A 56,957-nucleotide genomic window follows, 5' to 3' on the forward strand; every position below is an offset into this window, starting at 1 on the left:
GGCGGCATCCGCCCGTTCGCAAAGCCGCGGGTGCGCGAGGCGCTGGAAAAAGTCATCCGGGCCGCTGAAGAGGCCGAGCGCTTCGCGCAGCACCATCTCGCCTTCACCGACCGCTTGGCGACGCTCGGCTACCCGTGCACGAACGGCACGACAGGCATCGCACCCTACGACTTCATCGCCGACTACTTTCGCGGCGCGACCGGCATGATGAAGGACCTGTACCGCAAGAAGGACCAGCTGCTGGCCCTGCTGGACAAGGTTGCGGTGTTCCTGCTGAAGCAGATCGTCTCGGCCGCGCGCGCTTCCGGCAATCCCATCGTGTTCATCCCGGTGCATTGGGCGCCCGACGCGTTCATGTCGCCGAAGCAGTTCGAGACGTTCTGGTGGCCGTCGTTCCGCCGCCTGCTGATCGGCCTGATCGACGCCGGCCTGATCCCGATGCCGCTTTGGGAAGCCGATTGCACGAAGCGGCTCGAGATCATCAAGGACGTCCCGGCGGGCAAGTGCATCTACTGGTTCGAGCGCACCGACATGGTCAAGGCGTTCGAGGTGCTCGGCGACGTGGTTGCGCTGCGCGGCAATTTGTCGCCGTCGATGATGACCACCGGGACGCCCGCCGAGGTCGACGCCGCGGTGCGCCACCTCGCCGAAAACGTGTTTCACAAGGGCGGCAAACTGATTCTCGACTGTGCGTTCGGCCTGCCTGACGAGGCGCCGGTCGACAACGTCCGCGCGATGTTCGCCGCCGCCCGCAAGTATGCGGGTTGAGTGCGCGCACCCGATCCTCACCAAAGCCGGAGTGCGGCTTCGCCCAGGGCTCGGGCAGACGAATCGAGCCACCGCGCCTTCACCGTCCCTCGTGCCTCCGCGAGGTCGCCATCACGTCGCCGTCGGCAGCCAGTCCGACTGATTCCCGGGAGACCCAAAGCATGAAAACACGCGCACTTCTATTACCTGTGCTCGCCGCAGGGGCAATGGCCGGCGCTTTGCCGTCGCATGCGGAAGTCGTACTCAAGGTCCATCACATGCTGCCGCCGAGCTCCACCGCCCAGACCAAGCTGCTCGGCCCGTGGTGCGCGAAGATCGCCGCGGAATCCGCCGGCGAGCTGAAGTGCCAGATCTATCCGTCGATGCAGCTGGGCGGCATGCCGACGCAGCTGTTCGACCAGGCGAAAGACGGCGTCGCGGACATCATCCTGACCGTCCCGACCTACCAGGCGGCGCGCTTCACGGTCACCGAAGTGTTCGAGCTGCCGTTCATGACGAACACCGCCGAAAAAGCCAGCCGCGCGTTGTGGAACTACGCCGCGAAGTACGCCGCCGAGGAATACAAGGGCGTGCGGCCGCTGGCCTTCCACACCCACGAAGGGGCGCAGATCCACACGACGAAGAAGCAGGTCAGGACGATGGCGGACTTCGCCGGGCTGAAGTTGCGCGCGCCGAGCCGCCTGTCGACCAAGCTGGTGGCGGCGCTGGGCTCGACGCCGGTGCCGATGCCGGTTCCGCAGGTCCCGGAAAGCCTCGCCAAAGGGGTCATCGACGGCGCGCTGCTGCCGTGGGAGGTGATGTCGGGGCTCAAGCTCGACGAAATCGTGAAGTACCACACCGAGACCGATTCTTCGCTGCCGAACATCGCCAACACCATTTTCGTCCTGGCGATGAACCCGGCCAAATACGAGAGCCTGCCTCCCGAGCTGAAAAAAGTGATCGACGCGAACAGCGGCGCCGAGACCTCGGCCTGGATCGGCAGGATCTGGGACGAGACGAAAGCGCCGAACCGCAAGCTGGCCGAAGCGCGCAACAACGCGTTCTACACCGTGCCGGCCGCCGAAGTGCAGAACTGGATCAAGGCCTCCGAGGGCGTGGCGCTCGAATGGGTCAAGGAGGTCACGGCCAAAGGCTACGACGGCGACAAGCTGCTCGCGGACGCGAAGGCGATGCTCATGCAGTAGCCGATCCCGGCGGGCCGGCCTCGGGGGCGTCCGACGCTCCCGAGGCCGCCGCCGCTTGTTTCAGGCTTCCGCCAGCCACGTCCGGCTGCGCTCCGTTGCGCCCGGGCGCGTTGTCACGCCAAGAGGCGATGCGAGCCGCCGGCCGTCGCGGAACACCACGATCGGCTCGCGCAGCGCGCCGAAACGCTCGAATGGCGACGCCTCGAGCAGCACCGCGTCGAACGCCGCGCCCGCGGCGAGCAGCGCCGGTTCGCCCCAGTGACGCCGGGCCGCCCCGGTCGCCGCGCGCAGCACCGCCGTCACCGACAGCCCGGCTTCGTGCAGCCACTGTAGTTCGTCGAGCAGCCCGGTGCCATGGCCGACGCCGTGGCTTCCGGCGTCGGAGCCGCACAGCAGCGTGACGCCCGCTGCGTCGGCGCGCACGAGGTTTTCCGCGTGTTCGCCGAGGATGCGGGCGATGTTGTCGACCGTCTGCGGCGACCAGCCGGCGACTTCAGGGCGCACCCACTGGAAATGCACCGGCGCGAAGGTCGGCGTCCACGCGATGCCGCGGTCGGCCATCGCCCGGACCCTGTCGCAGCTCATGAAGAAACCGTGCTCGATCGAATCCACTTTCGCTGCGATCGCGACGTCGAGGCCTGCCGTGCCGCTGCAGTGCGCGAATACGCGTTTGCCGAGCGCGTGCGCGGTGCGCACGGCCAGTGCCGCCGACTCCAGGTCGAACTGCGGCTCGCCGGCGACGCGACCGGCGTCGAAATCGATGATGCCGGTGAGGATCAACTTGATGTCGTCGCAGTCGGCGGCAAGCTCATGCACCGCGGCGACGATCTCGCCGCTGTCCGCAACGTCGCGGCCCATGAAAGCGCCATAGCGCTTCGGGCGCTTCAGCCCGAGGCCGGCGGAGCGTACCGCCGGCAGGCCGGCGTCCCGTTCCGCGGCCGCCGCCCGCAGGCGGTGGTTGATGCCGAAGCGGTCTCCCGCGTCGCGCACCGTCGTGATGCCGCACGCGAGCGTCGCCGCCGCGTTGTGCGCTGCCACCGCGAGCATCTCGTCGAGCGGCGCCTTCAAGTAGTCGGCACGCCGTGTCGCGTCGAGCTGGGTGCCATCGAGGAACAGGTGCACGTGGGCGTCGACGAGGCCCGGCATCAGGAATGCCGCGCGTTGCGGCGCTGCGGCCGGGGGCGCGACGAGCGCGAGCTGCGCCGCCGGCAGGATTGCGGTGATCCGCCCGTCGGCGATCAGGAAGCCGTACGGGCCGTGCTCGTGGTGGCGCTCGCCGTCGAAGTAGCTGTCGACAATGATGGTTTCGGCCGGCATCGCGTCACGCCCTGTAGAACTTGCGCACCGCGCGCAGCGCCTGGCTGCCTTTCTGGTCGAGAAAGTGGCGGTAGGTCGTCAGTACATAGTCGTCCTCGGGCAGCGGGTGATAGCCGCGCCACGGCGTGCCGAGCACGGTGTCAAAGCCGAAAGGCACCGCGAGCGTGAGGAAGGCGTTCTCGAGACAATGCTTCAGGTCCGAGCCGTCGGCGGCTTTCGCCGGCAGCTGCTGGCCGATGTTGGACAGCCCGCCGGTCATGTGCAGGCCTTCGAGGTCCGGGTCGCTGCCGATCAGCCGCACCGCGTCGAGCGTGGCGCGGTTGAGTCCTTCGGTGTCGGCGATGATCGCGCTGACCGACAGGTCGATGTAGATGTGATCCATCGGCATGCCGCAGTCGTCGCGCAGGCGCAGCGCCGCGCGCCGCGCAGTCGAGGCGATGTCCTCGGCGGTCTTGTTGTTTTTCGCGACGCCATCGACGACGCTCTCCGAGGCCATGACCATGACCTTGAACGGATGCTCGCGGTACAGGTCCATCGCGTCCCAGCGGTGCTCGGTGATGGAATTGACGATCGGCAGCTCGCCGCCCGCCGCGTCGCGGTCGTAGGTTTTCAGGCACAGTTCGAAAAGCTCGGTGTTCGGCACGTCGAAGGACAGCGGCACGTCCACGACGTCCTGGATCGCCTGGATCACGTCGGTCAGGAACGGGCGGTCGGTCATCGCCTGCGAGCCGACATTCACGTTCAGGTACACCGCTCCGGCCTCGACCTGCCTGATGGCCAGCGCCTGGATGCCGGGAATGTCGCTGTTGTCGAACAGCGCCCGCGTGCTCTTGAAGCCGGGGTTGATGCGCTCGCCGATGATCCGGATGTCGAAGCTGTTGCCTGTCGTCACGATCTTTCCTCCGTGTGTGCTTCAGTGGAATCCGATGTTGTGCATGAACGCCCGCTGGAACTGCGCGCGCGTGCTCATCTCGACATAGCGGCAGCCGGCGGCGAGCTGCCGCGCGCGGCTGCGTGCTGCCGTGCTGGCGAGCATCTGCCGCACGCCGGCGCCGGCCGCGTTGCCGACCTGGACGAAACGCTCGCGCGGCAGATCCGGGAACATGCCGATCGCGACCGCGCTGTCGATGTCGATGTACGCGCCGAAAGCACCGGCGATGATGAAGCGCCCGATCGCCGGCGCCTCGAGCCCGACGTCGGCGAGCAGCAGGTCGACGGCGGTGCGGATCGCGGCTTTCGCGAGCTGCACCGCGCGCACGTCGGCCTGGGTGAAATGGACACCGGGGGCGAGCACCGCGAAGCGTTCGCCGTCCTGTCCGCCGACGTCGCGGTGCGGCGCCTGGATGCGCCCGCGGCGATCGACGATGCCGGCGCGGCGCAGCGTCGCCAGCGTGTCGAGCACGCCCGAGCCGCACAGGCCGAGCGGTGCCTTGCCGCCGATCGTGCGCACCGCGAGGCGGCCGCCGTCGAGCCCGACGCGTTCGATCGCGCCTTCGGCGGCGCGCATGCCGCACGAGATGTGGCCGCCTTCGAGCGCCGGCCCCGACGGGCTCGACGCGGACAGGAAGACGCCGTCGTGGATCAGCGAGATCTCGGTGTTCGTGCCGATGTCCATGACGAGACTCGTCGCGGCGGCGCGCCAGTGGCTTTCGGTCGCGAGCAGCGCGGCGACGTGATCGCCGCCGACGAAGCCGCCGACGTTCGGTGCGACGTGGACATACGCGCCGGGGCTCACGCCGAGGCCGAACTCGCGCGCCTTGACGTCCATGGCGTCGCGCACCGCCGCGACGAACGGCGCGCGACCGAGTTGCCGCACCGGCAGCCCGAGCAGCAGGTGATGCATCGCAGTATTGCCGCAGACGACGACGTCGACGATTTCGGTCGCTCTCGCGCCGACCGCGGCGCACAGGTCATGGGCGAGCGCGTCGATCGCGGCAGCTGCCGCGGCGCGCAGCTCGTCGGCCGCCCCCGCCGGCCCGCCGACGGTGTAATCGATGCGGCTGATCAGGTCCGCGCCCCACGCGACCTGCGGGTTTTCGAGGCCGAGGCTGGCGAGGCGCGCGCCGCTTTGCAGATCGACGAGGAAGCCGGCCGCGTTGGTCGTGCCGAGGTCGACAGCAAGCCCGAGCACGCGGCTGCCCGGCGGGGCGACGTCGATCAGCTCGGAGCCTCTCAGGCACAGGCGCAGCGACCAGGCGGCGTCGCGCAGCGTCTGCGGCAGCTGCTGCGCAGCGACCAGGTCGACCGTGCCGATCGACGGCGCGCCGGGCGCGTCGATGGGCAAGGCGAGCGCGCGGATCACGCGGTCGATGTCGGCGACGTTGTCGGCGAGCGTCGCTTCGGCGACGTGCACCTCGCAGCTCGCGACCGCCGCGTCGAGGCGCAGGAGGTCGGCGTCGCCGTCGCCCGCGACGTCCGCGCGCGCGACCGGTGCGAGCGAGCGCGGCGCGACTTCGACGGTGCAGTTGCTGCGGGCGCGAACCCGGCAGGCGCGGACCCATTTCTTCCGGTTTGCCGGCGCGGCGGGCGACGGGGCGGCGGGATCGGCATGATCGGCTTCGATCTCGCCGTCACTGATGTGCACCATGCACGCGCCGCAGGTGCCGCGGCCGCCGCACGCGCCGACGATGCGAATGCCGTGGCGCCGCGCGCTCTGGAGGACCGTCTCGCCGCCGCTCGCGGTAATGGCGCGGCCGAGCTGCGGGAAGTTCAGCGTCAGTGCCCGCGCGAACGGTTTGTCACGACTGGTCATGGAGGCTCCGCAGCGTTTTCGTCAGGATCAGGCGGCCGCAGCCACTGCCGCGCCGTGCCGGCATCTTGCGCGGGAGCGGCAGTGCTGGCAGCGCGACCACGATACGGCCGGCAGGTCGATGCCGACGCCGAGCACCATCGACGTCGATTTGTGCGGGCGCATCAGCAGGCCGGCGTTGAGCTCGATGCCGATCGCGGCGGCATCCGCGAGCCGCAGCACGGCGGCCTGGGCGTCGAGCGCGAGGCCCGGATCGCCGGGGCGCAGCTCGCCCGCCATCGTGAGCGCCCGGCGCCTCGCGTCGGCGAGCATGCGGTCCTGCGCGATGCGGGAGACTTCGAACAGCAGCTCGTTGCCGAGCTGATCGAGCGCCAGCGCACGCGACGCCCGGCGCGCGGCGACGAGGCTCGCGACGCGCCTCTCGATGCCCGCGCCGATGGTGCAGCTCGCGCAAGCCAGTGCGGTCAACCGTCCCGATTCGGGCAGCAGCCACGGCGCATGGAAGGCCTCACCGCCCGCGCGCAGCCACTCACCCGCCGGCGCGTCGAGTGCGACGATGCGGTAGCTGTAGGCGGCTTCGACGAGCCCTTCGTCGCGCGCGAGGTCGAGGACTTCGCGCCGCAGCCGGCTGCGGCTCGCCGATCCTTCCGGCAGGCCGTCCACCGCCTTCAGCACGTCGAAGCCGCGCGCGCAGGGCATCCGGGAATCCGTCTCGCCGCCGGCCGCGATCACGCGGCGACGCCGATCCAGCCCTTGCTCAGCGTCACCGCATCGACGGCGTTGACGCCGAACGCGTCGGCACGGGTGTAGGCGCACACCGCGTTGTCGATCTGCCCGCCACCGATCATGATCTTGCGGCCCTCGCGCAGGCCCGCCCGCTCGATTGCCTCGATCGTCTCCTTCATCGAGTCGAACGCGAGCGTCAGAAAGCCGCTCAGCGCGACGACCTGCGGATCGAACTCCCGGATCGCGGCGAGGAACTCGGCGACCGGCACGTCGATGCCGATGTCCTTGACCTCGAAACCGTTGATGTCGAGCATGAAGCCGACGATGTTCTTGCCGATGTCGTGCAGGTCGCCGTGCACGGTGCCGAGCAGCACGCGGCCGAGCTTCTGCGCGCCTTCGCCGTCCTCGCTGATCAGCGGCTTGGCCAGCGCGCCGATGGTCTCGAGCATCTCGCCGGCGAGCACCAGCTCGGGCAGGAAGTACTCGCCCTGCTCGAAGCGCCTGCCGACCTCGTCCATCGCCATGCGGCAAAGCTCGAGCACGCGCAACGCGTCCGCCTTCTCGTCGAACAGCATCTTCTTCGCGAGCTCGAGCGCGTCGTCCTCGTTCATGTCGGCGAGCCACTCCACGAGCAGCGTTTCCTGATCGGTCATCGCGTTCATCCGGGTTTCCTCCTCAATCGATACGGGATTTCAATGGACTTGCAGGGCTGGCCGGCGGCGCAGGCCCGACGCGGCGATGATGTCCGCCAGCACGTCCTCGTTCTTGTGGCCCATCAGGTGCACGCCCGCCACGCCGTCGATCTGCGTCAGCGCGCGGATGGTTTCGAGGCACACGCGGCGGCCTTCCTCCTTCTGGTCGCGGGCCGCGGCGATGCGTCGCAGCGTCGCTTCCGGGACGTGCACGCCGGGCACGTGCGCGGCCATCCACTGCAGCGCGCGGGCCGAGCCGAGCGTGCCGACGCCGACGATGATGCGGGCGCGCCGATGCAGCTCGCGGACGCATACTTCGCGCATGAAGTCTTCAAGCAGGTCGAGGTCGAAGCAGAACTGCGTCTGGATAAACTGCGCGCCCGCGTCGATCTTCTTCTCGAGGTTGATGATGCGCTCGCGGTGCGGCGGCACGAACGGGTTCGCAGTCGCACCGACGAAGAGGTCCGGCGGCGTGTCGAGCCTGCGGCCGGAGGCGAACGTGCCGCCGTCGCGCATGCCGCACGCGGTGCCCAGCAGCGACACGGCGTCGAGGTCGAACACCGGCTTCGCTTCAGGCTGGTCGCCGCGGCTCACGTCGTCGCCGGTCAGGCACAGGATGTTGCGCACGCCGAGCGCGGCGGCGCCGAGGATGTCGCCCTGGATCGCGATGCGGTTGCGGTCCCGACACGTCACCTGGTAGATCGGCGTCATGCCGGCGGCCACCAGCAGCGCGGAGGCGGCGACGCTCGACATGTGGCAGTTGCCGCCCGCGCCGTCGGTGATGTTGATCGCGTCGACGAGTCCCCGGAAACGGGCCGCGCGCTGCAGCAGCGCAGCGGGGTCGGCGGAGTCCGGCGGGCCGACTTCGACCGTCACGAGGAAGCGGCCGGAGGCGCAGGCGCGCTCGAAAGCGCCCGCCGGATGCGCCGGGCGCGGTGCGCGCGCAGCCGGCGGTGCGGGAGTTTGCGGCGTCTCGGCGGCGATCACCTGGATCCACGTCGACTGGCCGCGGCGGCGGTGATCGAGCGGTGCCAGCCGGGTTGCGGGGAGTCGCTGTCCGTACGCGATGCGCCTGCGCCCGTCGGTCGCCTCGAGCCACACGCAGCGCATTCCCGGCACAACTTCGCAGCCGCCGTCCGGCCGCACGCCGCCGCACGGGCCGTTTCGCATCTGCTTGCCGCAGTTCATCGGACAGGCCATGCCCGTCGATGACAGCACGCACTGGCCGCACATGCGGCAATCGAAGAGGAAGGCCTTGGCGGCGCGCTCGATCGGCGCGAGCAGCCGTTCGGCCGGCGCTCGCCCGACGAGCCGCAGGCCGGCCCGGGCGACCGGCATGACGGCCAGCACCGCGCGGTAGACGCGCGCCAGCGCCGAGGCGCGGCGTACCGACCAGCGCCGCATGAGCATCATGATCCGGCTCCCGCGGGCGGTACAGCGCCGGTCAAGCGCCGTCCCCTGTTCCACGCTGCGCCTGCTTCGACCGGTTTCGCTGCATGCATAGAACCCCGCCCCCGAACGTCGTGAAGCCTTCAGGATCCGCGCGGAACGGGAGGCCCCGGCCGTGCCCGTCCCGCGCTTTCCAAATCCCCGACGGTGCCGGGGTCATCGCTAAGTTAAAGGGCGGGGTAGGGTTTGTAAATTCGATCGGCCGGATTGTGGATATCGAATTTTTGGATCTGGCTGCGCGCTTTCGAACGGCGAGCGATGGCGCGCGCCGCCCGGCTTGTCGCCGCGGAAAAGCGGCTGGATCTGGCGGCGTGTCCTAATATTGGAAGGCGCGACGGTGGCAGGCCGAAGCCGGCCGGCGCATGCGACGACGAGCGATTGCCGAGTTAGTGAGGGAGTGGATGATGCATACGACTACACCGCCGGTGCCGGGTCCGCAGCCTGACCCGGCACCGGAGCCCGACCCCGTGCCGGACCCGAGCAAGGATCCGGATCCGGAAACGGACGACGACACCGCGCAAGTGACCCGCGAACACGTAAAGAAAGGGTCCTGATCGATTCACTCGCATAGGGGGGAATATGCCGGCGAAAGGGTGGGTGTGGTTGAGCTTGCTGCTGACGGCCACGCTGCCCGCCGGGTCCTCCGCGCCGCCGAAGGCGCAAAGTCCGATCGTGGTCGGCTTGCCGGCCGGCTTCGATGCGAAGGCGCCCGCCGCACCCTACGACGGACCGCACCCGTCGCGGCTGCAGCGCCCTGCCGAGACGTTCCGGTTTCCGATAAGGCTCGGCGAGGTGGGGCCGGGCGAAGCCCTGTTTGCCGGTCCCAGGCAGTATCCGTTTGTTTGCGACACCGAAGCTTCCGGCCTGGGCCAACCGCTGGTGGACAATCATGCCAGGGTCGGCACGCCGGTCGTCTCGAAGGCCGCCACGGTCTTTGCGAACCCCGCGCCGATCGGTTACAGCCAGGATTGTCTGGTGCGCACCCGGGCCTGGTATTACTACAAGCCCCGGGACAAGGAAAAATTCGAGCGGTGGTCGGAGGTGGTGCGGGACGTCGACAGCGTCAGCATCAACGGTGCCCAGGTGCCGTTCATCGTGCGCGTGGAAATGGGCACGATCAACCGTTTCATCTACGTCATCGCGGCGCTGAAGGGGCCTCATGAAACCCTCGCTGCCCCGAGTGCCGCGCACTGGAACGGCCGCCTGATCTACCAGTTTTCCGGTGGCGTCGGCATCGGGCACCGGCAAGGCAGGGTGAAGCCGTCGAGGGTCCTCGAGGGGCGGCGCGAGCAACTGGCGCAGGGCTATGCGGTGGTCGCGTCGACCGGCACGACGACTTCCACCCATTACAACATCTGGCTGGCCGAAGATACCGCGTTGCGCGTAAAGCGCCAGTTCGTCGCGCTGTACGGCGAACCGGATTACACGATCGGCGTGGGCGGGTCCGGTGGTGCGATTCAGCAGTATCTGTTGGCCCAGAACCGTCCCGGCCTGATCGATGCGGCGATCGCGCAGTATTCGTATCCCGACATGGTCACCCAGACCATCTGGGCGCTCGATTGCGAACTGCTTGAGTATTACTTCGACAGGACCGACCGCCGCAATCCGCTGTGGCACCAGGCCGAACATCGGCAATGGGTCGAAGGTCTCAACGCCAGCAACGATTACCAGGGTGAGGGCAGGGCAAGAAGAATCGCGACGACCACCCGGCTCGCCCTGCTGGCCGGCGAGCGTCGGCTGGCGGACGCCGAGGGCCAGACCGAATGCGTGGTCGGCTGGCGCGGGCTGACGCCGCTGGTGCTGAACCCGCGCTTCGCGTTCATCGAAGACCGACTTGCCAGACGGGTGTTCAGGCGTGTGCAGTGGAGCTATTTCGAGGATCTGAAGGATTTCTACGGCACCGATGCGCAGGGCTATGCGCGCATCCCGTGGGACAACGTGGGAGTCCAATACGGCCTGCGGGCGCTGCAGCGTGGGCAGATCGACGTCGAGCAGTTCCTGCGCCTCAATGCCCGTGTCGGCACCTGGAAGCCCGTCGCCGAGATGAAGCGCGAGCGTTTCTGGATCCTGCGCGGGGCCAGCAGCGATCTGCAGGATTTCTCGCCGTGGAGCGCGCACAACATGAATCGCGGCAAGACCCGCGACGCGCCGGCGCCGCGCTTCGAGGGCGACCGCCTGGCGATGGCAGCGGCGTATCGATCGGGCCAGGTCTTTCTGGGGCGGCTCGACATTCCGGTCATCGACGTGCGCCACTATCTGGAACCGGTGCTGGACATGCACCATGCTTCGGCGTCCTTTTCGGTGCGCGCGCGGCTCCTTGCGGCACAGGGAGATGCGGGAAACCAGGCGATCTGGGTCAGCGACAGGAAGCACGATCCGACCCCCGAGGCCTTCGCCGCGATCGAGCGATGGCTCGCGGCCAAGCGGGCACGTCCCGAGCAGTCCTGGTCCGCGCTGCGTCCGGCGGCCGCGAGCGATCGTTGTATCGATGCGCAGGGCAAGACGATGTTCAGCGGCGATCGGGTATGGGACGGCGAATGGAACCAGCGTCCGCCCGGCCCGTGCATGCGCGCCTATCCCATCTACGGCAATACGCGCATCGTCGCGGGCGACACGATACGCGGCGATCATTTCAAGTGCACGCTCCAGACGGTCGGCGAGGCGCTGGATGCCGGGCTCTACGAACCGATCGACATGCGTCCCTACCGGGCGCGACTGGAGCGGATCTTTCCGCAGGGCGTCTGTGACTACCGGCAGGCCGCTCAGGGCCGCCCGGCCGATCTGCCGGGGGCGGACAGCCCCGGCTGACAGCCTGCCGCCTGCCCGCGCAAGAGACTGCGGCGCGCCGTGCAAGCCCGCGCGCCGCAGCCTTGCTCAGAACGGCGTCACGAGCTTGAACCAGGCCTTGTCGCCGCGGAAGCGGTTCTCGGCTTCGGTTTCGTGCTGCCACTGCGCGACCAGCAGCGTGCCGCCTTTCGTCGTGTAGCTGACGCTCGGGCCGATCGCGAACACCTCGCCGCGGCGCCCCGCGGACCACGGGCCGATCGCCGCCGGGATCTTGCGGCCGCCGAGCTCGTCGTCGGTCGTCTGCTTCACGTAGTAGCCCGACAGGCCCGCCCCCCAGGGCCCGAAGCGTTTGCCGACAAGGTAGTCGATGTGCAGCTCGTCGCCGGACTCGTAGTCCATCTTCGGCGCTCCCGGCGCGGGCCGGAAGTCGTTGTTCTTCGCCTTGATGTTGTACATGAACTTGGCCGATACCTCCCAGCCGTTCTCCGACAACCAAGTTGCCGCGAACACCGGTTCTACGCTCCAGTAGTTCGCGCCAATGTTCTTTCGCGGCTCGCCCGATTTGTACTTGCCGGTCGGTGCGTAGAAATCGAGCGCGGCAACCCAGTGCCAGTTGCCGGAATGCCAAGCGACGACGAGCGGTGAAAACACCAGGTCGCCCAGCCCGGTGACTGTCTTGCTGCCGGCCCCGAGGGCCAGTTCCTGCTGCACGACCGGCAGGATCACGTGCATCGCCCAGTTGCCGCCGAGGAGCTGCTGGTCCGTGACCTTGACCCAGCGCAGCGCGTCGAACCACGCGGTAACCGAGGCGCCGGGCACCTTGTCGCCGTCGCCGTCGCGCAGGTCGCCGTCGTAATAGCCAAAGTAGTTCAGGAAATAATCGCCCGGGGGCGGCAATGCGCCAGCGAACCAGTTCTCGCTGCCGTGGGGGTACTGATCAGCGCCTTCCTTCGCACTCGCAAGTCAAGTCCAAAATCTGCTGTAAATTCTCTTCAGCCCGGATGATGACGAATGGTTTTTATCCGGCGAGAGCAACAACGTTGTTGCTCTCGCCGGCGGCGGCGCGGGCGGCGACCCACTCCGCGAATTCATCCATATCCAGATATCGTCTTTCCTGCCAGACCTCGTTCTGCTCGGCCAACAGGGCGCCGATCAGGCGCAGGGCGGATTCGTCGTTGGGGAAGATGCGGATCACCCGCTCGCGACGGCGAATCTCTTCGTTGAGCCGCTCCTGCATGTTGGTCGTGCGCAGCCGCCGCCGGTATTTCTCTGGCAGCGCCATGACCGCCATTGCGTCGGCGAAACCTTCCTCGATGCACGCCACGGCCTTTGCCGCCGTTTTCTCGAAGCGCTCGACGAATTCGGCGAGCCGGCGCTTGGCCTCGGCCATGTCCGCCGCCTGGAAGACGAGTTTGGCTGCCGCCGCCACGTCGGCCCGGATCTTGGCGCTGCAGCTCCCCAGAATGTTGCGCATCAGATGCACCTGGCAGCGCTGCCAGGTCACCCCCTGAAAATGCTTTGCGACCGCCTGCGTCAGCCCGCCGTGGCTGTCGGAAACGACGAACATGACGCCTTTCAACCCCCGGCCTTTGAGCCAGCGGAACGTCTCATCCCAAGTGGCGAAACTCTCCGTGTCGCCGATCTTCACGCCGAGAATTTCGCGGTAGCCGTCACTCCTGATGCCCGACACGACCAGTGCGGCGCGCGATACGACGCGGTCGCCTTCCCTGCTCTTGATGAACAGCGCATCGACCAGAACAAACGGGTAATCGCCTTCGAGCCGTCGCTCGTTGAAGGCACCGACACGTCCGTCCAGTCCGGCGCAGAGCGCGCTGACCGTCGATTTGGAAAAGCTCGTGCCGCACAGCTCCTCGGTGATCGCCGATACTTTCCGCGTCGAGACGCCTTGCACGACCATCTCCATCAGCGCCAGTACAAACGCCTGCTCGCTCCTCTGGTAACGCTTGAAGATCTCTGTCGAGAAGCTGCCATCCCGCGTCTGCGGCACCAGCAGCGTCACCGGCCCCACCCGTGTGTAGAGCGTGCGTGCTCGCGTGCCGTTGCGGTAGCCGGCGCGCTCTTCCGTGCGTTCGTGCCGCTCCGCTCCCAACGCTTCTGTCACTTGCGCCTCCAGTATCTGGTTCAGAACCGCTTCTACCAGTTTCGCCAGCCCGTCCTGACCGCTCAACAGCCCTGGCAACAAATCACGCCCTACGCTAACATCATATCCAGCCATCGCTTCGCCTGCCTTTCTTCGGTTGATCAACGCTTCGACAACGTCATCGTACCGAACTGAAGCGGTGGCTACCTGCCACTCGATTTACAGCAGTTTACGGACTCAATCCACTCGCACCTGTTGCCACGAGTGCCGACAGGGCGATCGCAAGGCCGATTTTGTTCATCTTCATGTATCTCCTCCTTGATGTTTTATTGCTCTGCTCACTGCAATGCTCCGGCCGGGACGGGCCTGTCGGCTCGTCCCGGCCGGAGCGGTAACACCTTCAGCTGTCCGGCAGCCCTGTGCCACTGCGGGATTGCGGGTCATGAGTGCCGTCGGCGCCGTTACCCCTCGCGGTTGACATGGAAGCGCCGCGCTTTCATGTCGAAGCGTGGCAGTGCATTGCGGCCGACGTGGTGTACGCGTGGCCGGAAGGCGAGGAGCGAATCGAGCTTTTCGGCGATCGAATGCACGATGCGGGCGTCGGCGCCTTCGCACAGCTCGATCTCGACGTCCATCTCGTCGAGCGAGTGCTCGCGGCGCACGTGGATGCGGAATTCGTCGACCTCGGTGAACTTGCGGATGATGTTCTCGACGCCGGACGGATAGACGTTGACGCCGCGCACCGTGACCATGTCGTCGGCGCGGCCGAGGATGCCCCCTTCGAAACGCAGGAAGCCGCGGCCGCACGCGCAAGGCGCGTGGTTGACCTCGACCAGGTCGCCGGTGCGGTAGCGCAGTATGGGGAAACCCCAGCGGCCCAGGTTCGTCAGCACGAGCTCGCCGCGCTGGCCCGGCGCAACCGGCGCGCCGGTCGCCGGATCGATGACCTCGGCAATGAACTCGCTCTCGATCAGGTGCGTGCCGCCCGGCTGATGCTCGCATTCGAACGAATGCGCGCCGATCTCGGAAGCGCCGGCGTGGTCGAAGCATTTCGCCGACCACGCCGACTCGATACGCTGCTTCGTCGCCGGGATGTTCGCGCCCGGCTCGCCGGCGTGAATGGTCGCGCGCAGCGGGATCGACGTGAGGTCGAAGCCCGATTCGCGCCCGACCTCGGCGAGCCGTAGCGCGTAGGTCGGCGTGCAGCACAGCACCGTCGCGCCAGTGTCGCGCATCAGCTCGAGCCGCTGCAGCGAGTCGCGTCCGCCGCCCGGGATCAGTGTCGCGCCGATTTTGTGCGCCCCTTCGACAGCAGACCAGAAGCCGATGAACGGGCCGAACGAGAACGCCAGGAACACGCGGTCGGCCGGACCGATGCCCGCGCCAGCGAATACGTGCGCCCAGCAGCGTCCGAACCAGTCCCAGGATTGCGCGGTGTCGAGCACCTTCAGCGGCACGCCGGTCGTGCCCGACGTCTGGTGCAGCCGCACATAAGCTTCGGGCGGGTACGTCAGATTCGTGCCGAACGACCCGTTCGCTGCCTGCTGCGCCTCCATCAGCTCGGACTTGGTGGTGAACGGCAGCCGCGCGACGTCGGCGAGCGTGCCGACGTCGCGCGGGTCCACCCCCGCAGCCGTCCATTTCGCCGTGTAGAAGCGGTTGCGCTGCCATAGCTCGGCGAGCATCGCGCGCAGTTTTTGCAGCTGCAGCGCTTCGAGCTTATCGCGCGTCAGGGTTTCGGTTGCTTCATTGAAAAATGCCATGAGTATTTTCCTTCGATTGGGCGACGCAATGCGACACCGTGCAAACCGCTCGCGCGGCATGCAGGGCAGGTATCAACGAGAGTCGGGGAGGCGCCGCGCCGGCGCGTCGGGTCAGCCGGGCGGCCCGGTCGTCGGTGCCGCCATCGTCATCTCCCGGCGACCGAGCGCGCGGCGGGGCGCCGGCCCCACTTCCACGGTGCGGTGACGTCCTCGATGACGTCGAAGAACCAGCGGTCGAGGAGCGGCGCGCCTTCGGGTGAACGCTGCAGCGGCAGCTGGCCCGGCGCGACGAGGCGCAGCTCGGCCGCGTCGTCGCCAGCGACCGGGTGCCCGCCGGTGGAATGCGCGCGATACGCGAGGATCAGCGCGCGTGCGCCGGTCTGCGAGTACGCGCCGACGAAACCGTCGACGACGACGTCAAGGCCGGTTTCTTCGCGCGCCTCGCGGATGACCGCGTCCTCCAGCGACTCGCCGAGTTCGACATAGCCGCCGGGCGGTGCCCAGTAGCCGGCCAGCGGCGTGAGCCCGCGGCGGATCATCACGAGATGGTCGGCGTGATCGATGATCGCGAGCACGACCGGCGCCGGCTTGTGGAACGCGACGTAGCCGCAGGCCGGACAGCTTTCCCGTTCGCGTCCATGTACCGCGGCGAGCGCAAGCGGCGTCCGGCATTCCGGACAGAATTTCATTGTCATGACTGTTCTCCTCGGACGAGCCACGCGATCTGCGCTCGCGAAGCGGTGCGCGCGTCGAGGCTCGCGCCGACGCGAAGCGGGACTGTGCTGCGGGTGAGATCGAGCTGCAGCGTGACGCGGTCGCCGTCGCCGAGGCCGAGCGTCGCGCGCACCGGCACCGGCGCAACGATCTCGAACTTGTGCGACGGGTAGTCGGCGACGTCCGGCAGCACCAGCGCGCCGTCAATCCGCCCGGCGAGCCGGATGCGAAAGCATCGCGCGCCGCAGAAGCCCGCAGGCGACGTGATCGCGATGCCCGGTGCCGCTGCCAGGCTCTGGCGCGCAGCGCGCCAGCGCGGGCCGGACATGTGCAGGTTCAGCGTGCCAGGGTGCGGCACGAAGCCGAGCTTCGCGCGGAACTCCTCGACCACCCAGTCGAGCGACGTGAAGCGGCGACCGACGCCGTCGCCGCGGGTGACCATGCCGGCGAGCGGGATCTTCGCGCCGGCGACGGGCTCGAAGCTGCCGTGGGGGGCGGACGACATCCGGACGAAGCGGCCCGTGCGCGTGACGGAGGCGAGCAGCATGATGTCAGCGCGCCTTCGCGGATTCGCGTTCTTCGTTGCCGGTCCAGCGGCCGAACAGGTCGACGTCGAGGTCGAACTGGTCGAGCACTTTCGTCACCGACTGGTTGATGATGTCGTCGATCGTCTGCGGGCGATGGTAGAACGCCGGCAGCGGCGGCACCAGCACCGCGCCGGTCTCGGTGACCTGTGTCATCAGCCGCAGGTGGCCAAGGTGCAGCGGCGTCTCGCGGATCATCAGCACGAGCTTGCGGCGCTCCTTCAGCGTCACGTCGGCGGCGCGGATCAGCAGGTTGGTGTTGAACGAGTTCGCGACCGCGGACAGCGTCTTGATCGAGCACGGCGCGATGACCATGCCGGCGTGGCGGAACGAGCCGCTGGCGATCGACGCGCCGACGTCGTTGATGTCATGCACGCAGGAGGCGAGGAGCTTGACGTCGTTGATCGAATAATCGGTCTCGTAGATGATCGTGCGCTTGGCCGAATCCGACATCACGAGGTCGGTTTCGACGCCGATCTTCTTCAGCACCTCGAGGAGGCGGATGCCGTAGATCGCGCCGCTGGCACCGGAAATTCCGACGACTATTCTCATTTCAGATCTCCCTCAGGAAAGCAGTTCGGCGATGACTGCGCGGGCTTTTGCCGCGGCGGCGGCAGGCAGGGTGATGCGGTCGGACTCGGCGCCGCTCGCGCGCGTCGCGATGAAGCCGACTTTCGAAGCGGCGTTGCCGGCGGCCGACGGGTCGATGACATAGGCTTCGCAGCCGTGGATCACGACGGTGTCGCGCGCGGGCTGGTAGCGCGTCGCCAGCGCCCAGCCGACTTCGCGCGGGTCGCGGATATCGACGTCGTCATCGACGATGGTGACCATCTTCAGGCGCCGGTCGAGGTTCAGCGCGAGCATCACGAGCCTTCTCACGTCGGCCGGCGTGCAGTCGTGAACGGCGATGACGGCGGAAAAGCCGCTCGTGCCGGCGGCCAGTTCCAGATCGGCGACGCCGCCGATCAGCGCCTGCAACTGGCCGAGCAGCTCGGCGCCGGCAGCGAGCGACAGCAGCGCGTCGACTTCGGCCGACCACGGGCACAGGCCGGGATAGATGAAGTTGTCGCGGTGCGTGACCGCGCTCACTTCGATGACGGGGCTGACGTTCGAGAAGTAATGCCCGGTGTTCTCGCCGAACGGCCCTTCGAGCTCGCGCACGCCCGGCAGCATCCGCCCTTCGATGACGATCTCGGCGCGCGCCGGCACTTCGACGTCGACTGTCTCGGCGCGCACCAGCTCGACCGGTTCGCCGCGCAACGCGCCGGCGATCGCCATCTTGTCCGGCACCAGCGGGCCGACCTTGACGACTGACGACAACAGCGTCGCCGGTTCGAGGCCGAGCGCGATCGCCACGTCGAGCGGCCGGCCTGCGGCTTCGGCGCGTGCGAGGAACTGCGGCAGCGGCGGATTCGCGAGCAGGATGCCGAGCCGCCTGCCGCCCTTGACCATCATGCGGTGGATGCCCATGCCGCGCCGGCCGGTCTCGGGGTCGGTGCACAGCACGACGCCGGTGGTGATGAACGGCGCCGCGTCCTTCTCGTGGTGGGTCAGGATCGGCAACAGCGACAGCAGGTCGTCGGGTGCGCGGTGCACGACCTCCTTGACCGGCACCGCGCCCGTGGCCATGACCGGCGGCACGCCGTGTTCCTTGCGCTGCAGCCAGGTTTGCGCGAGCCGCTCTTCAGTCGTGCCGAGCGCGCGGGCGAGGCGAGGGCGGCTGGCGATCAGGTTGCCGGCGACGCGCGTGCCGGGATAGCCGCGGATGTTGTCGAACAGCACCGCCGGCGCGCCCGCGGGCAGGCCGCGCAACACTGCCGCGATCTCGAAGCGCGGATCGAACTCGTCGCGGACGTGCCGCAGATCGTCGCCGAGGTCGGCGAGGAAGGCGCGCAAATCGGAATAAGCCATCGTTCCCCCAATTCTTGAAACCGTGTAGAGCCGCGGCGCCGGCCGCGGGTGCGCGTCCTGAACGTGCTGTCGCTGCCCGAGCCGGACGGGCCGCAACCCGTGCGGCCCGGGCACGCGTTGCTACAGATACTTCGCCGGCATGCGCTGGACCTGCTCGATGATGCGGATCGAGAACTGCTGGTTGCACAGCTGGCCGCGCCCGAAGCGCACTTGCAGGCGGTCGGCGAACTTGTCGAGCGATTTCGACAGTTCAGCCTTGACGCGCTGATAAGTGTATTTCTTCAGCCCCGGATTGAGTGTGCGCACGCTTAGTTCGAGCTCCGTGCCTTCCGGCAGTTCGGCCAGATCCATAACGAAAACTTCCCACTGGTTCATCGCGTCGTCTCCTTATTTCACCGGCTTGAAGCCGTAGTCGGTCCAGCTGTTCGTGACTTTGTCCTGGATGTCCTGCGGATAGACTTTCTTGAAGCTGACGACCGACGGCACGTCGTTGGTCTTGTCCCAGTCGACCGGCCACAGGCAGTCGAACAGCACCTGCGAGCCGATCGAGTACTTGCGGTCGTGCGGCGTCGCGTGCGGATACAGCGCCGTGCCGGTGGTGTTCTTGAACACGTGGATGCCGCGTTCCGGATTGCAGCGCGTGCAGAAGGCGTGATAGACCTCGTCCCAGTTGAAGATGTCGGTCTGGTCGTCGACCACCATGACCATGTGGAACCACGGCCCGAGCTTGGAGCCGAACGCGAGTTGCGCGATCTGCATCGCGATGCCGGCGTAGGTCGGCTTCACGCCGACGATCATCATGTGGTGCGTCGAGCGCGGGTGCATGTACACCCCGGTCACCGGGATGCCCTGGCTCTTCAGCAGTTTTTCCAGCTCGAGCCCGAGCGAGAACGAGCGCAAGAGCTGCCCCTCGTCCTGCGGCACGCCCATGTTCGAGATCGTCATCGTCGCGTTGTTGCGATACGTGATCGCATCGACGCGGAAAGTCACGCGGAAGTCGCGCGGGCTCGTGCGGTAGCCGGTGTATTCGCCGAACGGGCCTTCCTCGACCTTGTAGTCGGGCAGGATCATGCCTTCGATGATGATTTCGGCATCGGCCGGCACTTCGAGGTCGTTGGTCTCGCATTTGACGAGCCGCACCGCCTCGCCCGACAGCATGCCGCACAATTCCGGCTCGGGAATCGGGCTCGGCGCGCACGCGGCCATCGCGGCGAGCGGCGACAGGCCGATCGCGGTCGCGAACGGGCAGCCTTCGCCGCGCGGCAGGTAGTACTCGGTCAGCGCTTTGCCCAGATCCGAGAACGGGAATACCGCGCCCGACATCGTGCGGCCGTCCCACATCATCTGGCGGTACATGCCCCAGTTCACGTCACCGCGCACCGGGTGCTTGGTGATCACCGCGTGCCACGTGCCGACGTAGCGGCCGCCGTCGCCGTCATGCACGAGCGGCACCGGCAGCTTCGTCAGGTCGACGTCGTCGCCGAGCAGGATGTTTTCCTTGCACGGGGCGTCGCGGCGGTCGATCACGACCGGTTCGATCGGCTCGCTGTTGGTGCGCTTGAGGTACTCGGCGCCGATCTGGGGCAAGGTGGAAGCCGGGTCCATGCCGAGCGAGATCGCCATGCGGCGGTATGTCGACAGCGGCGCGCCAAAGTAGCTGAAGCCCGGATAGTCCTTGATGTTCTCCATGAACGGGGCGGCTTCGCCAAGCTCGCAGACGCGGCGCACGATCGCGCCGGCCTCGTTGTCCCAGTCCACTTCCTGCCTGATGCGTACCGCGTCGCCGGATCTTACGCAGGCCTCGATGAATTCGCGGTTGTTCTTCGGTGCCGAAATCTTTGCCACGTCGATCTCCTTGCTGTGGATGGAAGCGATTCGAAAAGGTGTTGAACCGTTCAGTGGAGCTTCGCGAGCACCGCGTCCCACTTGCCTTGCGCCTTGAGGATCAGCTCGGCGACTTCGCGCACCGCGCCGTGCCCGCCGCGCGCGGTGGTCACGTAGGCGGCGATTTCCTTGATGTCGGCGACCGCATCGCCGACTGCTATGGGCAGCCCGACGCGCTTCATCATCGACAGATCGACGAGGTCGTCGCCGACGTAGCACACCTCGGCGTCGGAGATGTTCATCTCCTCGATCATCTGCGCATACGGCTCGGTCTTCTTCTTGATGCCCTCGTGGAAGCGCTTGATCTTCAGCTCCTCGGCGCGATGGCGCACCGCGCCGGATTTCTTCGACGTGATGATCGCGACGTCGATGCCGCACAGCTGCAGCACGATGACGCCCATGCCGTCCTTGATGTCGAAGTTGCGCGATTCGACGCCTTCGTCGTTGATGACGATGCGGCCGTCGGTCATCACGCCGTCGACGTCGAGGATCACCAGCTTGATGTTCTTTGCCCGTTCCATGTTTCCATATCCTCGGTGAGGCCGCCTCGCCGGACGGCCGTTGCGTGTCGGTGGTAGGTGTCGCTCAGTCGATGCCGTACTCGTGCCAGCGGGCGCGGATCTTGGCGAGCATTTCCTCGTCCATGCGCGCCTCGACCGGCTTCTGTTTCCACTCGTACGGGATGCACGCGTCCATCAGGATGCGCGACGTCGTGAGCTTGTCGCCGTCCGGGTCGAGCGCCGGGTCGAGCGGCGTCGAGCGGCCGCGCTTGATGAGTTCGGTGCCGCGCATCGGGTCGTAACGGCACGACAGCGCCCAGAACACGCGCTGCAGGTCGTCGGCGGCGATGTCCTCGTCGACGGTGATGATGCCCTTCATGCCGTAGCTGCCGGTGTTGCTGCCCATGACCGCGTCGGCGACCTGGCGCGAGTGGCCGGGGTACGCCTGCTTGAGCGACACGACGGACCAGAAGCGCCCGGTCGATTCCGGCAGCACGCACACCGACTGGACGCCGGGGATGCGCATCTGCTCGAGCTCGGTCCACAGGGTCGCGGTCCGCGTGAAGGCGAGCAGCATATGCACGTCGGTCACCGGACGGCCCTGGCCGGTTGCCCACAGGATCGGGTTGTTGCGGTGCAGGATCTGCTGCACTTCGAGCACCGGCTTCGGGATCGGCTTGTGCAGCTCGTCGGTGTAGTAGCCGGTGTATTCGGCAAACGGGCCTTCGGGCAGGAAGGCGTTCGGGTCGATCTCGCCTTCGAGGACGATCTCGGCGCCCGCCGGCACGGGCAGCCCGGTCAGCGGTGCCATCAGGAACTCGGCCTGCTGGCCGCGCACCGTGCCGGTGATGTCGAAGTCGCTCGCGCCCTTGTGCATCAGAGTGCCGGCCATGAAGATCAGCGGATCGCAGCCGATGATCGCCGCCGCGGGCATCTTCTTCCCCATCTTGGCGTACTTCTTCATGATCCGCTCGCCGCGCTTGCCGGGCAGGATCTGCACGCCGCAGCGCTTGTCGTCGAGCATCTGCATGCGATAGGTGCCGAGGTTCACCTCGCCCGTTTCCGGGTCGCGCAGCACCACCGACACCATCGTGCCGATGTAGCGCCCGCCATCGAGCGGGAAGAACTTCGGCACCGGGAACATGTTCAGGTCGACCTTGTTGCCGGTGAGCACGTTTTCCAGCACCGGTCCGTCCTTCACTTCCTTCGCCTTGATCAGGCCTTCGGAGGTGATTGTCTTCTTCATCCACTGTTGCGCCGACTGGCACAGCGTCAGGTCGTGCGGCAGGCCGAGCATGATCGCCAGGCGCTTGGTCGTCGCGAATGCGCCTGTGAATACCGGCGTGTCGTAGCCCTTGATGCTCTCGAACAGCAGCGCCGGACCTTTCTTCTCCTCGGTCAGCTTGGAGACGTGCGAGATCTCCAGATTCCAGTCGACTTCGGTGGTGATGCGCTTCAGCTCGTTGGCTTCGGCGCACTGGTTGATGAAATATCTCAGGTCCATTCGAAAAACTCCTTGGTGGATGACGATCAGTTCAACAGGAAGGGCTCAATGCTTTGCCTGGACGGATTCGATGATCTCGAATCCCGCGTGCTCGAGTGCGCGGGTCACCGTATCGGTGTCCGCGGCGTGGAAGCGGACGATCACTTTCTTCGCGTGCGCCGCGGACGAGGCGTCCTGGTGGCCGATGCCGATCGGGTAGATCGCGAGCAGTTCGGCGCCGGCGGATTCGACGATGTCGGTAATGCGACCCATCGTTCCCGGCTTGAGCTCGATCGGCGCCAGCGTCACGCCGCTGCGCTTTTCCCAGGCGCCGAGGAAGTGCGCCGCCAGCGAGAACATCTCGATCGCCGAGATCATGCCCACGACATTGCCGCCGTCCATCACCGGCAGCTGCCCGACGCCGTGCTCCTGGCCGACCTGCAGGCAGTGCTCCATCGTGTCGTCGGCGTCGATCGTCGCCGGGTTGCGGACCATGATGTCCTTGACCTTGACGCAGTTCGAGAAATAGCTGAGCTCGTCGGTGTCCTGGGTGCGCAGCGCGACGTGCGCAGCGCGCAGGCAGCCGGCGCGCGTGATGAGGCCGCGCAGGCGACCGTCGTCTACGACCGGCAGCGCGTGGACATTGGCCTCCGACAGGATCCGCTTCGCCTCGGACAGCAGCGTGTCGCCGGTCAGCACGGTCGGATTCGGCTGCATCCAGTTACGTACGATCATTTTTCGTTCTCCATATCCGTTGCCGTCGTAGGGCAAAAAAGCGCAGCGCCTTCCGCCAAATACCTGCCGAACCCAGCGGCGGTTCGGTTGGCGGTTCGGTTGGCGGATAGCGCCTTCGGCTCATCCGCCCTACGTCAGGCGCTTGCCGGTGAGCAGGCTCGACACGATGTAATCCATCGCCGACGTGCTGCTTGCCGCACCGGTGGTTCTCTGGCGGTTGCTCCAGATCGTTTCGGGCCGCGCCTGCAGGATGAAAATGTTCCCGCCGGCGGGCAGGTTCTTGTCGATCGCCCATTCGATGTCCATCGGGCGGCCGTAGTGTTTCTCGATCTTCTTCGCCATCAACGCCAGCTCGCCGATCTCGTCATCGGTGATCGACTGGATGTTCTGGCGCTCGGCCGGCACCGGCAGCGCGATCGACTTCTGGGTTTTGAGATCGACGGTGTGGCAGATCTCCTTCGTCGAGATCGTCCGCTCGATGATGTCGAGCGTGATCTTGTTGACGACGAAGTTGTCCGGCGTGACCTCGCCCGAAACCACCGATTCACCGAAGCCGAAGTTCGCGTCGATGACGATCACCGAGCGGTCGCCGGTCGCCGGATGCACGGTGAACATCACGCCCGCGGTGTAGGCGTTCGCCATCTTCTGGATGCCGACGCTGATCGCGACCTGTTCGTGCGGGAATCCCATCTTCATGCGGTAGGCGATCGCCCGCCCGCTGTAGAGGCTGGAGATGCACCGCCGCACGTGATGGATCACGTCATCGACGCCGCGGATCCACAGGTAGGTGTCCTGCTGGCCGGCGAAGCTCGCGCCCGGCAGGTCCTCGGCGGTCGCGGAGGAGCGCACTGCGACCGGCACCGCCGGCAGGTAGCAGCGCACCGACAGTTTGCGGTAGGCCTCGGCGATCAGGTCCTCGAGCTCGATCGGCAGCGGGCGCGATTCGATCATTTCGCGGATCGCGTGCGAGGCCTCCTCGAGCTTGTCCATGTCCTCGTGGTCGAGGCCGTCGAGGAGCCCCGCGACTTCGGCCTGGATGCCGGCCTCGCGCATGAACTGTGCATAGCCGCGGGTGGTGAGCGCGAAGCCCGGCGGCACCCGCACACCCGCGTTGATCAGTTCGCCGAGCGACGCGCACTTGCCGCCGACCAGCTGCACCGAGTCCTTGCCGCATTCCTCGAAAGAACACACTTTCGGCGCGACGCTGTCGAGGGCGGCCCAGGGCAGGGCTGCTGCAGAAATAACGCTTCCCATCGGGGTCACCTCTTCAGGCCGTGATGATCGAGATCACGCCGGACGAGCCGTCGACCCGCAGCGTCATGCCGGTGCGGATCACGCGTGTCGACACTCCCGTGCCGACGACCGCCGGCATGCCGTATTCGCGGCACACGATCGCGGCGTGGCTCATGACGCCGCCGACGTCGGTGACGCAGGCCTTGATCTTCGCGAATGCCGGCGCCCACGACGGCGAGGTCGTCGGTGCGACGAGGATCTCGCCTTCCTGCAGGTCGCGGATGTCCTCGGCGCTGCGGCACACGCGGGCACGGCCTTCGACAGTGCCGGGGCTCGCGGCGAAGCCTTTCAGCTCGGTGATGCTGTCGGGGTCGCCGATGTCCTGCACCGCGGCCCAGTCGGCCAGGGAGTTGTTCGTGACCCCCCACAGCACGATCGTGAAAGGCTCCTGGATGACTTCCGGGGCGACACCGATCGCCGGCGGCGGGTTCCATTCACGGAACTTCTGCATCACGCCCTTGCGCCATTCGATTTCGGCCGGCCAGGTCGTGGTGCCGCGCGGCGTGACGCCGGTCGCCCACGCGGTGACGACATCCCATAGCGCCTGCTTGATCTCGTCGCGGCGCAGATACCAGATGTCTTCAACGTCGGCGATCATGCCGTGTTCCTTCATGACCGCGGCGACTTCGCGGATCTTGTTCCAGAACACCGAGTGGAACCAGTGCTCGACGTAGAAGAGATGGTTCTCGACGTACGGGAACACCGTCTTCGCGCAGCCGAGCAACTCGTCGAACTGCTTGCGGTCCTCGTCGCTGTCGATCAGCTCGCGGTATTCGGCGGTGATGCGGTCGCGTTCGGCGCGCACCGCTTCCATCGGCCGGTCGATCGAGACGCCTTCGCGGAGCTTGCCGATATAGGTCTGGATGCCGTCGAGCGGGATGTTGAGGTTGTCGTTCCAGCTGCGGTCGGTGTGGAACCAGCCGGTGCCGGACGAAATGTTGAACCACGGATAGCGCGCCTTCTCGAACGCCGCGAGCCACGCGTTGCCCTGCCGGTGCTTCGCGAGGGCGGCCTTGACGTCGGCCCAGTCGCGGTGAGCGGTGACGATGTCGTCGACTTCCAGCGTGACCGCCTGCTTCGCCAGCGCCTTCAGCTCGTCGTCGGAGCGGAACATCAGCACGTCGATGCCCGAGACCATCTGCGTGATCCGCTGCAGCGGAATGCTCGGGAACAGCTTCTGCGTGAAGTCCATGAAAAAGACATACGCCGCATAGCCGAGGTTGAGGAACTCGAAGTGGTACTGCCAGCACTTGATGCCGAGATTGATCAGATCGTCATAGTTCTTCAGCAGGTGATAGCCCGTCGACTCGCCGATGCCTTCGGTGACCACGCTCAGCGGCTCGATGTCGGGCAGACGTGGAATCTCGAGTGCTTCGAGTTCGGCGATCGTCGCCTCCATCTTGACTTTCCACTTCGCCTCGAGCGCGTCCCAGTTCTTGTAATAGAAGCCTGCGCGTTCCATGAAGTTGGGCACGCGCTCGCCGATCTCCGCCGGATCCTTGACCGGCACCGGCGAGATATAGACGTAGCCGTTGATGATGCGGTGATCGACGCCGCGCACCGGCGGCACCTGGAAGATGCGGTTGTTGAACTGCGACAGCGCGAGATACCAGGCCTCGTCCCAGATCGTGTCGAACGGATAGAGCGGCTCCGGGTAATGCAGTCCGTCGTAGAACCAGAAAGTGTCCTTCTCGTACTGGTTGCGCTGCGGGTCGTCGGTGACGAACTGGTACTGGTACGGATACATCCGCTCCCAGCCTTCGGTCCCCGGAATCGTCTTGGCCTTGATGTCGTGCGGAACAGGAAACTTCATCTGATGCCCCCTCCTTTGTAATTCCGGTGTCGATCGTGGCAACCGGATTTTGTTGGACGACGCTTGCCGGAGTCCCTTTGCAAGGGGTGTGCCATTGCGGCTGCGCAGGTCCGGCAAACGGACTTTCCGCGGGCGCTTCGGCCGGGCCGCGGCTCAGTCGTGGCAGGCGATCCAGGTGTTTTTGCGAGATCATGCAAAATGCCCGCAAGGGCGCGGGGCACGGGCCGCGACCAGGCAGTTGGCTGCGACCGCGGCTTTATCAATTGATGAGATTTCACCTCCGCCGGCCGGGCGTCTTGATCATTTGATGAATGGACGTTCAGAGGGGGCCGATTTTGTCCAGATGGTTGTTGCCTGAACTGTTTGATCCAGGTCAACACGAGAGGTCGCGGCGACGCGTAGAACAAGCGATCCAGGAGGAGGGCGAGGCATGACCAAGCTCCAAGACGCGAGCCGCGCAGACGGCGCTGACCTGAGGTCACGCGTGCATTTCTGTTCCGACACCGGCCAGATCTGGCTGCACGAACACCGCATGCTGCTCGTGCATGCCGAGGCCCAGGCGTCCTTGCGCAAGGAGCTCATCGACACGCTCGGCATGAACCGTGCGCGCGGGCTGCTGTTGCGCATGGGCTACGCTTCGGGCATGCGCGACGCCGAGCTCGTGCGCACCCGGACGCAGGACATGACGGACATGGAAGTCTTCATGACCGGACCGCGGCTGCATGCGCTCGAAGGCAACGTCGGCGTCGTGCCGATCCGCGTCGAGTTCGACCGCGCGTCCGGCAGCTTCTACGGCGAATTCCGCTGGATCAACTCATGGGAAGGCCAGTCGCACCGACGGCACTTCGGCACGCACGACGAGCCGGTGTGCTGGACGCAGATCGGTTACGCCTGCGGCTACACCTCTGCGTTCATGGGTCGTTCGATCCTGTACAAGGAGGTCGAATGCGTCGGCATGGGCGACGAGGGCTGCCGCATCGTCGGCAAGCCGGTCGAGGAATGGGAGGACGCCGACGAGCTCATGCGCTTCTTCACGCCCGAGTCGATTGCCGACCAATTGATCGACCTGCAGACGCAAGTCGTACAGCTGCGCTCGACGATCGGCGAGAAGAACCAGCTTCCCGGCGACATGATCGGCACATCGCCCGGTTTTCGCGCCGCGCTCGCGCTGCTGAGCCAGGCGGCGGCGAGCCACATCTCGGTGCTGCTGCTCGGCGAGACCGGCGTCGGCAAGGAACTGTTCGCCCGCGCGCTGCACGAGATGAGCACGCGCCGCGATCGTCCGCTGGTGGCGATCAACTGCGCGGCGATCCCGCACGACCTGGTCGAATCCGAGCTCTTCGGCGTCGAGAAGGGCGCCTATACCGGCGCGCTGATGTCGCGCCCCGGACGTTTCGAGCGCGCCGACGGCGGCACGCTGTTCCTCGACGAGATCGGCGAGCTGCCGTTGACGGCGCAGAGCAAGCTGCTGCGCGTGCTGCAGGAAGGCGAGGTCGAGCGCCTCGGCGACGACCGGGTGCGCAAGATCAACGTGCGCCTCGTCGCGGCAACCAACGCCGGGCTGCCGCAGCTCGTCAAGGAAGGGCGTTTCCGCGCCGACCTTTACTATCGCCTCAACGCCTACCAGGTCAATATCCCGCCGCTGCGCGAACGCCGCGAGGACATCTCCGTCCTCGCCAAGCATTTCCTCGAAAAGCACGCCGCGATCAACGGCAAGAAGCTGCTCGGTTTTACCGACAAGGCCAAGCGCGCGCTGACCACCTACGCGTGGCCCGGCAACATCCGCGAGCTGCAGAACACCGTCGAACGCGGCGTCATCCTCGCGCCGCACGGCACGCGCATCGAAGTCGAGCACCTGTTCCTGTCCTGGGGCGACGAGGCCCGCGAGTTCGGGCTCGACCCGGACGGCAAGCTCGACGCCGGGGAGGGCGATGCCGGTAAGTCGATCTGTGACGCGGTCTGCGACGGCACGATGACGCTCGACCAGGTCGAGGCGATGCTGATCGAGGCCGCGACGGACAAGGCGCGCGGCAACCTGTCGTCCGCGGCACGCATGCTCGGCCTGAGCCGCCCGCAGCTCGCGTACCGGCTCAAGCGGCTGCACGAAAGCGGCCACGCGCGGGCGACGCCGCAGCCCCTGCGCGAACCGGGGAGCGTCGAATCTTGACCGCGGCAGAGGCGCGCGAGGCGGCGCTCGCGTACCTGCAGGCGCACCACGTGATGACGCTCGCGACGCACGGCAGCGACGGCCCGTGGGCTGCGGCAGTGTTCTACGTCAGCGACGGCTTCACGCTGTATTTCCTGTCGGCGCCGGCAAGCCGGCACGCCACCGCGATCGCCGCGCCGGCGCGGGTCGCGATCACGGTGCAGGAAGATTACGCGGACTGGCCACAGATCAAGGGTATCCAGGCCGAAGGGCTCGCCTGCGAGGCGTCGGGCGACGAGGAAAAGCGCGCGCGCCGGCTGTATGGCGACAAGTACCCGGTCGTCGGCAAGCTCGCGCTGGCCCCGGCCGCGATCGTCAAGGCGCTGGCGAAAGTGCGCTGGTACCGCTTCGTGCCCGAGCGCCTGTATTTCATCGACAATTCCGCCGGCTTCGGCCACCGCGACGAGATCGACTGCGCCGGCTGAGCAGGTCGCTCCGCCGCTCCGTCGACGGCCGCGATGAGGTGCGTCCGGTCGTGCCCCCTGTCACGCCGCCCCCGCTGCCGCCCCGTCCCGTTTCGACCGTCACCGCATGCGCCGCATGCAAGCGCATGACGCGCTTCGCGATCCTGCAGGTTCCGCAAAAGCGTTTCAATTCCGTGATATTTCGCTTCTCTTGACCTGCGTCAATACTGATGGACGTCAAACTGTTTGTAATCAACAAAACCCCGCCCGCGGTCGACGACGTCGCCCTGCAACGAGGGCAGGCAACCCGGGCCCATCGAGGAGGAAAGTCATGTCAGAAGCCGGATACACGTCCGAGGTCGAAGTGGATACCAGGGAAGCGATCGGCAGCGGCAGCACCGAAGCCGCCGGCGCGTCGAGCGTACGGGCGGTCGAGGCGCTCGACAGCGTCGTGATCCGTTTCGTCGGCGACTCCGGCGACGGCATGCAGCTCACCGGTTCGGAATTCTCGAAGGCCGTCGCGAAGGCCGGGCACGGCTTCGCGACGCATCCCGACTACCCGTCCGAAATCCGCGCGCCGACCGGCACCCTGTTCGGCGTCTCCGGCTACCAGATCCAGTACGGGTCGCGCCAGGTATTCACGTCCGGCGACGCGCCCGACGCGCTCGTCGCGATGAATCCGGCGGCGCTGAAGACCAACCTCGCCGACGTCAAGCACGGCGGCATCATCATCGCGAACACCGGCGCGTTCGCCGATACGAACCTCGCGAAAGCCGGCTACGCGAGCAATCCGCTCGAGGACGGCAGCCTCGACGGCTATCGCCTGTTCAAGATCGACATCTCGGCGCTGACTGCGGCGGCGCTGCGCGACTCCGGCCTGTCGAAGAAGGAAGTCGGCCGCTGCAAGAACTACTTCGCGCTCGGCCTGATGCTGTGCCTGTACGGCCGGCCGATCGAAGACGAGATCGCCGACGTCTACGAGAAGTTCGCGAAGAAGCCGGAATTCGCCGATGCCAACGCGAACGCGCTGCGCGCCGGCTACGCTTACGCCGACGCCGCGGAGATCTTCGCTGCGACCTACCAGGTGCGCGAAGCCGCGGCGAGGCCGGGCGTCTATCGCAGCATCACCGGCAACCACGCCGCGGCGCTCGGCTTCGTCGCCGCGTCCGAGTCGTCCGGCGTCGGGCTCTTCCTCGGCTCGTACCCGATCACGCCGGCGACCGACATCCTGCACGAACTGTCCGCGCTGAAGCATTTCAATGTCACGACCTACCAGGCCGAGGACGAGATCGCCGGCATCTGCTCGACGATCGGCGCGGCCTACGGCGGCGCGCTCGGCCTGACGACGACTTCCGGCCCCGGCATGGCGCTGAAGACCGAGGCGATGGGCCTCGCGGTGATGCTGGAGCTGCCGCTGGTGATCGTCAACGTGCAGCGCGGCGGCCCGTCGACCGGCCTGCCGACGAAGATCGAGCAGTCCGACCTGCTGCAGGCGATCTACGGGCGCAACGGCGAATGCCCGATCCCGGTGATCGCCGCGCGCTCGCCCGCCGACTGCTTCGATTGCGCGATCGAGGCGTTCCGCATCGCCGTCAAGTACATGACGCCGGTGATCCTGCTGACCGACGGCGGCATCGCGAACGCCGCCGAGCCGTGGCGGATTCCGGACGTCGCGAGCCTGCCGAAAGTCGAGGTGAGCTATCGCACCGATCCGGAAGGCTTCCAGCCGTACGCGCGCGACGAGAACCTCGCGCGCGCCTGGGTGCGCCCCGGCACGCCGGGCATGGAGCACCGCGTCGGCGGCCTGGAAAAGGACTTCCTCAGCGGCAACATCTCGCACGACCCGCTGAACCACCAGCGCATGGTCGATGTGCGCGCCGCGAAAGTCGCCGGCACCGCGCAGGACATCCCGCCGACGACGGTCGAGGGGCCGGCGTCCGGCGAGCTGCTCGTCATCGGCTGGGGCAGCACCTACGGCACGATCGCGCAGGCGCGCGAGAAGGCCGAGGCCGAAGGCCGCTCGGTCGCGCACGTGCATCTGCGCCACCTGAACCCGCTGCCGCCGGACCTCGGCGAGCTGCTCGGGCGCTACAAGACGGTGCTGGTGCCGGAACTCAACATGGGGCAACTCTCGAAGCTGCTGCGCGAACGCTACCTGCGCGACGTCGTGCCGCTGAACAAGGTGCAGGGCAAGCCCTTCAAGGTCAGCGAAGTCCATGACCGCATCCTCGAACTGAGCTGACGCGCGTCCGCACGAGCCGAACCGCGTCCCCGAGCCCCACTGTTACAGGAAGATCATCATGAACGACATGTCCTCACCCGTCGCGCTGACGAAAAAAGACTTCGAATCGAACCAGGACGTGCGCTGGTGTCCCGGCTGCGGCGACTACGCGATTCTCGCGCAGATCCAGAAGCTGCTGCCGACGCTCGGCATCCCGCGCGAGAACTTCGCCTTCATCTCCGGCATCGGCTGTTCGAGCCGCTTCCCGTACTACATGGAAACCTACGGGATGCACAGCATCCACGGGCGCGCGCCGGCGATCGCAAGCGGCCTGAAGCTCGCCCGCCCGGACCTGTCGGTGTGGGTCGTTACCGGCGACGGCGATGCGCTGGCGATCGGCGGCAACCATTTCATCCACGCGATGCGCCGCAACGTCGACCTGAAGGTGATCCTGCTCAACAATCGCATCTACGGCCTGACCAAAGGCCAGTATTCGCCGACGTCCGAAATGGGCAAGAAGACCAAGAGCACGCCGCTGGGCAGTATCGACCGGCCGTTCTCGCCCGTCGCGCTCGCACTCGGCGCCGGTGCGACGTTCGTCGCCCGCTCGGTCGACACCGACCTGCCGCACCTGAGCGCGGTGCTCGCGCGCGCCGCAGCGCACAAGGGCACGGCCTTCGTCGAAATCCTGCAGAACTGCATCGTGTTCAACGACGGCGCGTATTCGACGCTGACCGACAAGGCGACCCGCGACGATGCGCGCGTGATCCTCGAGGACGGCAAGCCGCTGGTGTTCGGCAAGGCGCGCGACCGCGGCATCCGCCTGCGCGGCATGGAGCCGGAAGTCGTGACGCTCGGTGAAGGCGGTGTTGCCGAGAGCGAACTCGTCGTGCATGACGAGAAGGCCGCTCACAGCGGCCTCGCGTTCTTCCTGTCGCAGTTCGACACGCCGGACCTGCCGGTGCCGCTCGGCGTGTTCCGCTCGGTGCGCAACGACAGCTATGACGAACTCAACGCGCAGTTGCACGCCGACACGCGCGCGAAAAAAGGCGACGGCTGCCTCACCGATCTCCTGCACAGCGGCGAGACCTGGACGATCGGATAAGCGCTCTGCGGCACAGCGGGAACACGGAAAGGAGGCGCAAGCCTCCTTTCGCTTTTGCCGGCTGCAGACGAAAAACGGGCGCCCTTCGAGGGGCGCCCGTCCCGTGGCCGGGGAAGAGGAGGGGCCCCGGCCGTGAAGCTCAGTGGTGGTACGCCGTCTCGCCGTGGGCGCTGACGTCGAGCCCTTGGCGTTCCTCCTCTTCGGGCACCCGCAGCCCGACGAGGATGTCGGCGACCTTGTAGGCGATCACTGCGACGACGGCCGACCACGCGATCGTGATCAATACACTATAGGTCTGGATCCAGACTTGGCCAGCGATCGAGAAGTCCTCGGCGCCGGTGCCGCCGAGCGACGGGGCGGTGAACACGCCCGTCAGGATCGCGCCGAGGATGCCGCCGACACCATGCACGCCGAACACGTCGAGCGCGTCGTCCGCGCCGAGCATGCGCTTCAGGCCATTGACGCCCCACAGGCAGACGAAGCCGGCGAGCAGGCCGATGACGATCGCGCCCATCGGCCCGACCGAGCCGCAGGCCGGCGTGATCGCGACGAGGCCGGCAACAGCGCCCGACGCGGCGCCGAGCATCGACGGCCGGCCCTTGAACATCGCCTCGCCGAGCGACCACGCGAGCACCGCGGCGGCGGTCGCGACCAGCGTGTTGATGAACGCCAGCGCGGCACCCGACGTCGCTTCGAGGTTCGAGCCGGCGTTGAAGCCGAACCAGCCGACCCACAGCATCGACGCGCCGACCATCGTCAGTGTCAGCGAATGCGGCGTCAGCGCTTCGCGGCCGAAGCCGATGCGCTTGCCGACCATGTACGCTCCGACGAGACCCGCGACCCCGGCGTTGATATGCACCACCGTCCCGCCGGCGAAGTCGAGCGCGCCGTCGCCCAGCAGCATCCCGCCCGGGCCCCACACCATGTGGCAGATCGGCAGGTAGCACAGCGTGAACCAGATCACCGAGAACACCAGCACCGCAGAGAACTTCATCCGTTCGGCGAATGCCCCGACGACCAGCGCCCCGGTGATGCCGGCGAACGTCGCCTGGAACGCGATGAACGCGTACTCGGGCAGCTTGACGTTGTCGGTGAAGGTGTCGGCGAGCGTGTCGCTCGTAACGCCGGCGAGGAACAGCTTGTCGAGCGAGCCGATGAAGGGGCTCGCCTCGGTGAAGGCCAGGCTGTAGCCGTAGAACACCCACAGCACCGCGATCAGCGAGAACACGACCATCACCTGCATCAGCACCGACAGCATGTTCTTCGACCGCACCAAGCCGCCGTAGAACAGCGCGAGGCCCGGCAGCGCCATGAACAGCACGAGCAGCGTCGAGGTCATGATCCACGCGACGTCGCCTTTCTCGACGATCGGCGCTGCGGCGGCGGCCTCGACGGCGGGTGCGACGACCGTGGCCGCGTCCTGGGCGAGCGCGCCGCCGCCGGCCAGCCCGAGCGCAAGCGCCGCGGGCAGCATTGCGTAGAGTTTCTTCATGATTTTTTTCTCCGTTACAGCGCGTCGGGACCGGTTTCGCCGGTGCGGATGCGGATGGCCTGTTCGAGATCGAAAACGAAGATCTTGCCGTCGCCGATCTTGCCGGTCGCGGCCGATTTTTCGATCGCTTCGATCGCCTGATCGAGCAGATCGGGGCGGATCGCGGCCTCGATCTTCACTTTGGGCAGAAAATCGACGACGTATTCCGCGCCGCGGTACAGCTCGGTGTGGCCCTTCTGGCGGCCGAAACCTTTGACTTCGGTGACGGTGATGCCCTGCACGCCGATCGCCGAGAGAGCTTCACGTACTTCGTCGAGCTTGAAGGGCTTGATGATGGCGGTGACGAATTTCATGGTCTTTCCTTTCAGTCGTGCGGGACGTGCCCGCGGCAGCGGTGGGGGGTCAGAAGGTTCGGCTCAGCGAGAGGATCAGGCGCTCCTCGGCGAGGTCGATGTCGTCGAGGTCGGTATCGACGTAGTGCAGGCCGACCGTGAAGTCGCCGACAGCCTTCGTCGCGCCGATCTTCCAGTCGGTGTACGAATCGGCCGGGCCGGTGACGACCTGGCGGCCGACGTGCGCGCTCAGCGACAGGCCGGGCATCACCTCGTGGGTCGCCGTCAGGTCGAGGTACTTGCTGTGGTCCGAATCGGGCGTGCCGAACAGATCGGTGAAGGCATGGGAATACTTGAACGTCAGGAATTCCCAGCTCAGACCGACGTAGCCTTCGAGCGTGTCCGGCTTCGACAGCCCGGTGTCGCGCCGCCACGAGCGGTCGAAGTCGCCCGGGTAGTAGTACTGCAGCAGGCCGACATCGAGGCCGAGCGCCCCGACGGACGTCCTGTAGCCGCCGTACACGTCCAGTTCAAGGCTGTTGCCCGACGACGAGCTCGTTTCGGCGTCACGCAGCCACGAAACGTTCGTGCCCCAGACGCCGGCATAGAAGCCGCTGTCGTGGGCGTAGTCGAAACCGCCCTGCAGCGCCGGGCGTTCATCGGTCTGGCTGATGCCGCGGTACGCATAGTCGGTGACCAGGCTGACGTTCGCGGTGAACGGACCGTCGGCGGCGAGGACGGAGCCCGTGCCGAGGGCCGGCACGAGGGTGAAGAGGGCGGCGGCGATTGTGCTCTTGCGCATTACGTGCTCCTTCAGGGATGGGAATTATCTGGCAGTGCACCATAAGCACAATCGATGCCATATTGCGGATGGATTTGCCAAGTTGCTGATTGGCATTAATTTTTTCCCGCTTCAGGATTCGCCTACGCAGTGTCGGGCAGCAGAGTGTAAGGTGCGCGCCTTTCGCGATGCACCGTAAAGGTGCGTCTGACACACGATGGTGCATCGCGGATCCTTCGCTGCCGGCGGACCGAAATCGAGCGTGATAAACTGCCCATCCCATCACAACCGCCGCACAGGTGCCGCCATGCCCGGTCCCCGCATCCTCGATGAACTCGGCGCCAAGCTTTCCGAAATTGCCGCGAGCAATCCGGCGCGCGATTTCGAGAAGAACGCCAAAGCCCTGCTCGGCAGCGCCTTCAGCAAGCTCGATCTGGTCACGCGCGAGGAATTCGACGTCCAGCGCGAAATGCTCGCCCATACCCGGCAAAAACTCGCCGAACTCGAAGACCGCGTCGCCGCGCTGGAATCCGAACTGACGCGCGTGCGCACCGAAAACGACGCCGGCTGACGCCGCGGGGCACTCCCGCACCGCCACTCCGTCCGGCGCAACGCGATGCGCCGGACGGGCTCCTGCGGCCGTGCCGGCTCCCGCGATCACCCTGATCCTTCGACACGACGGTGCTTTCGGCAGCGGCGCGTCCAAGCGTTTGTCATCGTCCCCGTCTCCGGTAGGGTAGACTGCTCCCAGTCCATCCCGGAGACTTCGATGTCGCTGGCTCTCGTACGTACCCGCGCGCTGGTCGGCCTCGCCGCACCGGAAGTGACGGTCGAAGTCCACCTCGCCAATGGTCTGCCCGCTTTCAACCTCGTCGGGCTCGCCGATACCGAAGTGCGCGAGGCGCGCGATCGCGTGCGGGCCGCGATCGTCACGTCGCAGTTCGAGTTCCCGCAGCGCCGCATCACCGTCAACCTCGCCCCCGCCGACCTGCCGAAAGAGGGCGGGCGCTTCGACCTGCCGATCGCGCTGGGCATCCTCGCGGCATCCGGCCAGATCGATGCGGGCGCGCTTTCGCGACACGAGTTCGTCGGCGAGCTGTCGCTCAACGGCGCACTGCGGCCGGTGCGCGGCGCGCTCGCGGTCGCACTCGAAACCGCCCGCGAAGGGCGGGCGCTGGTGCTGCCGGTCGCCAATGCGGACGAGGCGGCGCTCGCGGAGGGCGCGAGCGTGCTGGCCGCGGCGAGCCTGCTCGCGGTGTGCGGGCACCTGAACGGGCACGCCGCGCTGCCGCGCCACCCGCCCCCGCTGCGTGGCCGGGGCGGGCCGCCCGATGCCGATCTCGCCGAGGTCAAGGGGCAGCTCCAGGCGCGCCGGGCGCTCGAAGTCGCGGCGGCCGGCCAGCATTCGTTGCTGCTGTTCGGGCCGCCGGGGACCGGCAAGTCGATGCTCGCGCGGCGCCTGCCCGGGCTGCTGCCACGCATGGAGCAGGCCGAAGCGATCGAGAGTGCTGCGATCCAGTCGATCGAAGGGTCGTTCGACGTGCGGCACTGGGGACGCCGGCCGTATCGCGCCCCGCACCACTCGGCTTCCGCGCCGGCGCTCGTCGGCGGCGGCGCCGACCCGCGGCCCGGCGAGATCAGCCTCGCACACCACGGCGTGCTGTTTCTCGACGAGCTGCCCGAATTCGACCGGCGCGTGCTCGAGGCACTGCGCGAACCGCTCGAAACCGGCCTCGTGACCGTGTCGCGCGCCCGGCGCCGCGCGGAATTCCCCGCCCGCTTCCAGCTCGTCGCGGCGATGAACCCCTGCCCCTGCGGCCATGCCGGCAGCGGGCGTTGCCGCTGCTCGCCCGACCAGATCGCGCGCTACCGCGGCAAGCTGTCGGGGCCGCTGCTCGATCGCATCGACGTCATCATCGAGGTGCCGCTGCTCGATCAGGCCGAGATGCTCGCGCAACCCGCCGGCGAATCGAGCGAAGTGGTGCGCTCACGTGTCGAGCGCGCGTGGGCGCGCCAGCGCGAGCGCCAGAATGAGCCGAACAGCCGGCTGTCCGCGGGCCGCGTGGACGCGTTGTGCGCGCCCGACGGCGAAGGCCGCAAGCTCCTGGCCCATGCGATCGAGCGGTTGAATCTGTCGGCGCGGGGTTATCATCGCATCCTGAAAGTCGCCCGGACGATCGCCGATCTGGCCGATGCGCCCGCCATCGGTCCGGCGCATCTGGCCGAGGCGATCCAGTATCGACGCGGGCTGGACGCGCGCTAGCGCGTGTCCGGTCGCGTTGCACTGCCGGGCCGATGCCGGGCGGCGTGTGCATCGCGGGCGAAGGCTGCGCTCGGGTCGAAGCCGCGGCCCGCTCCGGCGACGCGAAGAAAAACAGAAAAAACAGAAGATTCCCGGAGAGATTCCGATGCCTGCTTCCTCACCCTGGCTCGCGGCGATTCTTGCCGCGCTTGCCGCGGTCGGACCATTTTCGATCGACACCTACCTGCCGGCCTTTCCGGCGATCGCCGCCTCGCTCGCGGCGACGCCGATCGAAGTGCAGCAGACGCTGACGGCCTACATGGCGACTTTTGCGTTCATGGTGCTGTGGCACGGCGCGCTGGCCGATCATTTCGGCCGGCGGCGCGTGATCCTCGGGTCGATGGTGCTGTTCGTGCTGGCGTCGCTCGTGTGCGCGCTGGCGCCGTCGATCGAATGGTTGTGGGCCGGGCGCGTGCTGCAGGGGCTATCCGGCGGCGCGGGGATGGTCGTCGGGCGCGCCGTGATCCGCGACCTCTACGACGGCGTGCAGGCGCAGCGCCTGATGTCGCGCGTCATGATGATCTTCGCCATCGCGCCGGCGATCGCGCCGATCATCGGCGGCTTGCTGCTGGCGATCGCCGGCTGGCGCGCGGTGTTCGTGTTCCTCGCGCTCTTCGCCGGGGGGCTGACTTACCTGACCTGGCGTTACCTGCCCGAGACGCTGCCCGCCGCGGCGCGCCATCCGCTGCACCCGGTCAGCCTCGGCCGCGCCTACGCGAAAGTGCTCGGCAGCGGCGCGTTCCTGCTCGTCGCCGGGGCGGTCGCGTTCAACTTCAACGGGTTCTTCCTCTACGTGCTGTCCGCGCCGGCCTTCCTGATCGGCCATCTCGGCCTCGGGCCGCAGCAGTTCGGCTGGATGTTTGTGCCGACGGTCGCCGGGCTCGTGTGCGGTTCGGCGCTGTCGGGGCGCATGGCCGGGCGTTGGCATCACGGGCGCACGATCACGACCGGTTTCGCGATCATGGGCGGGGCGGCAGGGCTCAACGTGCTGATCGGCGCGCTGGTGACGCCCGGCCTGCCGTGGTCGGTGCTGCCGATCGCGATCTACACGATCGGCATGGCGCTGGCGACGCCCAGCCTGACGCTGATCGCGCTCGACCGGTTCCCCGCGCGCCGCGGGCTGGCGTCGAGCTGCCAGAGCTTCTTGCAGGTTGGCGTCAATGCGGTGACCGCGGGGGTGTTCGCGCCGCTGCTGTGGTACTCGCCGCTGACGCTCGCCGCCGGCATGGCGGGCTTCCTGTTGCTCGGCCTGTTGTGCTTCCTGTCCTGGCAGCGCCGGCTGGAAGCCTGATCCGGCACGCCCGCAGGGCGGGTTCAGCCGCGTTCGCCGACGGCGTCGATCTCGCCGAGATAGGCCGTCCGCACTTTCGGGTCCGTCAGCAGCTCCGCGCCGCTGCCCGACAGCGTGATGCGCCCCGATTCCATGACATACGCGCGCTGCGAGAATTCCAGCGCGAGGTTCGCGTTCTGCTCGACGAGCAGGATCGTCACGCCTTCTTTGCCGACCGAGCGGAGGACTTCGAAGATCTTCTCGACGACCAGCGGCGCGAGCCCCATCGACGGCTCGTCGAGCAGCAGCAATTTGGGGCGCGACAGCAGCGCGCGGCCGATCGCGAGCATCTGCTGCTCGCCGCCGGACAGCGTGCCGGCGACCTGGGCGAGGCGCTCCTTGATGCGCGGCAGCATCGTGTACACGCGTTCCAGGTCGGCTTCGATGCCCGCGGCGTCGCGGCGCGAATACGCGCCCATGCGCAGGTTTTCCTCGACCGTGAGCCGCGTGAAGATGCCGCGCCCTTCGGGCACCAGCGCGATGCCGCGGCGCAGCCGCTTGTGCGCCGGCACCTGCCCGATCCTGTCGCCTTCGTAGAGGATTTCGCCCCGGGCGAGCGGCAGGATGCCGGCGATCGCGTTCAGCGTCGTCGTCTTTCCCGCGCCGTTCGCGCCGATCAGGCTGACGCGCTCGCCGCGGTGGAGCTGCAGGCCGATGCCCTTCACGGCCTGGATGCCGCCGTATGCGATCTGCACGCCGTCGAGCTGCAGCAGCGGCGACGCCGGGTCAGTGTTCATGCCGGCAGCCCCCGCCGAGGTACGCGTTGATGACAGCCTCGTTGGTCTGCACGACGGCGGGGATGTCCTCGGCGATCTTGCAGCCGAAGTCGAGCACCGCGACGCGGTCGCACAGCCCCATCACGAGCTTCACGTCGTGCTCGATCAGCAGCACGGTGATGCCGTCGCGGCGGATCTGCTCGATCAAGAGCTTGAGCTGGGCGGTTTCGGTTGCGTTCATGCCGGCGGCCGGCTCGTCGAGAGCGAGCAGTTGCGGCTCGGTCGCGAGCGCGCGGGCGATCTCGAGGCGGCGCTGGTCGCCGTACGACAGGTTCTTCGCTGTCGCGGTGGTAAAGCGCTCGATGCCGACGTACTTGAGCAGCTCGTACGCGCGTTCGGTCGTCAGGCGCTCCTCCTCGACGGTGTGCCGGTTCTGCACGAGGATGCCGAAGACGCTCGCTTTCGTGCGGATGTGGTGGCCGGCCATGACGTTCTCGAGCGCGGTCAGCTCGCGAAAGAGGCGGATGTTCTGGAATGTGCGCGCGATGCCCTGCGCGACGACGAGGTGCGGCTTGGCCGAAGGCAGCACCGCGCCGTTGAACACGAACTCGCCGCGGTCGGGCGCGTACGCGCCGCTCAGCACGTTGAAGAGCGTCGTCTTGCCGGCGCCGTTCGGCCCGATCAGGCCGTAGATCTCGCCCTTGCCGATCGTCAGCGACACGTCCGACAGCGCCTTCAGGCCGCCGAAGCGCTTGTCGATGCCGCGGGCTTCGAGCAGCGTGATCATCGCGACACTCCGTGGCGTTTCAGGTGTTCGACGTGGGAGTAGCGCGCGTTCGCCGGGATCAGGCCGGCGGGCTTGAGCAGCATCATCAGGATCATCGCCAGCGACAAGAGCAGCATGCGCAGCACCTCGGGGTCGAGCAGCACGGTGCCGAACAGCGTCTGCTGCACCGGCAGCGCGAGGTGGCGCAGGATCTCGGGCAGCGCCGACAGGATCAAGGCGCCTGCGATCGCGCCGGCGACGTTGCCCATGCCGCCGAACACCACCATCGTCAGCACCGCGATCGACTCCATCAGCGAGAAGGATTCGGGCGACACGAAGCCCTGGAACGCACCGAAGAGTCCGCCTGCGACACCGCCGAAAGTCGCGCCGAGCGAGAACGCGAGCAGCTTGAGATTGCGCGTGTTGATGCCGATCGCCTTGGCGGCGAGCTCGTCGTCGCGCATTGCCGCCCACGCGCGCCCGACGCGCGACACCTGCAGGCGCTGGATGAACACGATCGACCCGGCGACGCACGCGAGGAAGAAGTAGTAGTACAGGAACAGCGAGTTGATCGACAGGTTTTCGGTGATATCGAGGTTGCGCGACAGGTCCCAGCCGAACAACACGAGCGGGTCGAGCGCGTTGATGCCCTGCGGCCCGTTCGTGATGTTGACCGGATAGTTCAGGTTGTTGAGGAAGATGCGCACGATCTCGCCGAAGCCGAGCGTGACGATCGCGAGGTAGTCGCCGCGCAGCCGCAGCACCGGAAAGCCGAGCATGATCCCGGCCAGCGCGGCGCAGCCGGCGGCGACCGGCAGCACGATCCAGAACGGCAGGTGCACACCGAAATGCGGCGACGCGAGGAAGGCGGCGGTGTACGCGCCGACCGCGTAGAACGCGATGTAGCCGAGGTCGAGGAGGCCGGCGAAGCCGACGACGAGGTTCAGGCCGAGCGCGAGCATCACGTACAGCAGCGCGAAGTCGAGCACGCGCACCCAGGTGCGGCCGAACAGCACCGCGACGAGCGGCGCGGCGATCGCGACGATGATGATCAGCCAGCGCGCCGCCTGCGGGTTGCGGCGGCCGAGCCAGGGGACGGCCGAAGCGAGCTCGTTCATGGTTCGGCGTTCCCCGTTCAGGCGCGGTCGGACACGCGTTCACCGAGCAGGCCGGTGGGGCGGAAGATGAGCACGAGGCCGAGGATGATGAACGCGAAGATGTCCTGGTAGGACGAATTCAGCAGGCCGAACGTCATGTGCTCGATGTAGCCGGCGCCGAAGGATTCGACGAGGCCGAGCACGATGCCGCCGAGCATCGCGCCGCCGAGGTTGCCGATGCCGCCGAGCACCGCGGCGGTGAAGGCCTTCAGCCCCGGCATGAAACCCATGCCGTAGTGCGCGATGCCGTAGTTGCTCGCGTACATCACGCCCGCAACTGCGGCGAGCGCCGCGTCGATGACGAAAGTCAGCGCGATGATGAGGTTCGTGTCGACGCCCATCAGCGCCGCGACGCGGTGGTTCTCGGCCGTCGCGCGCATCGCCCGGCCGAGCCGGGTCTTCGTCACGAGCACGATCAGCGCGGCCATGATGAGCGCCGAGCCGACGACGATCGTCACCTGGATCGGTGTGACGAACACGCCCGCGACCGGCTGCAGCGGCACGGTCGAGATGAGCTGCGGGAAAGTGTGGTAGTTGCGTCCCCACAGGATCATCGCGATCGTCTGCAGCAGGAACGACATGCCGATCGCGGTGATCAACGGCGCCAGCCGCGGGGCGTTGCGCAGCCGCCGGTAGGCGAGACGTTCCATCGTGTAGCCGAGAAGCATGCATACGGGAATCGCGACGGCGAGCGACAGCGTCAGCATCGCCAGCGGCGACATCCCGGGCGCGGCGCCCATCAGGAACAGCATCGTCTGCAGCGCGGTCATCGCGCCGACCATGACGAGGTCGCCGTGGGCGAAGTTGATCAGCCCGAGGATGCCATAGACCATCGTGTAGCCGAGCGCGACGAGCGCATAGACACTGCCGACGACCAGGCCGTTGACCAGCTGCTGCAGGAAGATTTCCATCGTTACCCTTGTGATGCGGGGGCGACTCCGGAGCGCGATCACCTTCTGTCGCGCCCCGGTTGCGCCCGTGCGCCGTCACGTCCCGGCGAAGCTCACATCGGCGACCACGCGCCGTTCCTGTACTGGTACATCGTCACCGCGCCTTCCTTGATGTCGCCCTTGTCGTCGAACGCGACCGTGCCGATGACGCCCTGGAAGTTCGATTTCTTCAGCGCCGGCAGGTACTTCGACGGCTCGGCCGAATCGGCCGCCTGCATCGCGCGGATGATCGCCGTCGCGGCGTCGTAGGCGTACGGCGAATAGATCTGCACGTCGGTGTTGAAGCGTGCCTTGTAGCGGGTGCGGAACTCCGGCCCGCCCGGCATCTTGTCGATCGCCAGGCCGGGCATCGAGCAGTAGGTGGTGGCGTTGATCGCGTCGCCGGCGAGCTTGATCATCTCCGGGCTGCAGCCGCCGTCGCCGGTGACGAACTTCGCGTCGATGCCGAGCTGCTTCAACTGGCGCAGCATCGGGCCGGCCTGCGCATCCATGCCGCCGAAGAAGATCGCGTCCGGCTTGACGCCGCGGATCTTGGTCAGGATCGCGTTGAAATCGGTCGCCTTGTCGGTCGTGAATTCGCGTGCGACGACCTTGCCACCGGCCGCCTTGACTGCCTTGTCGGTCTCGTCGGCGAGACCCTGGCCGTACGCGGTGCGGTCGTCGATGATCGCGACCGTCTTCGCGCCGAGCGAGCCGACGATGAACTTGCCGAGCATGCCCCCCTGCTGCACGTCATTGGCGATCGTGCGGAACACGCCCGGGTAGCCCTGGCGGGTCAGCGTCGGGTTCGTCGCCGACGGCGACACCATCGGCACGCCGGCCTGGTTGTAGATGCGCGACGCGGGAATCGTCGTGCCCGAGTTCAGGTGGCCGATGACGCCCTTGACGTCGGCATCGACGAGGCGCTGCGCGACGGTCGTGCCGGTGCGCGGGTCGGCCTGGTCGTCCTCGCCCAGCAGTTCGAACCTGACCTTCTTGCCGGCGATCGTCACGCCTTTCGCGTTCGCGTCCTCGATCGCGAGCCTCGCACCGTTCTCGTTGTCCTTGCCGAGGTGGGAGATCGTGCCGGTCAGCGGAGCGACGCTGCCGAGCCTGACGGCCATTTCCTGCGCATGGGCCAGCGACAGGCCGAGCCCCATGACTGCGAGTGCAACAACGCTTCTCTTCATGCTTGCCCCTCCAGTGAAAATCGGAAAACCGGGCTGATGCGCCGCGCGTCCCGTCACCCGCGCCCTCGGCAGCTGCGCGCGGCAAGCCGGCCGTGCCGCCCGGCTGCGGCGACGGACACTGCGGAAAGCGCCACTATACTGCCCGGCAATGACGGCATGGCGAGTCCGCCGCCTCCCGCGCAGCGGAATTTCGCCCCGCTGCGCCGCAGCCGCGTGGCGTCAATGTCGCGCGCTCAGTTCAGCGCTTCCCACTTGCCGTTGCTGAAGCGGTACATCGTGACCCCGCCGTCGCGGATGTCGCCGTTCTTGTCGAACGCGATGGTGCCGGTGATGCCCTGCATGTTCAGCTTCCGCAGCGTCGGCAGGTACTTCTCCGGCTCGGCCGAGCCGGCCGTCTTCATCGCCTCGATCAGCGCCATCGTCGCGTCGTAGCTGTACGGGGCATACAGCTGCACGTCGGTCTTGAAGCGCGCCTTGAAGCGCTCGTTGAACTGCGCGCCGCCGGGCATTTTCGTCATCGGAATGCCCGCCTGCGTGCAGTACGTGTCGGCGCTCATCGCGTCGCCGGCGAGCTTGATCATTTCACTGGTGCACGCGCCGTCGCCGCCGAGGAAGCGCGCGCCGATGCCGAGCTGCTTCATCTGGCGCAGCATCGGTGCGGCCTGCGCGTCCATGCCGCCGAAGAACAGCGCGTCCGGCTGCCTGCCCTTGATTTTCGTCAGGATCGCGGTGAAGTCAGTCGCCTTGTCGGTGGTGAATTCGCGCCCGACGATCTGCACGCCCTGCTGCTTCAGGCTGTCGGCGAACGCGTCGGCGAGCCCCTGTCCGTACGCGGTGCGGTCATCGATGATCGCGACCTTGCCGACCTGCAGGTTCTGCGCCGCATGCCTGGCCATCGCAGCGCCCTGCTGCAGGTCGTTCGCGATGACGCGAAACGTGACCTCGTACCCCTGCAGCGTGAGCTTCGGGTTCGTCGATGACGGCGTGATCACCGGTATGCCGGCCTGTTCGTAGATGCGCGACGCCGGAATCGATGCCCCCGACGTGACGTGGCCGACGACGCCCTTGACGTCGGCGTCGGTGAGGCGCTGCGCAACCGTCGTCGCAACGCGCGGGTCGGCCTGGTCGTCCTCGCCGACGAGTTCGAACTGCACCTTCCGGCCGCCGATCGTGATGCCCTTCGCATTGGCGTCTTCGACCGCCAGGCGCGCACCATTTTCGCCGTCCTTGCCGATGTGGGAGATGGGGCCCGTCAGCGGCCCGGCGTGGCCGATCTTCACTAACGTCTGGGCGTGGGCCGACCAACCGAAGCCGACCAGTGCGAGTGCGAGCAATGTCCTTTTCATGAGGCTCCTCCCGGATGGATGCAGGTCACCAGCGGCAGCGACTTGATTCGCACGCCGGCATGATGCGATTCTAGCCCACGGCACGATAGCCATCGGAGCCGTCCGGCATCGGGGAGAAACCAGTCCATGAAGCGCCTTTTCCTGCTTCTGTGCAGCGTGCTCGCGGCCATCGGCCTGCCCGCGTGCGACTATTTCAACTTGCAGGAACTCAAGCCCGGGGTGTCCACGGCGATGGATGTGCGCGACCGCTTCGGCCCTCCCGGCATGGAGTGGAAGAACGACGACGGCTCGGTGACGTGGGAATATTCGCGCCAGCCCGAGGGCACGAAGTGCTACATGATCACGATCGGCGCCGATAACGTACTGCGCAGCATCGACCAGGTGTTGAACGAAACGGGCTTCGCGCGCATCCAACGCGGCATGACCGGCGACGAAGTGCGCCGCGTGCTGGGCAAGCCGGCGTCGCGCCAGTACTTCGAGCTGGGCAAGGAAACCGTGTGGAACTGGCGCATCGAGCCTCCGCCGCCTGCGAGCGATCCGACATTCTTCACGGTCCATTTCAACAGCGACGGGCGCGTCGCGAAGACGAGCCGAAACACCGAATATCGAGGAGGCTGAATGGCCTGCCGCATCCTCACCATGCTCGCGCTGCTGATCCTCTCCGGCTGCGCGGCCTTCGCCCCGCCGCCTCCGCTGACGACCGAAGCCGAGGCGCTGGCCGTGCACGGCGAACCGACCCAGCGCTGGGACAACGGCGATGGCACAACGACGCTGGAATACTCCACGCAGCCGTACGGACATCGCACGCTGATGGTGACCGTCGACGCGAGCGGCGTCGTGATCGACCAGTACGACGCGCTCTCCGACGAGAATCTCACCCGGGTCAAGCCGGGCATGACGCAGGACGAAGTGTCGCGCCTGCTCGGCACGCACCGCTCGGTGCAGGTGTTCAAGCTCAGCGGCGAGGAGGTGTGGGACTGGAACGTGTACAACGACGGCCCGGGCGTCGCGACGCTGTTCAACGTGCATTTCATCGATGGCAGGGTCGTGCGCACGAGCCGCACCTACGTCTATCCCCGCGACGGCATGGTGTTCGGCCACTGGTACCCGTATTCCTATCGCTACCCGTACGGCTACCCGTTTTCATATTGGTCGCCCTACTGGGGCTTCGGATGGCACGGCTACCCGTGGTGAGGCCGCGGACCGTTGCTCCGGGCGGACTGGTGAAGGCGGCCGAACCGACCGGCTGACGCTTTTCGCCCCGCGCGCCGGCGGTCCGCTGCCACGCGACGTTTTACGGTTCGAGCACTGCCGGTGCGGCGGCCACGGGGCTATTCACCTGGACGCTGATCGTAGCGCTGAGGCCGGGGCCGTACGACTGGTGCAGGCCGTCGGCGAACTGGAGCGTGAGCGTGTGCTTTCCGGGGGCGAGCTTGAGCGTGGTTTCCGTCTGGCCCTTGCCGAAATGCAGGTGCGTCGCATCGGTCGGCACCGGTTTGCCGGCTTCGATCGGCTTGCCATCGACAATCAGGTGATGATGCCCGGAGCCCTCGGCGAGCTGGCCCGCGGGTTGCACGCGTATGCCCTCGACGCCCATCTTTACCGTGAATTCCTGGGGCACCGCCGCACTGTCGGCGGGCTCGATGAAATAGACGCGACCGGCCGCCGTCGCGAGCGGCGACAAGATCGCGGCAGCAGCAAGGACGGCAAGGGAAAGAATTTTTTTCATATCGGCTCTCCGTTGGTTCACCTGCAGGGGATTTCATCCTAGACCCGGGCAGTGCGGATTTCGCGGCCGATTCAGTACCGCTGCGGGTTAAAGTGCCAGCGCTCAGTGACGCGAAGTGGTGCGATGAACGCACCGCTTCTTGAACGCTACCGTGACCGGATCGCCGGTGTTGACCTGTTACGACCGGATGGTCATTACCGGTTGTCAGCTATGCCAGCAAAGGGACGGCTGCCACTACACCGCGAGCTTGCCGCGCGCGAGCAGGCCGCGCACAGTCTCCTGCAGGTCGGCCGGCAGCACGACGAGCTTGGCACTGTCGGCCGAACCCATGCGCTCGATCGCGGCGATGTATTTCTCGCCGAGTATGTACATCATCGGCCCGGGCTGGTCGCCGATCGCGGCGGCGACGCGGCGGATCGCTTCGGCGGAAGCTTCGGCGAGCATCACTTGGGCGTCGGCGTCGCGTTTCGCCGATTCGAGGCGCGCCTCGGCTTCGAGGATCGCGGCCTGCTTCGCGCCTTCGGCCTTGGTCACCGCGGCTTTCCTCTCGCGCTCGGCGGCGGCCTGCAGTTCCATCGCGCGCTGCATCGATGCGGATGGCTTGATGTCCTGGATCTCGACCGACTTGACGGTGAGGCCCCAGTCGACGGCTTCGTCGGCGATGCTCTCGCGCAGCCGCGCCTTGATCTTGTCGCGCGACGACAGCGCGGCGTCGAGCTCCATTTCGCCGACGATCGAGCGCAGCGTCGTCATGATCAGGTTGCGGATCGCCTCGGCGAAGTCCGTGACGCCATACACCGCCTTGACCGGGTCGGTGACCTTGATGAACGCAATCGCGTTGGTGAGGATCACCGCGTTGTCGCGCGTGATGACCTCCTGCTCCTGCACGTCGAGGATGATGTCCTTGGTGACGAGCTTGTAGGCCACCTTGTCGAGGTAAGGAATGATGACGTTGAGGCCGGGTTTCAGCGTGCCGTGGTACTTGCCGAGGCGCTCGACGATCCATTCCTCGCCCTGCGGCAGGATGCGCACGCCTTTCGCGAGCGTGACGACGACGAAGATCAGGACTGCGACGACGACGATGAACCCTTCGCTCATGGAACCCCCTTGCTCAGGCTTTGACGACTTTCAGGAAACTGCCTTCGACCGCGACGACGCGCACGCGCTCGCCGGCGGGAATCTCGCTCTCGGCGAGGCATACCCATTCCTCGGCGCCCAGCACCGGGCGCTGGAAGCGCACCCGGCCGCGCTGGAACGGCGCAACCGCGCCGACGAGCAGGCCGACCTCGCCGATGACCTCGCCGGCGGAGGTGCCGATGCGGGTCTTGTGAAAGCCGGGCTTGAACACGCGGAACCACAGCGCGACCATCGCGAGCGAGAGCGCGGTCCACAGCGCGAGCTGGGTCGTAAGCGTGAGCGCCGGCGCGGCGAGCACGACGAGCGCCATCACGAGGGCGGCGACGCCGAACCAGATCACGAAGAAGGACGGGATCGCCAGTTCGGCGAGAATCAGCACGATGCCTGCGACCGCCCACTGCCACCATTCGATATTCATGGCGCCCTCCTTTGCGGCGATTGTAACGGGATGTGGCGGGCATGTGCGCCGGCGTGATCCGGATCGACGACGTGGCCACCGGTCAGGTGGCATCCGCTCATGAGCTGCCTTGGCACGCCGCGGCAAATTCCCTAAAATTACTCCCTTGCTGAGGAGCGCTGCGACCCGCGACGGGCTGTGACTGCCGGGGCCAGGCTCAGCAACCGAACAACGGCGCTCGCAAACCACCCACCGGGGTTTGCCGCGCCGTTTGCTTTTGCGCGCTTTTTGCGGCTTCTGCCCGGTGCCTGAACCGCACGAGCGAGGTAGAACCATGCAAGCCGACCGTACCGAAGAACTCCGCGATCTTCTTTCCCGCCGCATCCTGATCCTCGACGGGGCGATGGGCACGATGATCCAGCAGCACAAGCTCGGCGAACCGGATTATCGCGGCGAAAGGTTCCGCGACCACCCGAAGGACCTGAAGGGCAACAACGACCTGCTGGTGCTGACGCGCCCGGACGTCGTTGCCGGCATCCATCGCGCCTATCTCGACGCCGGCGCGGACATCATCGAAACGAACACCTTCAACGGCACCCGCGTGTCGCAGGCCGAATACGGTCTTGGCGATTGCGCGTACGAGATCAACGTCGCCGGCGCGCGGTTGGTGCGCGAGCTGTGCGACAAGTACACGGCGCAGAACCCCGAAAAGCCGCGCTTCTGCGCCGGCGTGCTCGGGCCGACGTCGCGCACGCTGTCGATCTCGCCCGACGTCAATGATCCGGGCTTTCGCAACGTCACGTTCGAAGCGCTCGTCGACGACTATTACGACTCGGCGCGCGGTCTGCTCGAAGGCGGTGCGGACCTGCTGCTGATCGAGACGATCTTCGACACCCTGAACGCAAAGGCGGCGATCTTCGCCGTCGAGAAGCTGTTCGCGGAACTCGTCTGCGAAGGGGGCAACCGCGTGCCGGTGATGATCTCCGGCACGATCACCGACGCGTCGGGGCGCACGCTGTCGGGCCAGACCGCGGAAGCGTTCTGGAACTCGCTCGCGCACGCGCGGCCGATCTCGTTCGGCCTGAACTGCGCGCTCGGCGCGAAGGAACTGCGCCAGTACGTCGAGGAACTGTCGAACCTCTGCGACACGCACGTCTCGGCGCACCCGAACGCCGGCCTGCCGAATCCGCTGTCGCCGACCGGCTACGACGAGACGCCGGAACATCTCGCGCGCGACATCCGCGAATGGGCCCAATCGGGGCTCGTCAACATCGTCGGCGGCTGCTGCGGCACGACGCCGGCGCACATCAAGGCGATCGCCGACATCGTTTCCGGTCTCGCGCCGCGCGCGGTGCCGGTGCTCGAGAAGAAGCTGCGCCTGTCCGGCCTCGAGCCCTTCAACGTCGGCGCCGACAGCCTGTTCGTGAACGTCGGCGAGCGCACCAACGTCACCGGTTCGAAAGCCTTCGCGCGGATGATCCTCGAAGGCCGCTTCGACGACGCGCTCGCGGTCGCACGCCAGCAGGTCGACAACGGCGCGCAGGTCATCGACATCAACATGGACGAGGCGATGCTCGACTCGCTGGCGGCGATGGAGCGCTTCCTCAAGCTCATCGCGTCCGAGCCGGACATTTCGCGCGTGCCGATCATGCTCGACTCGTCGAAGTGGAGCGTCATCGAGGCGGGCCTGAAGTGCATCCAGGGCAAGGGCGTCGTCAATTCGATTTCGATGAAGGAGGGCGAAGCCGAGTTCCTGCGCCAGGCGCGGCTGTGCCGCCAGTACGGCGCCGCGGTCATCGTCATGGCCTTCGACGAGCGGGGCCAGGCCGACACGTTCGAGCGCAAGACGGGCATCTGCGCCCGCGCGTACGAACTGCTCACCGGCATCGGCTTTCCGCCCGAAGACATCATCTTCGATCCGAACATCTTCGCCATCGCGACCGGCATCGAGGAGCACGACAACTACGCCGTCGATTTCATCAACGCGGTCGCGTGGATCAAGGCGAACCTGCCTTTTGCCAAGACGTCCGGCGGCGTGTCGAACGTCAGTTTCAGCTTCCGCGGCAACGACGCGGTGCGCGAGGCGATCCACACGGTGTTCCTGTACCACGCGATCCGTGCCGGCCTGTCGATGGGCATCGTCAACGCCGGGCAGCTGGGCGTCTATGACGACCTGGATCCGGTGCTGCGCGACAAGGTCGAGGACGTCGTGCTGAACAGGCATGCGGGCGCCGGCGAGGCGCTCGTCGAGGCGGCGCAGAGCGTCAAGGAAGGCCGGGCGAAGAACGCCGGGCCGGACCTCGCGTGGCGCGCGCTGCCGGTCGAGGAGCGGCTGTCGCACGCGCTCGTCAAAGGCATCACCGACTTCGTCGTCGCCGACACCGAGGAAGTGCGCGCGAAGCTCGAAGCCGAAGGCCGCCCGCCGTTGTCGGTCATCGAAGGCCCGCTGATGGCCGGCATGAACGTCGTCGGCGACCTCTTCGGCGCCGGCAAGATGTTCCTGCCGCAGGTCGTGAAATCCGCGCGCGTGATGAAGCAGGCGGTCGCGCACCTGATCCCGTACATCGAAGCCGAGAAGCTCAGGACCGGCGCGACGTCGAAAGGCCGCATCGTTGTCGCGACCGTCAAGGGCGACGTGCACGACATCGGCAAGAACATCGTCGGCGTCGTGCTCGGTTGCAACGGCTACGAAATCATCGACCTCGGCGTGATGGTGCCGGCGGAGAAGATCCTGAACGCCGCGCGCGAGCACGGCGCCCAGGCGATCGGCCTGTCGGGGCTGATCACGCCGTCGCTCGAGGAGATGAGCCACGTCGCCGCCGAAATGCAGCGCCAGGGCTTCGCCGACGGCATGCCGTTGCCGCTCCTGATCGGGGGTGCTACGACGAGCCGCGCGCACACCGCGATCAAGATCGCGCCGCACTACAACGGCCCGGTCGTGTATGTGCCGGACGCGTCGCGCGCGGTCGGCGTCGTCACCGCGCTGCTGTCCGAAGGTGGCGCCGCGGACTTCAAGACGCAGCTCGCCGCCGACTACGACAAGATCCGCGCGCAGCACGCGAACAAGAAGGGTGTGCAGCTTGTGAGCCTGGAAGCGGCGCGCGCGAACGCGTTTCGCACCGACTGGGCAGCCGTTCCGGCCGCGGCGGGCGACGAGCCCGGCGAAGTCCGCGAAGCGAAGGCGGGTGCGGGCTATCTGCCGCCGAAGCCGAACACGTTCGGCGTGCACGCACTCGACGTGCCGCTCGCCGAGCTTGTCCCGTTCATCGACTGGGGGCCGTTCTTCCAGACCTGGGACCTCGCCGGCAGCTACCCGAAGATCCTCGACGACGAGCTCGTCGGCGAGACCGCGCGCAGCGTGTTTGCCGATGGCCGGGCGCTGCTCGAGCGCGTCATCGCCGAAAGCTGGTTGCAGGTGCGCGCCGTGTTCGGCCTGTTCCCGGCGAACAGCCTCGGCGACGACATCGCGTTCTACGGTGACGAGACGCGCTCGGCGGCGCTGATGATGTGGCACGGCCTGCGCCAGCAGCACGAACGCCCGGCGGACAAGCCGCATTACTGCCTCGCGGATTTTGTCGCGCCGAAGGATTCGGGCGTTGCCGATTACGCCGGCGCGTTCGCGGTCACCGCCGGCATCGGCATCGAGAAGAGGCTCGCCGACTTCCACGCCGTGCACGACGACTATCACGCGATCATGCTCAAAAGCCTCGCCGACCGGCTCGCCGAAGCCTGCGCCGAGTGGCTGCATGCGCGCGTGCGCAGGGAGTTCTGGGGCTATGCCGCCGACGAGGCGCTCGACAACGACGCGCTGATCCGCGAGCAATATCGCGGCATCCGCCCGGCGCCGGGCTACCCGGCGTGCCCGGACCACACCGTCAAGGCCGCACTGTTCGAGCTGCTCGATGCGCCGAGGAACGCCGGCATGGCGCTGACCGAATCCTTCGCGATGAGTCCGGCGGCCTCCGTCAGCGGCTTCTATTTCGCGCACCCGGACGCCCGTTATTTCGCGATCCCGAAGATCGGTCGCGACCAGCTCGAGGACTGGGCGCAGCGCACCGGCATGACGGTCGACGCCGCCGCGCGCTGGCTCGCGCCGCTGCTGTGAGTCCCGTGTCACAGCCGGCTGCGGCGAGAACGAACGCGTCCGGGATGTTTTAGCGAACCCCGCATCCGGCCGGCATCGCCCGCATCGCATGTTTTCACCTCGACAGGTGCATTACAGATGACGAAAGAACATTTGCTGTTCGGCGACGCCTACCAACCGCGCGAGATCGCGCGACGGGTCGAGGCGCTCGGGGTCGTGAAGGCCCGCGCGGACGCGCTGACAATTCTCGTGCTCGCGGTGCTCGCCGGCGCGTTCATTTCGCTCGGCGCGCTCTTCTTCACGATCGTCGTGACCGGCAGCAACCTCGGCTTCGGTGTCACGCGCTTGCTCGGCGGTCTGAGTTTCTGCCTCGGTCTGGTCCTCGTCGTGATCGGCGGCGCGGAACTCTTCACCGGCAACAACCTCCTCGCGATGGCGTGGGCGAGCGGCATGATCAGCGCGCGCGACGTGTTGAGGAACTGGTGCCTCGCTTATCTCGGTAACGTCGTCGGCTGTCTCGGTACGGTGCTGCTCGTCGTCTGGGCCGACAGCGCTGCGCTCGGCGGCGGCACGGTCGGCGAGACCGCGCTGCAGATCGCCCGAACGAAGGCGGACCTGCCGCTGCGCGAGGCGTTCGTGCGCGGCATCCTGTGCAACACACTGGTGTGCCTTGCGGTCTGGCTCGCGATGGGCGGTCACAGCGTGACCGACAAGTTCCTCGCGATCCTGCTGCCGATCAGCGCCTTCGTCGCGATCGGCTTCGAACATTCGATCGCCAACTGGTTTTTCCTGCCGTTCGGCCTCGCGCTGGACGGGCAGGGTAGCGTGTCGATGCCGGGCGCCGCCCGCAACCTGGCGGCGGTCACCGCCGGCAACATCCTCGGCGGCACGCTGCTCGTCGCCGGTGTGTACTGGCTCGCCTATCTGAGGAACGGCTCGCCGCGGGATGGCCCGTCGTCGTAGCCCGCGTAGTGCGGAAAAGCGCAGCGCGCTCCCGCTTGAGCGGCTCGCATTGCGGCCGGGCGGCATCGCGCCTCGCTGGGGCCAAGGCGCGAAGCATTCCGCAGTCAGTGAGCCGCTTCGCGCGCGCTTCAACGCATGTCGAATGCTTCCTGATGGAAGCGCAAGCGCCCGCGCCACGCCCGCGCGAGACCGCTCCGAAGCTGCTCGGCAAACGCCCGCGGGCCGCAGAACCACACTTCGGCGCGCTGTCGGCAATCATGCAAGGTCGCCAGCCTTTCCGCAGTCAGCGCGCCATGCCGAGCGGTATCGTGAACATGCAGTGTGACCGATGGCAGGTCTTGGCACAGCGTTTCCAGTCGCCCGACGAAAGGATCGTCCGCGCCGGCGCGGGTGCAGTAGTGCAGGTCGGCGAGCGGCGCTGCGGCGGGACTTGCCCGAAGCGCGTCGAGCCAGGCGAGGAAAGGCGTGATGCCGATTCCCCCGGCGACCCAGATCTGCCTCGCCTTGCGGTCCTGACGCGCCAGTTCGAAGCGCCCATACGGGCCCTCGACGGTGACGGCCTGGCCGACTGCGATGCGGCGCGAGAGCTCACGCGTGTAGTCACCCAGCGCCTTGATCTGGAACCCCACGCTGCGGTCGCCCTGGTCGGCGCTGGCGATCGTGAAGGGATGCGCGCCCTCGATGCGATTGAAGGTCACGAACGCGAACTGCCCCGCCTGGTGTCCGCGCCAATTCCCGTCGAGGCGACACACCACTTCGGTCACCTCCGCCGCAGGCGATGACACCGCGGTCACGATGCCACGCGCCTGCCGACCGCGGCCGATGCGCCCGGCCAGGGACCAGACGGCGGCAACCGTGCCGGCCGATAATGCCACTGCAAGCAGCAACCCGGCCGGCTCGCTCCAGTAAGCCGTCGGCGCCAGCACGGCGGCATGGAATGCGAGCATCAGATACAGCACCGGCATCGCGCGGTGAATGTGTCGCCAGAATTTGTACGGAAAGCGCTTCCATAGCGCGAGGATGATCATCGCGAGAACGAGGTAGATCGCGAATTCGCCGAGCTCCTCCCCGGCATCCCGGAGCGTATCGAGCACGCCCGAGACGTTGTCGTCAGCCCCGCGGCCGGCTTCGCCGTACCACTTTTCGATCACGTCGTCGGACATCTCGAGCAGCCAATGCAATGAGGCGAAGCCGGCGGCCAGAATGCCCGCCCACTTGTGCAGTCGATAAGCGCGGTCCATGCCCCCGAGCAGGCGCTCGACCCCGGGCGGTCGCGTCGCCATCACCATCGCCAGCGACATCAATGCAATCGCGAGCAGGCCGCTCAGGTAGAGCCCCTGTTCGTAGACGACCCAGGGCACTGATCCCGAGCCCGCACCGTTCACGGCAAGGTCCCAGCCCCAGGCTCCGGCAACAAGGGCGATCAATGCAGTCAGTGTGGGAATCATGCGCGTTCTCCGACGGGGGGGAATGGCTGGCAATCTGAGCAATCAGCTCAGGTGATGGATGACGCTCAGACCGTACATAGCCTTGGCTCAAGACTTCTTCGTCTTAGCCTCGACGACACTGCCGTCGACCGGGTTGTGGTAGATCTCGACCTTGTTGCCGTCCTTGTCCGTGCCATATAGCTCATAGCAATTCCCCTTCGTGATCTGGAAGCGCTCGAGCGTGTAGCCGGCGTCGACGAGCTTCCTGAGCATGGTCGTTTGCGGCATCCAGCTGCTTTCCGGGGTTTCGGTGCACGTCGGGCCGGCGAACGCGGTGGTGCCAACCAGCACGCTGGAAGCGGCGACGATGAGATGACGAAGTTTCATGACTGTTCTCCTTTCATGCCGGGATGGCATGGAATCCATTCTGTGGAAACGGAGATGAATAAAAGCTGAACGAGCGACTCAGTCGCGGCGGAATCGGAGATGGCCAACAACTCACGGGCAAGGGCGATCCGTGCATCCAGGATGGGCACTGACAGGTACGGATACACGGCACGCCTCGTTCCTCCATGCTCGTTAAGCGGCGGTTCAGGTTCGGTACGACAGAATGCGTCCTGTGCCGATGGGGCATGCAAACCAACTAGGAGAATCCCGATGAGAACCCTGAACGCCTTGCTTGCCGTCGCCGGCCTGACGCTGAGCGCCGTTGCCTTCGCCGGCCCGCAGTGCACCGACAAGCCGAAATCGGACTGGATGTCCGAGGGAGCGATGAAACAGAAGATCGCCGAACAGGGCTATACCGTCGACAAGTTCAAGACGACGGACGGCAACTGCTACGAAATCTATGGCAAGGACAAGGACGGCAAGAAGGTCGAGATCTACTTCAGCCCGATCGACGGCAGCGTGGTCAAAGAGAAGCGCGGGTAAGCGCGATGCCAGAGGAGGCCACGATGGCCATGGAAAAGATCAGAGTATGGGATCGCCCGGTGCGCATTTTTCACTGGGGATTGGTCGCTGCGGTGACGGCCGCCTATCTCACCTCCGAGGACGCCGAGTCTCCTCACCAGTGGGCAGGATACTTCGCGCTCGCATTGATTGCGTTCCGCATCGTGTGGGGATTCGTCGGTAGTCCCCACGCGCGCTTTGCCGACTTCGTGCCACGGCCGGCGACATTGATCGACTATGTCGGTCGACTGGCGCGCGGTCGCGAGCCGCGCCATCTGGGGCACAATCCGGCAGCCGCGGTGATGGTCGTGTTTCTGATGGCAATGGTGGCAACGATCGGCACTACCGGCTGGCTGATGACGACCGACTGGGGGTGGGGAAGTGAGATTCTCGAGGAGGTGCACGGCCTCGCCGTCAATCTGACGCTCGGCGCGATTGCGCTCCACGTCGCCGCGGCGATCTTCGAAAGCGTGCGCCACCATGAAAACCTCATCCTGTCGATGCTGACCGGCTACAAGCGGCGATAGCCGTGCGGACCCTGCGAGAAGCGGGACGGGAGTGCCAAGCGAAAGAACGCGGCCGCAGTTTGTAGGATTATCGGTTTTTCTCGCTTCGGGCGTTAAATGCCGAAATGAAACCGGACTCGCTCTTCCAGCAGTCGCCGGACATCCTCCTCGTTGCACTGACCGAGGCGGTTGAACACTTCTCGGGCAATCGCGCGGAAGGCAGCCATCACGTGGGGGTCGAAATGGCTCCCGGTGTCCGCCGCCAGGATCGACATCGTTGTCTCGAAGCTCATCGGTTCTTTGTAGGGTCGTTTCGAGCTGAGCGCATCGAAGACGTCCGCCACGGCAAATATGCGCGCTGCAAGCGGGATGGCCTCGCCCGACAGTTTGCGCGGATAACCCGAGCCGTCCCACTTTTCGTGATGGGCTGCGACAACGGCATGCGCGTCCTTCAGCCATCCGATGCCGGAAACGATTTCCTCGCCATGGGCTACGTGCGTATGCATGATCTTGCTCTCTTCAGCGTCGAGCTTGCCCGGTTTGAGCAAAATCGCATCGGGAATGCTGATCTTGCCGACGTCGTGCAGAAAACTGCCGACGATCAAGGACTGCATTGCCCTGTCGCGCAGGCCGAGGCGTTCGCCGATGCGCGCAGCAATCCAGGCAACCCGAAAATTGTGGGCGCCGGTATCGGAATCCCGCATCGCGACGGCGCGCCCGAGCGCTTCCATCATCGAGAGGTGCGAATCAAGGATTTCGCGAGCCTTGCGCTCGTTGTCGGTCGACAGGCGTACGACGACGGGATAGATTGCGGTGCCGCACACCAGTGAGGCGAACCCGACCATCAGGGCAGCGCTGAGCGCGTTCGCGCGCATCTGCTCGCGTTGCCAGGTCGGGACGACGCGGACACCTTCGAAGTATCCAGTGATTCGATCCGTGTCGGCCGCTCCTCGCAAGGGTACAAAAACTCGCAATACCCAACGCTTGTCTTCAAGTCTGAAGCGCTCGTGAAAGCCTGCACGGTAAATGGGACGAA

51 protein-coding genes and 1 riboswitch (2 of these 52 cut by a window edge) are annotated in these 56,957 nt (G+C 66.8%); of the genes, 16 read left to right on the forward strand and 35 right to left on the reverse strand.

Features of this window, described 5'->3' with window-relative positions; translation table 11 throughout:
- Both pbN1_RS09350 and pbN1_RS09355 read left to right on the forward strand, forming a co-directional pair.
- Nucleotides 1-768, forward strand: partial view of a uroporphyrinogen decarboxylase family protein gene (locus tag pbN1_RS09350; protein ID WP_244857224.1) — the 3' portion only. It extends 528 nt beyond the left edge of the window; only the last 768 of its 1,296 coding nucleotides appear in the window; its start codon lies beyond the left edge, outside the window; it ends in the stop codon at nt 766-768.
- 161 nt (nt 769-929) lie between these two features.
- The gene (locus pbN1_RS09355) at nt 930-1,952 is read left to right on the forward strand and encodes a TRAP transporter substrate-binding protein (RefSeq protein ID WP_169203782.1); all 1,023 of its coding nucleotides are present in this window, start codon (nt 930-932) and stop codon (nt 1,950-1,952) included.
- 60 nt (nt 1,953-2,012) lie between these two features.
- Here pbN1_RS09355 and pbN1_RS09360 read toward each other — a convergent pair whose 3' ends face one another.
- Genes pbN1_RS09360 through pbN1_RS09385 form a run of 6 tightly spaced genes read right to left on the reverse strand, consistent with a single transcriptional unit; the run spans nt 2,013 to nt 8,849 of the window.
- Nucleotides 2,013-3,269, reverse strand: coding sequence for an amidohydrolase family protein (locus pbN1_RS09360; protein ID WP_169203783.1), 1,257 nt, complete (start codon nt 3,267-3,269; stop codon nt 2,013-2,015).
- Nucleotides 3,270-3,273: 4 nt separating this feature from the next.
- A complete protein-coding gene (locus pbN1_RS09365; RefSeq protein ID WP_169203784.1) occupies nt 3,274-4,161 on the reverse strand; it encodes a dihydropteroate synthase in 888 nt (295 codons plus the stop codon).
- A gap of 21 nt (nt 4,162-4,182) precedes the next feature.
- On the reverse strand, nt 4,183-6,021 hold the full coding sequence (locus pbN1_RS09370) for an ASKHA domain-containing protein (protein WP_169203785.1): 1,839 nt from the start codon (nt 6,019-6,021) through the stop codon (nt 4,183-4,185).
- A gap of 27 nt (nt 6,022-6,048) precedes the next feature.
- Nucleotides 6,049-6,717: a hypothetical protein gene (locus pbN1_RS09375; RefSeq protein ID WP_169203786.1), complete on the reverse strand. Its 669-nt coding sequence runs from the start codon at nt 6,715-6,717 to the stop codon at nt 6,049-6,051.
- A 29-nt stretch (nt 6,718-6,746) separates the two neighbouring features.
- A complete protein-coding gene (locus pbN1_RS09380) occupies nt 6,747-7,406 on the reverse strand; it encodes a cobalamin B12-binding domain-containing protein (RefSeq protein ID WP_210147705.1) in 660 nt (219 codons plus the stop codon).
- Between the two features lie 30 nt (nt 7,407-7,436).
- Entirely contained in the window at nt 7,437-8,849 is a 1,413-nt protein-coding gene (locus pbN1_RS09385) for a methylenetetrahydrofolate reductase C-terminal domain-containing protein (protein ID WP_169203787.1), read from the reverse strand.
- A 633-nt stretch (nt 8,850-9,482) separates the two neighbouring features.
- On the opposite strand from pbN1_RS09385, the gene pbN1_RS09390 reads away from it, so the two are divergent.
- Entirely contained in the window at nt 9,483-11,693 is a 2,211-nt protein-coding gene (locus tag pbN1_RS09390) for a DUF6351 family protein (RefSeq protein WP_425305769.1), read from the forward strand.
- A 66-nt stretch (nt 11,694-11,759) separates the two neighbouring features.
- Here pbN1_RS09390 and pbN1_RS09395 read toward each other — a convergent pair whose 3' ends face one another.
- From pbN1_RS09395 to pbN1_RS09460, 14 genes are all read right to left on the reverse strand, one after another.
- Complete coding sequence (locus pbN1_RS09395; protein WP_244857225.1) at nt 11,760-12,569, reverse strand: SphA family protein; 810 nt, start codon at nt 12,567-12,569, stop codon at nt 11,760-11,762.
- A gap of 121 nt (nt 12,570-12,690) precedes the next feature.
- Entirely contained in the window at nt 12,691-13,908 is a 1,218-nt protein-coding gene (locus tag pbN1_RS09400) for an IS256 family transposase (protein ID WP_169204317.1), read from the reverse strand.
- 326 nt (nt 13,909-14,234) lie between these two features.
- The gene (locus pbN1_RS09405; protein WP_169202689.1) at nt 14,235-15,536 is read right to left on the reverse strand and encodes a phenylacetate--CoA ligase family protein; all 1,302 of its coding nucleotides are present in this window, start codon (nt 15,534-15,536) and stop codon (nt 14,235-14,237) included.
- A gap of 146 nt (nt 15,537-15,682) precedes the next feature.
- Nucleotides 15,683-16,231, reverse strand: coding sequence for an NUDIX hydrolase (locus pbN1_RS09410; protein WP_169202688.1), 549 nt, complete (start codon nt 16,229-16,231; stop codon nt 15,683-15,685).
- Complete coding sequence (locus pbN1_RS09415) at nt 16,228-16,797, reverse strand: CTP-dependent riboflavin kinase (protein WP_244857226.1); 570 nt, start codon at nt 16,795-16,797, stop codon at nt 16,228-16,230. The genes pbN1_RS09410 and pbN1_RS09415 overlap by 4 nt, the downstream gene beginning before the upstream one ends.
- A gap of 4 nt (nt 16,798-16,801) precedes the next feature.
- Nucleotides 16,802-17,386, reverse strand: coding sequence for a UbiX family flavin prenyltransferase (locus pbN1_RS09420; RefSeq protein WP_169202687.1), 585 nt, complete (start codon nt 17,384-17,386; stop codon nt 16,802-16,804).
- A gap of 12 nt (nt 17,387-17,398) precedes the next feature.
- Entirely contained in the window at nt 17,399-18,745 is a 1,347-nt protein-coding gene (locus tag pbN1_RS09425; RefSeq protein ID WP_169202686.1) for a UbiD family decarboxylase, read from the reverse strand.
- 120 nt (nt 18,746-18,865) lie between these two features.
- Nucleotides 18,866-19,120: a phenylphosphate carboxylase subunit gamma gene (gene ppcG, locus pbN1_RS09430; RefSeq protein WP_169202685.1), complete on the reverse strand. Its 255-nt coding sequence runs from the start codon at nt 19,118-19,120 to the stop codon at nt 18,866-18,868.
- Between the two features lie 12 nt (nt 19,121-19,132).
- On the reverse strand, nt 19,133-20,590 hold the full coding sequence (gene ppcA / locus pbN1_RS09435) for a phenylphosphate carboxylase subunit alpha (protein ID WP_169202684.1): 1,458 nt from the start codon (nt 20,588-20,590) through the stop codon (nt 19,133-19,135).
- A gap of 50 nt (nt 20,591-20,640) precedes the next feature.
- Nucleotides 20,641-21,150, reverse strand: a complete 510-nt coding sequence (gene ppcD / locus pbN1_RS09440; protein WP_169202683.1) for a phenylphosphate carboxylase subunit delta — start codon at nt 21,148-21,150, stop codon at nt 20,641-20,643.
- Nucleotides 21,151-21,214: 64 nt separating this feature from the next.
- On the reverse strand, nt 21,215-22,633 hold the full coding sequence (gene ppcB / locus pbN1_RS09445) for a phenylphosphate carboxylase subunit beta (protein ID WP_169202682.1): 1,419 nt from the start codon (nt 22,631-22,633) through the stop codon (nt 21,215-21,217).
- A gap of 45 nt (nt 22,634-22,678) precedes the next feature.
- Entirely contained in the window at nt 22,679-23,347 is a 669-nt protein-coding gene (locus pbN1_RS09450) for a CBS domain-containing protein (protein WP_169202681.1), read from the reverse strand.
- A gap of 129 nt (nt 23,348-23,476) precedes the next feature.
- Nucleotides 23,477-24,601, reverse strand: coding sequence for a PEP/pyruvate-binding domain-containing protein (locus pbN1_RS09455; protein WP_169202680.1), 1,125 nt, complete (start codon nt 24,599-24,601; stop codon nt 23,477-23,479).
- A gap of 13 nt (nt 24,602-24,614) precedes the next feature.
- Nucleotides 24,615-26,453: a PEP-utilizing enzyme gene (locus pbN1_RS09460; protein ID WP_169202679.1), complete on the reverse strand. Its 1,839-nt coding sequence runs from the start codon at nt 26,451-26,453 to the stop codon at nt 24,615-24,617.
- Between the two features lie 430 nt (nt 26,454-26,883).
- On the opposite strand from pbN1_RS09460, the gene pbN1_RS09465 reads away from it, so the two are divergent.
- From pbN1_RS09465 to pbN1_RS09480, 4 genes are all read left to right on the forward strand, one after another.
- Entirely contained in the window at nt 26,884-28,620 is a 1,737-nt protein-coding gene (locus tag pbN1_RS09465; RefSeq protein WP_169202678.1) for a sigma-54-dependent Fis family transcriptional regulator, read from the forward strand.
- Nucleotides 28,617-29,084, forward strand: a complete 468-nt coding sequence (locus pbN1_RS09470) for a pyridoxamine 5'-phosphate oxidase family protein (RefSeq protein ID WP_169202677.1) — start codon at nt 28,617-28,619, stop codon at nt 29,082-29,084. Before pbN1_RS09465 ends, pbN1_RS09470 begins: the two co-directional genes overlap by 4 nt.
- 310 nt (nt 29,085-29,394) lie before the next feature.
- Nucleotides 29,395-31,305, forward strand: coding sequence for a 2-oxoacid:acceptor oxidoreductase subunit alpha (locus tag pbN1_RS09475; RefSeq protein ID WP_210147706.1), 1,911 nt, complete (start codon nt 29,395-29,397; stop codon nt 31,303-31,305).
- Between the two features lie 58 nt (nt 31,306-31,363).
- Nucleotides 31,364-32,389 carry a 2-oxoacid:ferredoxin oxidoreductase subunit beta gene (locus pbN1_RS09480; RefSeq protein ID WP_169202676.1) on the forward strand — a complete coding sequence of 342 codons (1,026 nt, stop codon included), beginning with the start codon at nt 31,364-31,366 and terminating at the stop codon, nt 32,387-32,389.
- 139 nt (nt 32,390-32,528) lie between these two features.
- On the opposite strand, the gene pbN1_RS09485 is transcribed toward pbN1_RS09480, so the two are convergent.
- The 3 genes from pbN1_RS09485 to pbN1_RS09495 are packed head-to-tail and all read right to left on the reverse strand — an operon-like array spanning nt 32,529 to nt 35,015.
- Nucleotides 32,529-33,881 carry an ammonium transporter gene (locus tag pbN1_RS09485; RefSeq protein ID WP_210147707.1) on the reverse strand — a complete coding sequence of 451 codons (1,353 nt, stop codon included), beginning with the start codon at nt 33,879-33,881 and terminating at the stop codon, nt 32,529-32,531.
- Between the two features lie 14 nt (nt 33,882-33,895).
- Nucleotides 33,896-34,234, reverse strand: coding sequence for a P-II family nitrogen regulator (gene glnK, locus pbN1_RS09490; RefSeq protein WP_011237608.1), 339 nt, complete (start codon nt 34,232-34,234; stop codon nt 33,896-33,898).
- A 49-nt stretch (nt 34,235-34,283) separates the two neighbouring features.
- Entirely contained in the window at nt 34,284-35,015 is a 732-nt protein-coding gene (locus pbN1_RS09495) for a TorF family putative porin (RefSeq protein ID WP_169202675.1), read from the reverse strand.
- 286 nt (nt 35,016-35,301) lie between these two features.
- Here pbN1_RS09495 and pbN1_RS09500 point away from each other — a divergent pair, with 286 nt between their 5' ends.
- From pbN1_RS09500 to pbN1_RS09510, 3 genes are all read left to right on the forward strand, one after another.
- Nucleotides 35,302-35,565: an accessory factor UbiK family protein gene (locus pbN1_RS09500; protein ID WP_169118775.1), complete on the forward strand. Its 264-nt coding sequence runs from the start codon at nt 35,302-35,304 to the stop codon at nt 35,563-35,565.
- Nucleotides 35,566-35,763: 198 nt separating this feature from the next.
- Entirely contained in the window at nt 35,764-37,257 is a 1,494-nt protein-coding gene (locus tag pbN1_RS09505) for a YifB family Mg chelatase-like AAA ATPase (protein ID WP_169202674.1), read from the forward strand.
- A gap of 145 nt (nt 37,258-37,402) precedes the next feature.
- Nucleotides 37,403-38,587: a multidrug effflux MFS transporter gene (locus pbN1_RS09510; RefSeq protein ID WP_169202673.1), complete on the forward strand. Its 1,185-nt coding sequence runs from the start codon at nt 37,403-37,405 to the stop codon at nt 38,585-38,587.
- Between the two features lie 23 nt (nt 38,588-38,610).
- Here pbN1_RS09510 and pbN1_RS09515 read toward each other — a convergent pair whose 3' ends face one another.
- The 6 genes from pbN1_RS09515 to pbN1_RS09540 form a co-directional block, all read right to left on the reverse strand.
- The gene (locus tag pbN1_RS09515) at nt 38,611-39,363 is read right to left on the reverse strand and encodes an ABC transporter ATP-binding protein (RefSeq protein WP_169202672.1); all 753 of its coding nucleotides are present in this window, start codon (nt 39,361-39,363) and stop codon (nt 38,611-38,613) included.
- A complete protein-coding gene (locus tag pbN1_RS09520) occupies nt 39,353-40,129 on the reverse strand; it encodes an ABC transporter ATP-binding protein (protein ID WP_169202671.1) in 777 nt (258 codons plus the stop codon). The genes pbN1_RS09515 and pbN1_RS09520 overlap by 11 nt, the downstream gene beginning before the upstream one ends.
- On the reverse strand, nt 40,126-41,226 hold the full coding sequence (locus pbN1_RS09525) for an ABC transporter permease subunit (RefSeq protein WP_169202670.1): 1,101 nt from the start codon (nt 41,224-41,226) through the stop codon (nt 40,126-40,128). The genes pbN1_RS09520 and pbN1_RS09525 overlap by 4 nt, the downstream gene beginning before the upstream one ends.
- Before the next feature lie 17 nt (nt 41,227-41,243).
- Nucleotides 41,244-42,176 carry a branched-chain amino acid ABC transporter permease gene (locus pbN1_RS09530; protein WP_169202669.1) on the reverse strand — a complete coding sequence of 311 codons (933 nt, stop codon included), beginning with the start codon at nt 42,174-42,176 and terminating at the stop codon, nt 41,244-41,246.
- Between the two features lie 92 nt (nt 42,177-42,268).
- Complete coding sequence (locus pbN1_RS09535; RefSeq protein ID WP_169202668.1) at nt 42,269-43,384, reverse strand: branched-chain amino acid ABC transporter substrate-binding protein; 1,116 nt, start codon at nt 43,382-43,384, stop codon at nt 42,269-42,271.
- A gap of 233 nt (nt 43,385-43,617) precedes the next feature.
- Nucleotides 43,618-44,730, reverse strand: coding sequence for a branched-chain amino acid ABC transporter substrate-binding protein (locus pbN1_RS09540; protein ID WP_169202667.1), 1,113 nt, complete (start codon nt 44,728-44,730; stop codon nt 43,618-43,620).
- 126 nt (nt 44,731-44,856) lie between these two features.
- On the opposite strand from pbN1_RS09540, the gene pbN1_RS09545 reads away from it, so the two are divergent.
- Together pbN1_RS09545 and bamE are read left to right on the forward strand one after the other, a co-directional pair.
- Entirely contained in the window at nt 44,857-45,348 is a 492-nt protein-coding gene (locus pbN1_RS09545) for an outer membrane protein assembly factor BamE (protein ID WP_169202666.1), read from the forward strand.
- Nucleotides 45,349-45,924 carry an outer membrane protein assembly factor BamE domain-containing protein gene (bamE, locus tag pbN1_RS09550; protein ID WP_169202665.1) on the forward strand — a complete coding sequence of 192 codons (576 nt, stop codon included), beginning with the start codon at nt 45,349-45,351 and terminating at the stop codon, nt 45,922-45,924.
- 100 nt (nt 45,925-46,024) lie between these two features.
- Here bamE and pbN1_RS09555 read toward each other — a convergent pair whose 3' ends face one another.
- The 3 genes from pbN1_RS09555 to pbN1_RS09565 all read right to left on the reverse strand — a co-directional run bounded on the left by pbN1_RS09555 (nt 46,025) and on the right by pbN1_RS09565 (nt 48,014).
- The gene (locus pbN1_RS09555; RefSeq protein ID WP_169202664.1) at nt 46,025-46,459 is read right to left on the reverse strand and encodes a DUF4399 domain-containing protein; all 435 of its coding nucleotides are present in this window, start codon (nt 46,457-46,459) and stop codon (nt 46,025-46,027) included.
- A 234-nt stretch (nt 46,460-46,693) separates the two neighbouring features.
- Complete coding sequence (locus pbN1_RS09560; protein WP_169202663.1) at nt 46,694-47,557, reverse strand: SPFH domain-containing protein; 864 nt, start codon at nt 47,555-47,557, stop codon at nt 46,694-46,696.
- A 13-nt stretch (nt 47,558-47,570) separates the two neighbouring features.
- Entirely contained in the window at nt 47,571-48,014 is a 444-nt protein-coding gene (locus pbN1_RS09565) for an NfeD family protein (RefSeq protein WP_169202662.1), read from the reverse strand.
- Between the two features lie 144 nt (nt 48,015-48,158).
- Nucleotides 48,159-48,240: riboswitch (S-adenosyl-L-homocysteine riboswitch) on the forward strand.
- A gap of 87 nt (nt 48,241-48,327) precedes the next feature.
- On the opposite strand from pbN1_RS09565, the gene metH reads away from it, so the two are divergent.
- Both metH and pbN1_RS09575 read left to right on the forward strand, forming a co-directional pair.
- Nucleotides 48,328-52,098 carry a methionine synthase gene (gene metH / locus pbN1_RS09570; RefSeq protein ID WP_169202661.1) on the forward strand — a complete coding sequence of 1,257 codons (3,771 nt, stop codon included), beginning with the start codon at nt 48,328-48,330 and terminating at the stop codon, nt 52,096-52,098.
- A 117-nt stretch (nt 52,099-52,215) separates the two neighbouring features.
- Nucleotides 52,216-53,040 (forward strand): formate/nitrite transporter family protein, encoded by an 825-nt coding sequence (locus pbN1_RS09575; RefSeq protein WP_169202660.1) that lies wholly within the window; start codon nt 52,216-52,218, stop codon nt 53,038-53,040.
- 128 nt (nt 53,041-53,168) lie between these two features.
- On the opposite strand, the gene pbN1_RS09580 is transcribed toward pbN1_RS09575, so the two are convergent.
- Both pbN1_RS09580 and pbN1_RS09585 read right to left on the reverse strand, forming a co-directional pair.
- Nucleotides 53,169-54,488, reverse strand: a complete 1,320-nt coding sequence (locus pbN1_RS09580) for a ferredoxin reductase family protein (protein WP_169202659.1) — start codon at nt 54,486-54,488, stop codon at nt 53,169-53,171.
- An 87-nt stretch (nt 54,489-54,575) separates the two neighbouring features.
- Nucleotides 54,576-54,854: a PepSY domain-containing protein gene (locus pbN1_RS09585; RefSeq protein WP_169202658.1), complete on the reverse strand. Its 279-nt coding sequence runs from the start codon at nt 54,852-54,854 to the stop codon at nt 54,576-54,578.
- Between the two features lie 270 nt (nt 54,855-55,124).
- Here pbN1_RS09585 and pbN1_RS09590 point away from each other — a divergent pair, with 270 nt between their 5' ends.
- Both pbN1_RS09590 and pbN1_RS09595 read left to right on the forward strand, forming a co-directional pair.
- On the forward strand, nt 55,125-55,397 hold the full coding sequence (locus pbN1_RS09590; protein WP_169202657.1) for a PepSY domain-containing protein: 273 nt from the start codon (nt 55,125-55,127) through the stop codon (nt 55,395-55,397).
- 29 nt (nt 55,398-55,426) lie between these two features.
- Nucleotides 55,427-55,942, forward strand: coding sequence for a cytochrome b/b6 domain-containing protein (locus tag pbN1_RS09595; protein ID WP_244857227.1), 516 nt, complete (start codon nt 55,427-55,429; stop codon nt 55,940-55,942).
- Between the two features lie 92 nt (nt 55,943-56,034).
- Here the strand turns inward: pbN1_RS09595 and pbN1_RS09600 are convergent, their stop codons facing one another.
- Nucleotides 56,035-56,957, reverse strand: the 3' portion of a protein-coding gene (locus tag pbN1_RS09600; RefSeq protein WP_169202655.1) for an HD-GYP domain-containing protein. It continues 334 nt past the right edge of the window; 923 of the gene's 1,257 nt are visible here — the last part of the coding sequence; the start codon falls outside the window, past its right edge — the gene reads right to left on this strand; its stop codon occupies nt 56,035-56,037.

Source organism: Aromatoleum bremense (genome assembly GCF_017894365.1).
GTDB lineage: Bacteria > Pseudomonadota > Gammaproteobacteria > Burkholderiales > Rhodocyclaceae > Aromatoleum > Aromatoleum bremense.

Bases quoted from the DNA above. Each gene is read 5' to 3' on its own strand.
- pbN1_RS09355 (WP_169203782.1), top strand. From the start codon at position 930: ATGAAAACACGCGCACTTCTATTACCTGTGCTCGCCGCAGGGGCAATG.
- pbN1_RS09360 (WP_169203783.1), bottom strand. From the start codon at position 3,269: ATGCCGGCCGAAACCATCATTGTCGACAGCTACTTCGACGGCGAGCGC.
- pbN1_RS09370 (WP_169203785.1), bottom strand. From the start codon at position 6,021: ATGACCAGTCGTGACAAACCGTTCGCGCGGGCACTGACGCTGAACTTC.
- pbN1_RS09375 (WP_169203786.1), bottom strand. From the start codon at position 6,717: ATGCCCTGCGCGCGCGGCTTCGACGTGCTGAAGGCGGTGGACGGCCTG.
- pbN1_RS09380 (WP_210147705.1), bottom strand. From the start codon at position 7,406: ATGAACGCGATGACCGATCAGGAAACGCTGCTCGTGGAGTGGCTCGCC.
- pbN1_RS09385 (WP_169203787.1), bottom strand. From the start codon at position 8,849: ATGATGCTCATGCGGCGCTGGTCGGTACGCCGCGCCTCGGCGCTGGCG.
- pbN1_RS09400 (WP_169204317.1), bottom strand. From the start codon at position 13,908: ATGGCTGGATATGATGTTAGCGTAGGGCGTGATTTGTTGCCAGGGCTG.
- pbN1_RS09405 (WP_169202689.1), bottom strand. From the start codon at position 15,536: ATGGCATTTTTCAATGAAGCAACCGAAACCCTGACGCGCGATAAGCTC.
- pbN1_RS09410 (WP_169202688.1), bottom strand. From the start codon at position 16,231: ATGACAATGAAATTCTGTCCGGAATGCCGGACGCCGCTTGCGCTCGCC.
- pbN1_RS09415 (WP_244857226.1), bottom strand. From the start codon at position 16,797: ATGCTGCTCGCCTCCGTCACGCGCACGGGCCGCTTCGTCCGGATGTCG.
- pbN1_RS09420 (WP_169202687.1), bottom strand. From the start codon at position 17,386: ATGAGAATAGTCGTCGGAATTTCCGGTGCCAGCGGCGCGATCTACGGC.
- pbN1_RS09425 (WP_169202686.1), bottom strand. From the start codon at position 18,745: ATGGCTTATTCCGATTTGCGCGCCTTCCTCGCCGACCTCGGCGACGAT.
- ppcG (WP_169202685.1), bottom strand. From the start codon at position 19,120: ATGAACCAGTGGGAAGTTTTCGTTATGGATCTGGCCGAACTGCCGGAA.
- ppcD (WP_169202683.1), bottom strand. From the start codon at position 21,150: ATGGAACGGGCAAAGAACATCAAGCTGGTGATCCTCGACGTCGACGGC.
- ppcB (WP_169202682.1), bottom strand. From the start codon at position 22,633: ATGGACCTGAGATATTTCATCAACCAGTGCGCCGAAGCCAACGAGCTG.
- pbN1_RS09450 (WP_169202681.1), bottom strand. From the start codon at position 23,347: ATGATCGTACGTAACTGGATGCAGCCGAATCCGACCGTGCTGACCGGC.
- pbN1_RS09455 (WP_169202680.1), bottom strand. From the start codon at position 24,601: ATGGGAAGCGTTATTTCTGCAGCAGCCCTGCCCTGGGCCGCCCTCGAC.
- pbN1_RS09460 (WP_169202679.1), bottom strand. From the start codon at position 26,453: ATGAAGTTTCCTGTTCCGCACGACATCAAGGCCAAGACGATTCCGGGG.
- pbN1_RS09465 (WP_169202678.1), top strand. From the start codon at position 26,884: ATGACCAAGCTCCAAGACGCGAGCCGCGCAGACGGCGCTGACCTGAGG.
- pbN1_RS09475 (WP_210147706.1), top strand. From the start codon at position 29,395: ATGTCAGAAGCCGGATACACGTCCGAGGTCGAAGTGGATACCAGGGAA.
- pbN1_RS09480 (WP_169202676.1), top strand. From the start codon at position 31,364: ATGAACGACATGTCCTCACCCGTCGCGCTGACGAAAAAAGACTTCGAA.
- pbN1_RS09485 (WP_210147707.1), bottom strand. From the start codon at position 33,881: ATGAAGAAACTCTACGCAATGCTGCCCGCGGCGCTTGCGCTCGGGCTG.
- glnK (WP_011237608.1), bottom strand. From the start codon at position 34,234: ATGAAATTCGTCACCGCCATCATCAAGCCCTTCAAGCTCGACGAAGTA.
- pbN1_RS09495 (WP_169202675.1), bottom strand. From the start codon at position 35,015: ATGCGCAAGAGCACAATCGCCGCCGCCCTCTTCACCCTCGTGCCGGCC.
- pbN1_RS09500 (WP_169118775.1), top strand. From the start codon at position 35,302: ATGCCCGGTCCCCGCATCCTCGATGAACTCGGCGCCAAGCTTTCCGAA.
- pbN1_RS09505 (WP_169202674.1), top strand. From the start codon at position 35,764: ATGTCGCTGGCTCTCGTACGTACCCGCGCGCTGGTCGGCCTCGCCGCA.
- pbN1_RS09510 (WP_169202673.1), top strand. From the start codon at position 37,403: ATGCCTGCTTCCTCACCCTGGCTCGCGGCGATTCTTGCCGCGCTTGCC.
- pbN1_RS09515 (WP_169202672.1), bottom strand. From the start codon at position 39,363: ATGAACACTGACCCGGCGTCGCCGCTGCTGCAGCTCGACGGCGTGCAG.
- pbN1_RS09520 (WP_169202671.1), bottom strand. From the start codon at position 40,129: ATGATCACGCTGCTCGAAGCCCGCGGCATCGACAAGCGCTTCGGCGGC.
- pbN1_RS09525 (WP_169202670.1), bottom strand. From the start codon at position 41,226: ATGAACGAGCTCGCTTCGGCCGTCCCCTGGCTCGGCCGCCGCAACCCG.
- pbN1_RS09530 (WP_169202669.1), bottom strand. From the start codon at position 42,176: ATGGAAATCTTCCTGCAGCAGCTGGTCAACGGCCTGGTCGTCGGCAGT.
- pbN1_RS09535 (WP_169202668.1), bottom strand. From the start codon at position 43,384: ATGAAGAGAAGCGTTGTTGCACTCGCAGTCATGGGGCTCGGCCTGTCG.
- pbN1_RS09540 (WP_169202667.1), bottom strand. From the start codon at position 44,730: ATGAAAAGGACATTGCTCGCACTCGCACTGGTCGGCTTCGGTTGGTCG.
- pbN1_RS09545 (WP_169202666.1), top strand. From the start codon at position 44,857: ATGAAGCGCCTTTTCCTGCTTCTGTGCAGCGTGCTCGCGGCCATCGGC.
- bamE (WP_169202665.1), top strand. From the start codon at position 45,349: ATGGCCTGCCGCATCCTCACCATGCTCGCGCTGCTGATCCTCTCCGGC.
- pbN1_RS09555 (WP_169202664.1), bottom strand. From the start codon at position 46,459: ATGAAAAAAATTCTTTCCCTTGCCGTCCTTGCTGCTGCCGCGATCTTG.
- pbN1_RS09560 (WP_169202663.1), bottom strand. From the start codon at position 47,557: ATGAGCGAAGGGTTCATCGTCGTCGTCGCAGTCCTGATCTTCGTCGTC.
- pbN1_RS09565 (WP_169202662.1), bottom strand. From the start codon at position 48,014: ATGAATATCGAATGGTGGCAGTGGGCGGTCGCAGGCATCGTGCTGATT.
- metH (WP_169202661.1), top strand. From the start codon at position 48,328: ATGCAAGCCGACCGTACCGAAGAACTCCGCGATCTTCTTTCCCGCCGC.
- pbN1_RS09575 (WP_169202660.1), top strand. From the start codon at position 52,216: ATGACGAAAGAACATTTGCTGTTCGGCGACGCCTACCAACCGCGCGAG.
- pbN1_RS09580 (WP_169202659.1), bottom strand. From the start codon at position 54,488: ATGATTCCCACACTGACTGCATTGATCGCCCTTGTTGCCGGAGCCTGG.
- pbN1_RS09585 (WP_169202658.1), bottom strand. From the start codon at position 54,854: ATGAAACTTCGTCATCTCATCGTCGCCGCTTCCAGCGTGCTGGTTGGC.
- pbN1_RS09590 (WP_169202657.1), top strand. From the start codon at position 55,125: ATGAGAACCCTGAACGCCTTGCTTGCCGTCGCCGGCCTGACGCTGAGC.
- pbN1_RS09595 (WP_244857227.1), top strand. From the start codon at position 55,427: ATGGAAAAGATCAGAGTATGGGATCGCCCGGTGCGCATTTTTCACTGG.